This window comes from Pseudohalioglobus sediminis (assembly GCF_008370495.1).
Lineage (GTDB): Bacteria > Pseudomonadota > Gammaproteobacteria > Pseudomonadales > Halieaceae > Halioglobus.
Genome location: NZ_VTUX01000003.1, coordinates 571,218 through 628,888, shown reverse-complemented (window position 1 = coordinate 628,888; position 57,671 = coordinate 571,218). Strand labels below are relative to the sequence as shown.

Sequence of the window (57,671 nt, the reverse complement as noted above, 5' to 3'; positions counted from 1 at the left end):
ACAGTCCGCTTTCCGCTGCTATGCTTTGCCCGGAGAGAAAATTCGAGAGCGTTCCCAGGGTAAGGTCAAGGCCTACCACGGCCCGCGACTCCTTGATGCGGCGGGACAGTGTCCTACCCATTACGCCAGATTGCGCAAAGCGATAAGGAGCCGAGATTTCCAGCGTGTTCGATGAAAGCGCTGAGATATACCAGTCTCGCTCTGTCGCTTTGTAGGCGATAGCTTCAACCCGGCTGGTTCGGCTGCGGAGGTCAGCGTCCAGGTAGGTGACCCGGCGTTGGCGAGCGCCAGACTCTTCTTTAACCGAGATGAGCAGCCAGCGGTCGCCGTCATGCAGGTCGCCGTATTCACCATGGCCCTGCACGTTCTGGCGATTTATGACCTGGGTCAGGCTGCCGTCTTCCCTGCCAATGTAAATGCCGTATAGCAATGGGTTATCTTGCAACACCCCGGTGAAGGTGCGGACCAGTTCCTGCTCGCTTTGCGGTAAAGCAAGTTCGCCGTTGTCTGCCAGCAGGTTGATCACGTTGGCATAAACCCGACTGGTGCCATTGAGTTCTGTAGCCACGGTACCGGCAGTTGCGGCGTAGAGCTCGGCGGCGGCCAGTTTCGCCATGGACTCGCTGAAATAATACTGGAAATACAGCGCTACGCCCGCAGTCAGCACGGTGCCAAACATAAACACGGAGATTACCGTGAGTCGAATGGAAGTCTTGAATCGGGTGCGCGAAGGAGTCATGGCGTGTCGGGTCCAGAGTCTGTGCCTAAATGAAGCACAGAATCGGGGTTTTGCCTATCCCCTTTGAATTGGACAAAAAAAACCGCGGCATGGCCGCGGTTCCAGTCATGATTCAACAGTTCACTTACGGGCAGTTGCCCAGGTCGTCGCGCTCTGATGTGTCCACCAGATCCGCACGGCAAGCCCAGGACTCTGAGTACTCGGGCCCGCCACCGCTGGGCGTCAGCGATATGGTCAGTTCACCGGTTGTTTCAGGAGTAGGATCGTTGCAGGAGTCGTACTCTACCGCTCCGGTCTGGGTGAATACCAGGCCGAACGCACCGGCAGCCGTTGTATTCGGAACCTGGAAGCTGGTCTTGCCTGACAGCGTACAGGGCGCGCTGGCGCTGACGTTGACAGTGGAGCCTGCGGTGGGTTTGCTGTTGAACAGGTCAGACACGTAGGCGGTGTAGGTGTTGCCGGCTACAGTGCTGCCAGCAGGGGTCCGACCACGATACAGAGCAATAGCCCAGTTGGGATCCGTTGACAGGATGATCACAGCGCTATCGCGAACGTTGATCAACTCGCGGCTACACCAGACGCCGTCACCCTCAAGCGGGCAGAGCAGGCCGTTGTACTCAGCAATCACGCCTTCATCGGGGTAACCGTTGCCAACATCGTCACCATTCGCATCGAATACGCCATTGTTGTTCAGGTCAGTAAAGATCTCTTCCGAACCGGCTCTGCAGGTCAGCGAGGTATCATTCGGATTGCATGCCTGGGTGGCCGGATCATAAAATCCGTTCTCGTTGTGGTCCAGGAACGCTTCCGTCAGGTTGGCCCACAGTCCGTCCGCTGCTTCGTCCTGATCGAATATGCCGTTACCGTTTCGGTCGATAAATGACTCTTCCCCGATCGCCGTCACCAGAATCGTTGAGCGACCACCACGAATGGAACCCAGGTCGTCGGGGCAGGGGCCGCTAGTGCCATTGTGGCTGGGGCAGTTGTAGCTGGCATCATTAATCGTAACCACCAAGTCCTGGTTCTGCTCCAGGGTAGGGATTCTGGGTGCCTGGCTGGTCCAGGTTACGCTGCAGGCGCCGTTAGTGGTTTCACAACTCGACTCGATAGATCCATATTCGGTGGTGAACACGGCCGAGGTCCCATCGGGAACAGGGTTGTTGAACTTGTCCGCCATGCGCACTGTGAGATTGCGGGTCACGCCATCTTTGGTCATTCCTTCTTCGACGACAAAGCTGCCTTCTACAGACAAGGAAATTGAGTTCTGGTCAGGTAATCCCGTACTAACGGTAATAACGTCAGACACTGCTGAAACCTGGCTGAGGCCATCGTCGGAGTTGGTCGTCGCAATGACGCGGACGCCGGTGGCGACATCGCCAGAAGACAAAATCGTAGAGACGTTGCCTTCAGCATCACTGACCGCAGATCCCTGGGACAGGCGCAGCCCACCAACATCGGTGCTAAGGTCAAAGCTTACGCTGACACCTTCGAGGGGTTCGTTTTGCGCGTTAACAGCCTGGAATACGACCACTGAGCGCTCGGGCCGCTCGGCACCGCCTCCGGTACCTTTAAGGACTATCAGCTCCGGTGTGGCGCTGACAAAGAGAATGCTGTTGGCGCTGGGGGCGGCAACCGTCACATCGCCAACGGCCTGTGCGGTGGTACCAATCAATTCTGCTGTAATCGGGTCCATGCCCTCGCAGCCGTTGGCGGTGTAAGTCACGGATACCTGACCGGTTACGGTTGCTACCGGGTTGGCGGGTTCAGTGGTTGCGTCGCCTGAGGAGAGGCAGGGGCTCTTGATGCGGATGCTCTCAGCGCTCTCTACCAGGAAGCCATTTTGTTCGACAATCGCAAGCGAAAGAATGGCAGACCCGCCGGAGGGGATCTGGCCACTGGGGGAGATGCCAATTTCACCCTCTATGAAGGTGCCATTCTCGAGGTAACCCAGTCTCAAGCCGGTTTCCCCCAATTGGAAGTTCACCCGCTGTATGACCTCATTGCCAGCTTCGTCGGTAACGCTGACTTCGATGGTGCCGGCCCCCTTGCCTTCACCAGCCTCCACTCTGAAGGTTACCAGCCCCTCTGAATTGGTCAGTTTGGAGCCGGAAGCGGGGAAGAGCAGGCCACTGTCGGTGGAGGCCTCCACGATGACGTCGGGAACTGCCGGACCATTCTTGCCATTTCTGGTAACCAGCGCCTGCAGTGTTGCGGGAGCTGTGCTGCTAACGATGCTGGTGTCATTACCGTCGGCATCTTTCAGCGCAATTTGCAGGAAGTAGGTGTCACTGTCGCCATCGCCACCGCTATCTCCCTTGAAACCGCCGCCGCCCCCGCCGCCGCCCCCGCAGGCGACAATGGCAAACAATAGTGAAAGTGCAAGAGCCATGCGGCTCGTGAAAGTGGCGAATCGTTTAGTCATTTTCGTCCCCTGTGGCTCACTGGATAGCGAGTCTTAATATTGTGATTCGGCATCTTCAGATTCTGCTAGCAGAAACCGGTGTGTCAACCGTCCTGTTGCCCACAGTCCAGAGCTTATCATGGGGTAAGTTAAAAACCTCATGAAAACATGACGATAGACGGGTTTTGTGGCTAATTACACAAACTTCCGAGACGCTCTATCAGGGTCGATGATAGCTCTGGCGGGAGGGAATAAAAGAAAAATCTGTGAAAAAGTTAGAAATCCAGCCAATTCACGGGAAAAGGGCCGGTATTGGCCTCGCGGTTGTGGATATCGTCGCCGCGGGCTGCTGGTACCTGATAACATTCGCTGATGGAAGCTTCGTCATCGCCTACAACCCGAATATCTGTCTCAATCGTGGTCTTCAACAGTGCGCTGGAATTGCTGCAGAAGACCCTGCTGAGTCTTGGCGACGCGATTGCGCCGGTCGTTGCCGGCGGAATCGGCGCTGTCGACATTACCGTGGTAGATAATGGCTCTGAAAAGGGCTATGGGTGCCAGTTACGCGAACTTCTCCGGCAACTGAGGGAAGAGCAGGGAATAGACGTTGAACTGCTGTCATTGCCCTTAAACCGTGGTTTCGGAGCGGGCCATAACAGCGTGATATCCGGCAACCCTGGCGATTTTCACCTGATATTGAATCCTGATGTCGAGTTGGCCCCTGATGCCCTCTTGCGAGCAGTAAGGCGTCTGCGCAGTGACGAAGGTCTCGCCTTGCTTAGCCCTTTCGCCCTGGGCCGCGATGGGCGCCAGGAATTCCTCTGCAAGCGACCGCCTTCTGTGTTCGTACTCTGTTTACGTGCTTTTTTACCCGCTCTGGGGCGGCGCTTCTTTCCCACTCACATGTCTCGTTACGAGATGAGTGATGTGTGTGGGACTGAGAGCGACGTCAAAGTACCCCTTGTAAGCGGGTGTTTCATGCTGGCGCGGGGTGGCGATTTGCAAAGCCTGGGTGGCTTCGACGAACGCTATTTCCTCTATTTTGAGGACTTTGACCTGTCGCTTCGCCTTGGTGAGTTGGGGTCGGTGATGTATGTGCCGGAGGTGCGGATTGTGCACCACGGCGGCTATGCGTCCAGCAAGGGGTGGCGGCACCTGGGAATGTTCATGCGCTCCGGTTTACGGTATTTCCAACAACATGGATGGCGTTGGATATAGGCTGCCGCCCAAAGCTGCTATAAGATAATGACGATGAACGAACCCCAAAGACTGCGTTACCTCCAGGCCCTGGGCATAGACAGTTATGTCTCCAGGCGCCAACTGCCGGGTGCGGCGGCAACGCGCCGGCTCGCCCTGGTGCGCGCCGAGACTGCAGCGGTCGCGGAGCAGCGGTTGCCCCCAGCGCCAGTGGCATCGCAGAGGCCCAGAGTCGAATTGCCGAAAAGGCAGCCACGGGCTGACTCACCAGCCACCGTGGCTGCGCCGCAAGCGAGAGAGCCGCGGCCTGCCGTAAATGCATCATTGCGTTTCAGTGTTGCCGCCATGTTCGCGGGAGGTATTGCCTGGGTCGAAACCCTGGAGGGGAGCCCATTGGCCAGGGAGCAGGTCAGGCTGGTGCAGGCGATGGCGAGAGCGGTGCACGGCGAGGCCGAAATGCCCAAGGTGGCGCACTTTACTTGGCCGATGCACAACAACCACCAGCTCGACCAGGGCATCGAGGCCGCGCGTGCTGCGCTGGCCGCCTTCCTGCAACGCCATATAGAGGAGCAGCATTGCCGCGGCCTGGTGCTGCTGGGTGCGAATGGACGTGACTACCTGGGAGAGGGAGGATTGGAGGGAGTCGCTACATTGACAACCCTGAGTACCCTCGAGATGTTGCAGGATCCAGCCCGTAAGCGACAGGTCTGGGCCGATTTACAGCAAATTGTCCTGCGAGCCTGAGATGCTGCCTGCGTCCATCAGGGCTGCGGGCGAAGAGGATGTCGCTGCCCTGTTCTCCCTGAATCTCCAAGCGGCCGATGCGACCTGGAGTGAACAAAATCTCAGTCGTTACTGCCAGGGCACAAGGTATCGATGCCTGCTGGCAGAACGGGGGCAGGAAACGCTCGGTTTCATTCTTTACTCTCAGGTTTGTGATGAGGCGAGTGTCGACAATATCGTGGTGGCAAGGGCAGCGCAGCGCAGCGGCCTGGGCACCGCGTTGCTGAACGAGGCTCTGGGTGCAATGGCGGTGGCCGGAGCGGGCCGCTGTTTGCTTGAAGTACGCCGGTCCAATACCGCTGCGAGGAAACTCTATGCCCGGAGCGGATTCACCCTTGATGGGGTACGCGCACGTTACTATGCAACAGCACGAGGGCGTGAGGATGCCCTGCTGATGTCCAGGAGGTTATAGAGTTGTCTTACAACGTATTGGAAACGGAATGGTGGAGCCTTGCCGTGCCCCCCGAGTGGTGGGCCGAGGCCGAGGACGAAAGTATCCTGGTGGGGGATCATGACGGTGTGGGCTGTATTGAAATTTCCACCCTGTTCAAGGATAGCGGCGAGTTTGATAGTGAGATTGTTACCCGGATGGCGGCGGAGGAAGCTGAAGCACCGGTTGACTGGAAGTCGGTACGTGCGGGAGATTTTACCGGCGTTACCGGGCACTACCAGGAGGAGGACACAGCCGTTCGGGAGTGGTACCTGGCTAATGGATCAATGCTCCTCTACATCACCTATAGCTGTGACGCAGAGAACGGTGGCATGGACGACGCCGCGGTGGATGAAATACTCGATACCCTGCAACTGGCTGCAGAGAGCTAGGAAATCGTACCTGTTACCCGCACACGCTTGGCGCCTTTGACGGGTTTCTCCCTGTTGGCATCCCGGTGGGCCTGCATACGCGCATCGATGAGGTTCTTCACGGCGATGATCAGGCCAGTGAATATAAACGCGCCCGGAGGCAGTATCGCCAGCAAAAACGACTGGTAGTCCTCGAACACGGTGATCTGCCAGCTTGCTGCGGCCGGACCGAAGAGCAGGTCCATATCTGCAAACAGTGCGCCAGTACCCGCCAGTTCCCGCAGTCCGCCCAGCAATACCAGTACCAGCGCGAAGCCCAGACCCATAATCAGCCCGTCGTAAATCGAGGGCAGAAACCTGTTCTTGCAGGCAAAGCTCTCGGCACGACCGAGTATCACGCAGTTGGTGGTGATCAGCGGGAGAAAGATGCCGAGGATCTGGTAGAGCTCGTAGGCAAATGCCTGCATGAGCAGTTCGATGCAGGTGACGGCCGAGGCAATAATCATCACAAACGCCGGCAGGCGCACCGCGTCAGAGACAACATTGCGTATCAGTGAAACGCAGGTGTTTGATGTCACCAGCACGAAAGTGGTGGCGAGGCCCAGTCCGATCGCGTTGACGACGGAGCCGGTTACCGCCAGCAATGGGCAAAGCCCCAGTAGTTGCACGATGGCAGGGTTGTTTTTCCACAAGCCGTTAAGCGAGAGTTCCCGGTAGCTGATGTCCGTCATTACTGCTCTCCTGCCTGCCCGGCGGGGTTGGTTTTGCCGAACAGGGTGCCCTGATTCTCCGTCGCGTATTCGAGTACACGCCGGGTGGCGGCGACAACTGCTCGGGGTGTAATGGTCGCACCCGTGAACGAGTCAAACACGCCCTTATCTTTCTTTACCGCCCATTTCGACGGTTCTGGATCATCCAGTGAGCGGCCATTGAAGTCCAGGACCCAGTCGCTTTTGCTAAGGTCGACTTTGTCTCCAAGTCCCGGCGTTTCTTTGTGTGCCAGCACGCGTACGCCGGCAACGGAACCGTCCGCCTTCACACCGATGACAAGATCGATGTCTCCACTGTAACCGTCGCGGGCTGTGGCCGGAATGATCGCGGCGACAATTTGTTCACCGCTCCGTGCCCGGTAAATCTGTTTCGAGGTGCGCAGGCCAAGGCCTGTGGCATCAGGCCCGACAGCAATGGTGTCATCCAGCATGGAGTTGTCATGCATGGCGCGGGGGACAATTTCCAGCAGTGCTTTTTCTTCGGCCTTGCGAATCTCTGTGGCAATGCGCTCCTTGGTGACCAGGTAAGTGCCTGCGAGCAATAGCGCCGTAGCCAGGGCAAATAGCGCCAGCAGCAGTGCGTTTCGGGTGATGGTCTGCCCCAGCATCAGTCGCCACCCCCTGATTTAACATGCCCGTAGGTTCTGGGTTGGGTGTACTGGTCAATGAAGGGTGCGGCGAGATTCATGATCAGAACTGCAAAGGCCACAGCGTCCGGGTAGTTGCCGAATACCCGTATCAGGTAGATCAGTATACCGATGAGTGCCCCGTAGATAAGTCGGCCTCGCACTGATACTGCGGACGAGACCGGGTCCGTTACGATGAAAAACGCACCAAACATGGTGGCACCACTCAACAGGTGGAATAGAGGCGACCCGCCGCTCGCGCTGCTTCCGCCGTCATAGAACAGTGCCGCCATGAGCGTCAGTGTTGCCAGCATCGCCACTGGTGCATGCCAGGTAAAAATCCTCTGGTACAGCAGCCACAGCCCGCCTGCCAGGAAAGCGATATTGGCCCACTCCCAGCCGACACCTGCCCAGCGACCAAACTGTGGGTTGGCCTGCCACAAATCCTCCACCAACAGGCTGTTGTTCTGTTTCAATACATCCAGCGGAGTGGCCATGGTCACGCCGTCGTAGTTGCCGGGTGTAAAGCAGGCCTGCAAGGCTTCCATGAGCCCGGGTAACTCGCCGGCACCGCGAGGGGGCGCCCAGCTTGTCATTTGCACCGGGAAGGAGATGAGCAACACCACGTAGCCCACCATCGCCGGGTTGAACGGGTTGTATCCGAGTCCGCCGTAAAGGTGTTTTGCCAGCAAAATTGACGATGCCATGCCAACCGTGATCAACCACCACGGGGAATAGGGCGGCAGTGCGATGCCCAGCAGAACGGCCGTAACCAGCGCGCTGTAGTCGCCCAGGTAAAAACCGATCGGGCGCTTGCGCAGTTTCAGAGCCAGGGCTTCGAAAGCCAGGGCAAGAATTGAGGCCCAGAGGACATTGATAAGCGTCCCGAAGCCGAAGAAATGTGTCAGGACGATCAGGCCAGGCACGGTTGCCAGTAACACCTGCTGCATTACCCAGCTGGTCTTCTGCGGCCCGTGCGCGTGGGGCGATGTGATTCGCATTAATGCCACGTCAGCACTGCTCCGTCTCTTGCGCCTGGTCACGGGCAGCCGCAACCTTTTCGCGCAACCGCTCCACCGTCGCCTCCAGCGCAATCATGATCTTTTCTTCCTCGCCCGCTTCACGCCCGGCCTGCAGCCTCGCCTCCGACTTGGCCAGACGTGCTTCCAGCTTCGCCAGTGCGTCGCGCGCTTTGTCCTGTGGGCTCTTGTTGGCCTCGGCGTCGCGCGCCGCCATGGCTTTTTGTATCGCGGCCTGGGCCGCGTCTGTCGCGTCGGCTGCTGCCGCCTGCGGTGTCCCGTTGGCCTGCTGGTAATCCTGCAGGGCCTTTTCGGCGGCTTCCAGCTTTGCCCTGGTCTTATCTACACCGAGTTGGAGCGCGTCAGCATGGTCAGCGCCTTCTGCCCGCGCAGCTTCGAGTTTTGTGGTGGCGGTGTCCAGTCGCTTGCGCGTGGTGACGACGGCTTTTTCCAGCTTTTCCAGTTGGCTTTCGTTGGCACTGCCAGCGACCTGCGCCGCCTTCTTGGCCTTGGCACGCTCTATTGCCGCCTGGATCGGGTCTTCCTCGGCACTGCCTGCCTCGGCAGCCAGGCGTGCTTTTTCTTCTGCGGCCTTCTTGCGCGCGGCCCGCTTTGCCTCTTTTTCCGCAGCTTCGCGTTCCTTGCGAGCCTGGCGTGCTTCAAAGCGCAAACGGGAGTGTTCGGACTTTTCTGCATCCTGGCGCAGTTGAATAACCTCTGCCTTCGCCGCGCGATAGTACTGCACCAGTGGGATATTGCTGGGGCAGACATAAGAGCAGGCCCCGCATTCTATACAGTCAAAGAGGTTGTGCTGCTCCGCTTTTTCAAATTCTTTGCCCTGGGCAAACCAGAACAGCTGTTGCGGCAGCAGACTTGCAGGGCAGGCCTCGGCGCACATGCCACAGCGTATGCAGGGCTGGGGCGGGGGATTGACGGGAAGTTCGTCTGCGGTGGGAGCGAGTATACAGTTGGTGGTTTTGACTATGGGTACATCCGCACTGGGTACGGTGAAACCCATCATCGGGCCACCCATGATCAAACGCTGGTTTTTGTCTGCCTCGTAACCTGCCTGCTCCAGCAGGAAGTGCATGGGCGTACCTAGCAGGGCATGAAAGTTTTGCGGTTCACGTACCGCGTTGCCGGTGACGGTGACGATTCGGGAAATCAGCGGTTGCCCGAGGATCACCGCGTCGTGCACCGCGGCAGCAGAGCCAACGTTCTGGCAGACAATGCCAATGTCAGCGGGCAATCCACCGCTGGGCACCTGCTTGCCGGTGAGGATTTCAATCAACTGCTTCTCACCGCCTGACGGATACTTGGTGGGGAAGCTCACGACTTCTATGGCGCTGCCCGATGCGGCAGCTTGCAGTGTCGAATAGGCCTCGGGCTTGTTGTCTTCCACCCCGATCAGGATTTTATCGGGCGCGAGTATGTGCGCCAGAATCAGGGTTCCCTCGATGATGGCGTCCGCGCGTTCGCGCATCAGGATATCGTCAGCAGTAATGTATGGCTCACACTCGGTGCCGTTGATGATGAGCGTGTCGATTGGTTTGCTGGGTCCCACTGCCAGTTTGACGGCGGTGGGGAAGCCAGCACCGCCGAGCCCGGCAATGCCCGCATCGCGAATGCACTGCAATAACTGTTGTTTTTCGGTGCTCTTGTAGTCGGCAATGGGGTGATGCTCAACCCACTCATCTTTGCCGTCACTGCGCAGCACCACGCATGGCGCGCTGTGGCCAGAGGGATGGGCGATCTTACGTTCTTCGATGGCAATGATGGTGCCCGAGGTGGGCGCATGCAGGGGTACACTTACGGTTCCGGCTGCTTCGGCCAGCATCTGGCCCTTCAGGACCCGCTCTCCCGCCTCTACCAGCGGCGCTGAGGGCGCACCGATGTGCTGGGCGAGCGGTAAAACCAGTTCATCCGGAATGCCTGCTGTGGCGATACCCGTGCGCACTGACTGGTGTTTGTTCTCGGGCGGGTGTATGCCGCCGTGAAAATCGAACAACTTCCTCATGCCGCAGCCTCATCTTCCGAGGCATCACTGGCTATGATGTCAACGCGCCGGCTTGTGGGTTCGGGCAACTGCCAGTGCCAGTTTTCCAGGCTTTCGGCCTCGGGCAGCATTTCGATGCAATCAACCGGGCAGGGCTCGACGCAGAGGTCGCAACCGGTGCATTCGCTGGCGATTACCGTGTGCATGTGTTTCGCCGCGCCGAGGATCGCGTCAACCGGACACGCTTGTATGCACTTGGTACAGCCAATGCATTCGTCCTCGTGGATAAACGCTACATGGGGCACCTTTTCCTCACCGTGCTCCTCATCCAGTTCCGGCGCTTCCACATCGAGCAGGTCTGCCAGGGCCTGCACGCCTGCCTGGCCACCGGGCGGGCACTTGTTGATGGCTTCACCCGCCGCGATAGCTTCCGCGTAGGGGCGGCAACCGGGGTGACCACACTGGCCGCACTGCGTTTGCGGCAGGATGGCATTGATCTGGTCGACTATGGGGTTGCCTTCCGCCTTGAAACGCTCCGATGCGTAACCGAGTATGGCGCCGAATACGGCGCCCAGGCTAACCAGCGCAAAGAGCGCGGAGAGCAGCGGATATTGAGCTATGAAGTCGTACATGTGCCTCTATACCAGTCCGGCAAAGCCCATGAAGGCCAGCGACATCAACCCGGCGGTAATCATGCCGATGGCAGCGCCCTGGAAGGGTACCGGGACATCCGCTACCGCAAGTCGTTCGCGCATGGCGGAAAACAGTACCAGTACCAGCGAAAACCCGACGGCTGCGCCGAAACCATAAAACAGCGACTGCATGAAACTGTGTTCCTTGTTGATGTTCAGCAAGGCCACGCCCAGGACGGCGCAGTTAGTGGTTATCAGTGGCAGGTACACGCCCAATACGCGATGCAGCAGTGGGCTGGATTTGCGTACCACCATTTCCGTGAACTGGACGACTACAGCAATCACAAGGATAAAGGAGATGGTTTTCAGGTAGGCCAGACCAAGCGGTTCCAGCAGGTAGTGGTAGGTGAGATTGCTGCAGGCCGACGCTAGCGTCAGTACAAACGTCGTCGCCATGGACATGCCCATCGCGGTTTCCAGTTTGTTGGACACGCCCATGAACGGGCACAGTCCGAGGAACTGCACCAGTACGAAGTTGTTGACCAGGATTGCCCCGATTAACAGTATGGAATAGTCTGCCAACATAGCTCAGCTCGTGAGGCTGTGCCGCGGTCTGCGCGGCGAGGTTTAGTAAGGCTTTCAGGGCCGATATTCTATCCTTTACGGGTCCCGATAGCAGTACGTTTTTGCAGACTAACGATCATTAGCATCAGAGTGCGCCGGCAAGCCGTTTCAGTATGCCAGACATGTGCGCGTCTGCTATGGCGGTTAACCCCTTACTTCACCTGCATGCCGGGCTGTGCCCCGGCATGGGGTTCCAGCAGGTAGATGTCCTCGCCGCCGGGGCCCGCTGCCAGCACCATGCCCTCGGATACGCCAAAGCGCATTTTCCGCGGTGCCAGGTTGGCCACCACCACGGTGAGCTTGCCCACCAGTGCCTCAGGCTTGTAGGCCGACTTGATCCCCGCGAATACCTGTCTGGAGCCGCTCTCGCCGAGATCCAGCGACAGCCTCAGCAACTTGTCAGCGCCCTCGACATGATCTGCTGCAGTGATTTTTGCCACGCGCAGGTCGATGCGGGCGAAATCCTCAAACTGGATAATGTCCTGATCTTCGGTCTTCGCCGCCGCTTCGGTCGCCGCGCTCGCTGCGCTCTCGGTCTCTGCGGGCCGGCTGGCATCGACCATGGCCGTGATCTGCTCCGGGTCGATGCGCTGGATCAGTGGTTTGAATTTCGCCAGTTCATGATCGAGCAGGGGGCCTTGCAGCGCCGTCCAGTCCAGCGACGTGTTGAGAAAGGCTTCTGACTTTTGTGCCATGGCCGGCAGCACCGGCTTGAGGTAAGTCATCAGTACGCGAAACAGGTTTATGCCCACACTGCATACCGCGTGTACTTCACTCTCCCTGCCGTCCTCCTTGGCCAGCACCCACGGTTTTTTCCCGTCAATATACTGGTTTGCGCGATCCGCAAGCGCGATGATCTCGCGTATCGCCTTGTTGAATTCGCGATTTTCATAGCGCGTTGCTATACCCTCGCCAGCGGCGATGAATTCTGCCAGGAGTTCGGGCTCGGCGCAGGTGCTCGCCACTCGGTTGTCGAAGCCCTTGCGCAGGAAGCCGGCGCAGCGACTGGCGATATTGACGACCTTGCCTACCACATCCGAATTCACCCGCTGCACGAAATCCTCGAGGTTGAGGTCGATGTCATCTACGGAGTCGCCCAGTTTGGCGGCAAAGTAGTAGCGCAGGTATTCCGCATCAAGGTGTTCCAGATAGGTGCGGGCGTTAATGAAGGTGCCGCGGCTCTTCGACATCTTGGTACCATTTACGGTCAGGAAGCCGTGTGCATAGATAGCGGTGGGCGGCCGCAGCCCCGCTGAATGCAGCATGGCCGGCCAGAACAAACCGTGAAAATTAATGATGTCCTTGCCGATAAAGTGGTAAAGCTCGGTGTCCGTTCCGGGCTGCCAGTATTCATCAAAGGCATGGCCAGTGCGCTGGCAGTAGTTCTCAAAACTGGCGATATAGCCTATCGGTGCATCCAGCCATACATAGAAGTATTTGCCCGGTTCGCCGGGTATTTCAAAGCCGAAGTAGGGCGCATCGCGGCTGATATCCCACTCCTGCAGCCCGGCGTCGGTCCATTCACGCAGCTTGTTCGCCACCTGGGGCTGCAGGGTGCCTGAATCCAGCCACGTCTTGAGCATCTCCTCGTACTCTGGCAGCTTGAAGAAGAAGTGCCTGGACGCCTTTTCCACCGGCGTGGCGCCCGATATTGCGGAAACGGGGTCGATCAGGTCTGCCGGGCTGTAGGTGGCACCACAGTTTTCACAATTGTCGCCGTACTGGTCCTCGGCTTTGCAACGAGGGCAGGTGCCCTTGATGAAGCGGTCAGCCAGGAACAGTTCGCGCTCCGGGTCGAAGGCCTGCACAATCTCGCGAGTGGCTATGTGCTCGTTGTCTTTCAGGTGCTGATAGATCTTTTCACTCCACCTGCGGTTCTCTTCGGAATGCGTGGTGTAAAAGTTGGCAAAGTCGATCAGGAAGTCTTCGCTGTCGCGGACGTGCAATTCGCGAATCTGTTCGATGTGCTGTTCAGGGGTGATACCCAGCTTCTCGGCCGCCAGCATGATGGCCGTACCATGGGCATCGTCGGCGCAGACGTAGAGGCAATCATGCCCGCGGGACTTCTGGAACCGTACCCAGATGTCTGTCTGTACCTGTTCCAGCATGTGGCCCAGGTGCAGAGGGCCGTTGGCATAGGGCAGTGCGCTGGTGACCAGGATTTTGCGGGGTGCGCTGGGGCTCATGTTGTGTTGTCCGGGGCGATCGAAAAAAGGGGCGCTACTATAGCGGTTTTGCCCGGCGATTTCACCCGCTGCCCCTTGCAGCGCCGGCCTCATGGGGCGCTGGCCGAGTGCAGCGCTTGGCCTTATACTAGCGCGCTCAGTGCGATGTCGAGCAGCCGATGTCGCCAGTAACCACAGCGATATTTCATGAACGAAATCAAACATATCATTGCCGTCGCGTCCGGCAAGGGCGGTGTCGGCAAATCCACCACTGCCGTAAATCTGGCCTTGGCATTGGCCGCTCGCGGCAGCGAGGTTGGCTTGCTTGACGCCGATATCTATGGCCCCAGCCAGCAGCTTATGCTCGGCGTGGCAGACGGGGAGCGCCCGGAGCAACAGGGCGGACAGTTCCTGCTACCCATCAAGGCCTGGGGGCTCAAGACCATGTCCATGGGCTACCTGGTGACCGACAAGACCCCCATGGTCTGGCGCGGGCCCATGGCGGGCGGAGCCTTGGCGCAGATGCTGGAACAGACCCTGTGGGGCCCGCTGGATTTCCTGATCATCGACATGCCCCCCGGCACCGGGGATATCCAGCTCACGCTCTCGCAAAAGGCTACCCTGGCTGGCGCCATCATCGTTACCACACCGCAGGATATCGCCCTGCTGGATGCGCGTAAGGGTATAGAGATGTTTCGCAAAGTCGATGTGCCGATACTGGGTGTGGTCGAGAACATGGCCATGCATGTGTGTAGCCAGTGTGGGCACGAGGAGCATATCTTTGGCGAGCAGGGTGGTGAGCGCATTTCCTCCCAGTACGGTGTGCCGCTGCTGGGTAGCCTGCCGCTTGACCGGCGCATTCGGGAGCAGACGGACGCTGGTAAGCCAACGGTGGTTGCCGAACCGGAATCAACGCTGGCAAACGCTTATCTGCAGATAGCCGATGCGGTGAGGGAAGCGGTGGCAACGCAGGGAGACGGCGTGGTACGCCAGTTTCCCGAGATAAAAATTTCAGACGACTGACGGGAAGACCAGACCTTGAGTATCAAATCGGATAAGTGGATTCGCCGCATGGCGCAGGAACACGGGATGATCGAGCCCTTCGAGGGAGGGCAGGTGCGCGCGGACGACGGGGGCAACCGGCTGATCTCCTACGGCACATCCAGCTACGGCTACGATGTGCGGTGCTCCAGCGAATTCAAGGTGTTTACCAACATCAATTCTGCAACCGTCGACCCCAAGCGGTTTGATGAGGGCAGCTTTGTCGACGTGCACAGTGATGTTTGCGTTATTCCACCCAATTCCTTTGCACTTGCTCGCACCGTGGAATATTTCCGTATTCCGCGCAATGTGCTGACCATTTGCCTTGGCAAGTCCACCTACGCGCGCTGCGGTATTATCGTTAACGTCACGCCGCTGGAACCTGAGTGGGAAGGCCACGTCACGCTGGAATTCTCCAACACCACGACGTTGCCGGCAAAAATCTACGCCAACGAAGGCGTGGCGCAAATGCTGTTTTTTGAATCAGATGAGGTTTGTGAGGTGAGCTACCGGGACCGCGGCGGCAAGTACCAGGGACAGACCGGAGTGACCTTGCCCAAGGCCTAGCGGCCGGGGCCCGAGGATGCCGCTATTTGCCGACGCTGGCGTCGGTTATTACCACCTGTGTACTGGAGCCATCCTCGACGTGGACGGTTTTGACCATCAGGTAATCCAGTTCCGGGGCAATCCACATGTCCGATTTGCGCTCTGGATCGTCATGAATGCGCTCAAAGTGCAAGGTAGCCAGTTTGCCGAGAGGTGTGTCCAGCTGCTCCTCGCCCACGAAGCGCAGCAGATAGGTCTTCACGCGTTTTCCATCCGCCACACGGATCGAAATGTCTTCACCCGGAGTGGGGTCATTTAGCAGCAGCAGACGCAGTTGTTCCTGCTGGCTGAAGCGGTCGAGCGTACCCTCTGTATAGGGCAACTCGTACCACTGATCCTTGTAGAGACTGCGAATCGTCGTCGCGCCGGGAGTGAAATGGACTTCCCGCCGACGATTTATCAGGCCGGTACCCTGGTAGACATAGGACTTGGGCAGGACCGACAGCCCGTCTACCGAGAACACGCTCATTTCATGGAAGCCCGCGACCATGATTTTGCCGCCGTTGGTCAGCGTATAGCTGCCATCTGCGTTCTGTTCAAGCTTGCGTGTCAGCGTCAGAGCCATACCCCGAGCAGTAGTACGGTACTTGGCCGTATAGGGGGTCAGCTCTCGCTCCGCTGTCCCGGGGGCGGCCGCCGCGGCAGTCGCGCTATGGCAGAGGCTTATGATGAGCAGCGCCTGCAGGCCCCGGCTAATGATGAGTGGCAACATAATCTACACCCGTTGGCGGCAGTGGTTGGCCATCCAGAACGGCTCCTTTATCTGTCAGTCTCAGTCTACCCTGCAGCACCCAGCCGGCGGCGATCGGGTAGATCACGTGTTCCTGTACAATCACTCGCGCAGCCAGAGTGGCTGCCGTGTCCCCCGTCTCCACCGGCACCCTGGCCTGGATGATCGGGGGGCCGCCATCCAGTTCTGGGGTCACGAAGTGCACGGTAACGCCGGCTTCACTGTCTCCGGCATCCAGCGCGCGTTGATGTGTGTTGAGTCCCGGGTACTTCGGCAACAAAGACGGGTGAATGTTCAATAATTTCCCGGCAAACGGTTCGATAAAGACCGGCGTTAGAATGCGCATGAAGCCAGCAAGAATAACCAGGTCGGGGTCGTGTCGGCTCAATTCAGCGACCATGGCCGCGTCGAATGTCTCCCGGCTGTCGTAGTTGCGGTGATTGATGCATGCCGTCGGGATGCCGGCCTCCGCCGCACGCGCCAGGCCACCTGCGTCCGGGTTGTTGCTCAATACCAGGGCGATCTCCGCGTCGAGCACACCACTGCTGCAGGCATCGATAAAGGCCTGCATGTTAGAGCCGCGGCCGGAGATCAGTATTGCCAGGCGCTTGGTGGCAGGGGCGTTCACGATTGCAGCAAGACCTCGTTGCTGCCCTGGCTTATGCGGCCAATCTGCCACGCCTGGTGCCCCGCCTGCCCAAGCACAGCCAGGGCCCGGTCAGCTTCTCTTTGAGCCACGCATACCACCATGCCGACACCGCAGTTGAAGGTGCGGTACATTTCCCGGCTCTCCACGTTGCCTGCAGTCTGCAGCCATTTGAAGACTTCGGGCCACTCCCAGCTGGAGGTGTCGATGTTTGCATCGCATGCCTGGGGCAGTACGCGAGGGAGATTTTCCAGCAGCCCGCCGCCAGTAATATGGGACAGCGCCTTCACGTCGACCTCCTTGAACAGCTGCAGAAGCGCCTTGACGTAAATGGTGGTCGGCTCCAGCAGCGCTGCCCCCAGCGTACGCTCGCCCAGCTTCTGGGTCAGGTCAGCCTCGCTGACTTCGATGATCTTGCGAATCAGTGAATATCCGTTGGAATGCGGGCCGCTACTGGCGATGGCAATCAGCGCGTCGCCCTCGCTCACCTTGCTGCCATCAATTATTTCCGATTTTTCGACCACGCCGACACAGAACCCTGCCAGATCGTAGTCGTCACCCTCGTACATGCCGGGCATTTCTGCCGTTTCGCCACCCACGAGAGCACACCCCGCGAGTTCACAGCCGCGGCCGATACCCTCGACAACGTCTGCCGCGGTGTCGACATTCAGCGCGCCGGTAGCGTAATAATCCAGGAAGAACAGGGGCTCTGCGCCAGCCACGACCAGGTCGTTGACACACATTGCGACCAGGTCGATGCCGATGGTGTCGTGAACTCCCAGCTGCATAGCGAGCCGCAGCTTGGTGCCGACACCATCGGTGCCTGATACGAGCACCGGTTGGCGATAACCTGCGGGTATCTCACAGAGCGCGCCGAAGCCACCCAGCCCCCCCATTACTTCGGGGCGGGCAGTGCGGCGGGAGACCCCCTTGATTCGTTCAACCAGGTCATTGCCGGCATCAATGTTTACGCCCGCATCCTTGTAGCTCAGCGAGGGTTGCTTGCTGTCTTCACTCATCGGTCTGACTGGTCCAGTAGATAAAAAAGGGTCGCCATTTTATTACGGCTGGAGGCGCTGCGCACCCTGCAATAAGGCGAAATAGCACCATGCTGCATCGCGGCTGAGTTGGCTGCTACAATGCGCAATTATCGCCGATTGCAAGGATTTGGGCCTGTGCAAACAAAATTTACCCTCCTGGTAGCGTTGATCTCGCTGTTGCTGACCTCGGTGGCCAGGGCAGATATGGTCCCGGGTCTGCACGCGGCCACCGTGCCGGTGGACGGCCAGGGCGATGCTGCGCTAGCCAGTGCCTCGCGGGACGCGCTGGCGCAGGTCGTGGTAAAGGTCTCTGGCAGCAGCGATGCCTTGCGCCATCCTGTTATTGTCGAGGCGCTGCCGGAAGCGCGCAGTCACGTTCAACAGTACGCCTTCCTGCGTGATGACGCCCCGGAAGCTACTCTCCAGGCCCGCTTTGAGTTCGATGACTCGTACGTTAATCGCTTGCTCAGGGAGGCGGGGTTGCCCCTGTGGACCGCAAACCGGCCGCGGGTGCTGGTCTGGGTGGCAGCCGAGCGCGACGGTCAGCGCCAGCTCATTAGCACCTTCGATACCCCCGATCTCGCGGCGCGCCTGATGCGTGAATTCGAGCGTCGCGGCGTCCCGGCGCAGCTGCCACTATTCGACCTGCGCGACGCCACTGCGATCAGCGTGGACGATGTCTGGGCGCAACAGGCCGGGGCCATTACTTCGGCATCGGAACGTTACGATGTCGAACATATTCTGGCGGGCCGCGTGGTGGAGGCGTCCACGGGAACCTGGGCTGGTGACTGGAGCTATATCAGTGACGCCGGCCGACTGGATCGCAGTGCCAGCGGCGTTGATGCCAGCACGTTCATGCGTCAAGGCGTCGACATGGTGGCGGAAGATATGGCCGCCCGTTACGCCGTGGCGTTCACCGGCGGGGCGGACGACCAGGTGTTGCTGGTCGTGACCGGTGTCTATTCGTTTGCAGACTACGCCACCCTCATCGAGTGGCTGGAGCGGCTGGAGTTGATCGAGCACGCAAACATTCAAAGCATAGCTAATGACCGTATAGAAATCGGTCTGGAAACAGCGGTAGACGCTACACAGTTGGCCACGATCATCAACCTTAATGAGCGATTGCAACCGCAACCGCTACCCGGGGAGTCCGGGGCTTTGGTCTACCAATGGCTGAACTAGACCCACTCGAGAAAGCCGAGGTCTATCGCTGGCCGATCGCCCTGGGCGTGCTGGCGGCGCTCGCTGTGTTGCTTTACTTCCTGCAGCCTATACTTACCCCGTTTGTGCTCGGTGGCTTGATTGGCTACCTGGGTGACCCGCTTGTAGACAGGCTCGAACGCAAGGGCATGCAGCGCACCCTCGGTGTCGTGCTTGTTTTCATCCTGTTTTCGGCGATTATCATCGTCGCCTTGCTGGTGGCCCTGCCGATGCTGCTGCACCAGCTTGATGCCCTGGTCGCCAAGGTGCCTGATATCTATCGCTGGCTGACCCAGGACCTGGTGCCATGGCTGCAGCAGCGCTTTGACCTCCCTGACCGGCAGCTGCCAAAGATAGACTGGTCCGGCCAGTTGGCGGATAACTGGCAATCAGTGGGCAAGTTTACCGCCCGGTCACTGATGCAGATCACCGGTTCAGGTGCCGGCCTCCTGCTCAGCCTGGCCAACCTGGCACTGGTGCCGGTGGTGGCGTTCTACCTGATGCGCGACTGGGACATCCTGGTGCGTCTGTCTCTCGACATCCTCCCGATTGCCTGGCAGGACAAGGCCGCGGAGCTGGTGGCCGAGTCGGACGAGGTGGTTGGTGCTTTCCTGCGCGGTCAATTTCTCGTGATGTGCTCGCTGGGAATCGTCTACTCGGTCGGCCTGTGGCTGGTTGGTGTCCAATTGGCCATGCTGTTGGGCATTATCGCCGGTCTGGCCAGCATCGTGCCTTACCTGGGATTTATTGTCGGGGTGATCGCGTCCTGTATTGTCGCCTATGCGCAATTCGGTGATTGGACCGTGCTGCTCTGGGTTGGGCTGGTGTTCGGTGTTGGGCAGGCCATCGAGAGTATGGTGCTGACGCCGGTGCTGGTGGGTGACCGTATTGGCCTGCATCCGGTCGCGGTGATTTTTGCCCTGATGGCGGGTGGCCAGATCGCAGGCTTTGTTGGCGTGGTGCTGGCCCTGCCCGTGGCGGCGGTGGTGATGGTGTTCCTCCGGCACGCCATGCATCACTATCGCTCCAGTGATCTCTACGGGAGAGACTAGCTTGCCGACCCGTTTTCGTCAGCTGCCACTGCTCGTGCAGTTGCGTGATGATGCCACCTTTGACAATTTCATGGCGAGCGAGGCTACGGACCCGTTGCTGTCAGTGCTGCAGGAGCAATGCGCTGGCGCCGGTGAGTCGGCGGTGTTTATCCATGGCGCCCAGGGCGCCGGGAAATCGCACTTACTGCAGGCCTGCTGTCACCGCTCGGGCGAGGGTGCCATGTATGTGCCGCTGGCTGAACTGGCCGCTTACCCACCGCAAGAAGTGCTGTCCGGCGTGGAAGCACTTGACCTTGTCGCTCTGGATGATGTGGACGCGGTCCTCGGGCAGGAATCCTGGGAGGTCGCCCTGTTTGACCTGTACAACCGTGCCCGTCAGCGTGGATGCCGGCTGGTCATCGCAGCCGATGGCGCGCCGCGAACCCTGGCGGTGAACCTGCCCGATCTGCGGTCCCGGCTGAGTTGGGGGGGGGTCTTTCACCTGCCGTCGCCTTCGGACCACGAGAAACAGGCTATATTACGCTTTCGTGCAGCGCGGCGCGGGCTGGATTTGTCCGCTGAAGTGGCGGGGTTTATCGTTACCCGGGCACCGCGCGGGCTGACGCAACTGCTGGAATTGCTCGATCGCCTCGATCACGCCTCGCTGGAACAGAAGCGAGGCCTGTCGATACCTTTTGTGAAAAAAGTCCTGACATGGTGAGAGCCGTAGCCCCGGCGCCTGCGTATCATGATCTTTCAGGTTTCAAGTGCTATTATTAACGCAACAACAAACCAAAAGTGGAGCAACCACCTCATGAAGAAACGTTTATTGGCCACCGCAGTCGCTTGTGGTTTTACTCTCGCTGCCGTGACTCCAATGGCTTCCGCAGAAATCCCGCTGACCCTCAACCTGGGAATGGGCCTGTGGAAAAACGATGGCGAGCGTGAGCTGAACGACACTGAGACCCCGTTTGCGGGCCTTGAATGGGCCTTCAATGACAACTGGGCGGCCGAGGTGCTCTATGCCGATGACGATGCCCGCACTGAGGACGGCAGCGGCCGGGCGGACATCACCACATGGCAGTTGGGTATGCTTTACTACGGCGGCAGCTACATAGGCGGCCCCAACCGTATTCGCCCCTACGTTGCCTTCGGTGGCGGCGAGATCGACGTGGACTATGGTGACACTGACACCGTGGAAACGACCGTCAATGGCGGCGTGGGCATGCGCTGGATGATCACCCCTGCGCTCGGCGTCAGGGCAGAGGCGCGTATGCTTTACAGTCTGGATGAGAGCCGCAAGGATACGCTGCTTTCGGTCGGCCTCAACCTGTATCTCGGCAAGACCACGCCTGATCCGGTGCCCGTCCAGGAAGTGGGTGATGAGGACGGCGATGGCGTGACCGACGACATCGACCAGTGCCCGGGAACCCCTGTCGGAACCCGTGTAGACTCCGTGGGTTGTCCGCTGCCGGTGGCGCAGGTAGCTTCCATCAAACTGATGGTTAACTTCGGCTTCGACTCCACCACAGTCCAGGAGCAGTATTTCGCTGATCTTGGCGAACTGGCTGCTTTCCTCAAGCGATTTGAGGACGTCTACGTGGACATCGAAGGCCATACGGACAGCACCGGGCCGGAAGACTATAACCAGGGTCTGTCGCAGCGTCGGGCACAGGCCGTTGTTGACTACCTGGTTAACGAGCACGGTATCGCAGCCCAGCGGCTGGAGCCCAAGGGTTACGGCGAGTCCCAGCCGGTGGCAGATAACAGCACCGCCGAGGGCCGCGCAGAGAACCGTCGTGTAATGGCCACGCTTGAGGTCGAATACGAAGAGTAAGCCGGTTCGGTCCCTGCACAACGAAAGGCGAGCTGAGCTCGCCTTTTTTATTGGTTGTTGGGGGCGGTAACGAGAACCGTCGGAAAATGCATGGCCAGGCGACAGGGCAGGTAGTATGACGTGCCTCTCCGCAGGCTTGCTAGCGTGTTGACTGCGGGCCTGGCAGCTCGGGAGACCGGTGTGTCTTAGCCTGTTCCGGCCCTTCCTTCCCGTTTCAGCCGCCGAGTAGGGCAGCGCGCAGTTTTGCGGCCTGGCTCTGCACAATGGCCTGGTTTGCCGGTCCCATGCGCATCAACTGCTTGGCCAGCGGGCTTAACTGCTCCAGCTCCGGGTCCTGGTAAACAAAGGTATTCACGTGTGCTTCCAGCACTGCTGGCTGATCCAGAACCGGCGCTGCAATCACCTGGTCGAGCGCGCGGATGAGCGCGTTGTCCATTTCCTCCGCTGGGTATCCGAGGCCCGCATAGGCCTGTTCCAGCAGGGGGCGCAGACGGTGGAAGGTAGTGGCAAGGTAGTCCATATCCAGACTGGCGATGGATTCAGCATAGACATCATAGCGGCGGTAATTGGCTGGATCGGCGACTATCTCCCCGTCCACCCGCACGATTTCAAACTTTCCTTCCGGCTTCGGTATTGTTAGTACCTCCCGCAACAGGCCGCCGTTGCCGGTGGCGTCGACCAGGGCTGTAGCGCGCTCCAGCAGGTTGTCCTCGGTGAGTGCCGCGGCGAAAACGCTGCCCTCAAGAGAGGGTGATAACGCCGTTCTCACCAGCGGGTCGCTCTGTGCAAGCGTCAGGGGCGGTTCTGCTGCCACTGTTTCCTCCGGCGCATCGCCGGTGGGCGCTGGCATTGGTGAGACCCTGGGGATATCAGGTGCCGCGGGCTGTTCTGTCGCCGGCTTGCCACCGTTTGGCGCCATGTCTGCCGGGGTTACGGCCCCGGTGTCCAGCTGCCCCGTTGACGAAGGCTCCTTGTCGGACAGGAAAAACCACCCAGCGGCTATCGCGATGATCGCGACCGCAACAATAGGTAATAGCGGCAGCCCCTTCTTCCGGGGTTCCTCGATAAAACGGTCTTCTGATTCAACCTGCATAGTTGCTTCTCCTGTTCCACGGCACACAGTTGATAGGACTGTGCGTTGGGCGTGCAGTTCACGCTGGTATTCAGTCTAGTTGAAATACATCGGCGTCGCGATGCGCTGGAAAACGCTGTCGGTATGCCTCGAGTTGAGCTGCGGATAGCGTCACGCTGGTGGTGGCGGGCTGGTCCAGCAGGTCTGCCATAATGTCGCCCTCCGGCCCGATCGCCAGGCTGTCGCCACTGTAGTGCAGGCCATTGGCGTCGTCGCCTATCCGGTTTACGCCGATCACGTAAGCCAGGTTTTCAATGGCACGGGCGATAAGCAACTGGCGCCAGTGCGCCCGTCTCGCGGCAGGCCAGTTGGCAACGTACAGAGCGAGGTCATAGTCGTTGCGATTGCGGCTGAAGACCGGGAAGCGCAGGTCATAGCAGACCTGTAACAGTATGCGCCACCCCCGCCAGTTGACAACGACGCGCGCTTTTCCGCCCTGGTAGCGCTTGTGCTCGCCAGCCATGCGAAAGAGGTGGCGTTTGTCGTAATGGTGGCATGCCTCTGGCGTGGCGAACAGCATGCGATTAAATACCTGCTCGCCATCGCGAACAGCGATACTGCCGGTTATGGCGCAGTCCAGTCGCCGTGCCTGTCGCTGCAGCCACTGCTCGCTGGGTCCGCCGGGGGCTTCTGCGTTGGCGACCGCATTCATGGAAAAACCGGTGGTGAACATTTCCGGTAGCACGACCAGGTCAGGGCGTTCTGTCATTGCATCCAGTGCGTCGGCTATATGGTCGCGGTTTTCGGCGGGGCTCTCCCAGGCCAGTTCGCGCTGGACCAGGCTCACTTTCATATCTTGCATAGTCTTTCCGCAGCCTCCAGCAGTACCTCTTCGCGCTTGGCAAAGCAGAAACGCAGTACCTGCTGAGCGGGTGGTTTCCGGTAAAAAACGGATATGGGAATCGAGGCGATGCCGACTTCTTCGGTCCACTGCTCGCACAGCTGCAGGTCAGGCAAGTCACTTATTTCACTGTAGTCCAGCAATTGGAAGTAGGTGCCCCGGCTCGGGGTTAGCCGGAAACGCGAAGCGGCCAGGGCGGAGCAAAACATGTCCCGCCGTTGCTGGTAGTCTGCGGCCAGTTGGGCCGGATATTGCGGCTCAGCCTCGAGAAAGCGGGCCACAGCCTGCTGAACCGGCGTGACAGCGACAAAGGCGACGAACTGGTGAACCTTGCGCAACTCGGCACTCAGGCCCGCCGGCGCCACGCAATACCCCGTTTTCCATCCGGTTACACTGAAAGTCTTACCAAAGGAAAACAAGGCGAAGGCACGCTCGCGCAGGCCGGGGTACTGTAATACGCTGCGGTGCTGGTCACCATCGAACACCAGGTGCTCATATACCTCATCCGAACACACCAGCAGGCCATGTTCTTGCGACAGGGTTTCCAGCTGCCTGAAGTCATCATCAGACCAGATCGTCCCAGTGGGATTGTGCGGCGTGTTGATGATGATCATGCGGGTGCGCGCGGTGATGGCATCAGCGATGGCATCCCAGTCGGGCGCGAAGCTCTCCGCCGATAGTGCCACGTGCACGGGGTGGCCGCCGGCCATGGTGATCGAGGGTGCGTAGGAATCGTAGCTGGGGTCGAGAACGATTACCTCATCACCGCGGCCCACGCAGGCCATGATCGTGCAGAAAATACCCTCGGTGGCACCCGGCAGCACGGTAATCTCAGTCTCGGCATCGGCGGTGACACCGCGATGCAGATGCAACTGCAGAGCCAGTTGCTCGCGCAGGGAGGGCAGGCCGGTCATGGGAGCATACTGGTTGTGGCCCTCCATCACTGCCTCCGCCAGCGCTTCGCGCAAGGCCAGTGGCGCATCGAAGTCGGGAAAACCCTGCGACAGGTTCAGGGCATTATGTTGCGCCGCCAGTGCTGACATACGGGAAAAAATCGTGGTACCCACGTCTGGTAGCTTGCTGTGCAGGAGGGGGCTCACAATTGGCTGTCCAGTGGCAGTTCGGTGGTGTTCTTGATTTCAGTTACTGCCATATGGGAGTGCAGCTCGCGTATCGATGGGCTCGCGGTAAGCGTGTTGCGCACAAATGCTTCATAGTGGCGAATGTCCCGCGTGACGATTTTCAGCATGTAATCCCAGATCCCGGTCATCGTATAACACTCTATCACTTCGGGATGGCCGACGATCTCCCGTTCGAATTCAATCAGGTTCTGCCGTCCTGTAGAGGTGAGGTTGATGGTAGCAAACACCACCACGTCCATTCCCAGGGCTGTGCGATCAAGTAATGCGACGCGACCGCGAATCAGGCCGTCCTGCTCCATCCGATTGATCCGGCGCCAGCACGGAGACTGGGAAATATTGATCTTCTCCGCGATGGCCGCGGTGCTCGTGGTGGCGTCCCGCTGCAGCAGCCTGAGGATGCCGACATCCTGCTTGGTGAGAGAATAGGTCAAATTAGCCTCCAAATGGCCTAACTAAGACTTAAATATGCATTTATAGCCGTGAATTCGGCTTAAATCAAATAACAATTTCGCCCCGGTTCAACCACACTTCCCCTTATAAAAATTGATGGTGGTGAAGAGACGATGGGTTCAGACCAAACTGCAAAGCTGCGTAAAATCTCGCTTGATGACAAATATGCGCTCGACGCCACGCGCGCTTACATGACCGGCATTGAGGCGCTGGTGCGCCTGCCCATGTTGCAACACCAGCGCGACCAGAACCGCGGCTTGAATACCGCTGCTTTTATCTCCGGTTACCGCGGTTCGCCGCTGGGCACGGTTGACCAGGCCATGTGGAAAGCCAAACCCTGGCTGGACAAGCACAACGTCCACTTTCAGCCGGGCCTGAATGAAGACCTCGCCGCCACGGCGGTATGGGGCAGCCAGCAAACCAACTTGTTCGAGGGCGCCAGGTACGACGGCGTATTTGGCATGTGGTACGGAAAAGGCCCCGGCGTTGATCGCTCCATGGACGTTATCAAGCATGCCAATGCGTTCGGCACGTCGCGCTTTGGCGGTGTGCTGGCTGTCGCCGGTGACGATCATGCCTGCAAGTCCTCGACCCTGCCCCACCAGTCAGAGCATATGTTCATGGGCGCCTCGGTGCCCGTGCTCGCGCCGGCAAATGTGCAGGAAGTGCTGGACCTGGGCGTCTTTGGTTGGGAGTTGTCCCGCTACAGTGGTTGCTGGGTCGCCTTGAAAGCCATAACCGAGAATATGGATTCGGCGATATCAGCGGACATTGACCCGAATCGCATCCAGATTGTCACCCCCGAGGACTTTCAACTGCCAGCGGGCGGCGTGCACGCGCGCTGGCCCGACAAGCCCCTGGAACAGGAGTTGCGTCTCAACAAGTACAAGATTTATGCCGCCCGCGAGTTTGCTCGCGTCAACGGGCTGAACCGCATTGTCCTGGACAGCGCCAATCCACGCTTCGGTATTGTTACCTCCGGCAAGGCCTACCTGGACGTTATGCAGGCGCTGGAAGATATGGGGATTGATGAGGCTGTCGCCTCGGAGATCGGTTTGCGTGTCTACAAGGTAGGTATGCCCTGGCCGCTGGAGCCGCGGACCACGGCCGCATTTGCTGACGGCCTCGAGGAAATCCTGGTAGTGGAGGAGAAGCGCTCCGTCATTGAGGATCAAATGACCGGTCAGCTATATAACTACGCCGTTGGCTCGCGCCCGCGGGTGGTGGGCGAGTTTGACGAGAAGGGACGCGATCTGCTGCCGAACCTGGGTGAACTGACCCCCGCCATTGTCGCCCTGGCTATAGCCAGTCGAATACGCCGCTTCTACCAGTCGGAAACCATGGACCAGCGTATCCGCTGGATCGAAGAGAAAGAGACCTCGCTGGCAAAGCCACGTGAAAGCATTGAGCGCGTACCGCATTTCTGCAGTGGCTGTCCGCACAATACTTCCACCCGGGTGCCGGAAGGCAGCCACGCCATGGGTGGTATTGGCTGCCACTACATGGCGACCTGGATGCCTGATCGCGACACCTTCACCTTTACCCAGATGGGCGGTGAGGGGGCGACATGGATAGGCCAGGCGCCGTTTACCGAAACGACGCATGTGTTCCAGAACCTGGGCGATGGCACGTATTTTCACTCCGGCATTCTCGCCATCCGCGCGGCGGTCGCAGCGGGGGTGAATATCACCTACAAGATCCTCTATAACGACGCGGTGGCCATGACCGGCGGCCAACCCATCGATGGCTCGCTTTCGGTAGCTGACCTGCTCCTGCAACTGCGGGGGGAGGGTGTGCGCCGCATTGCCCTGGTAAGCGATGAGCCGGAACAATGGCGAGGCCAGTTCCGTGACACCCCCGGGTACACGCTGCACCACCGTGATGAAATGGACGCGCTGCAGCGAGAACTACGCGAGTTCACTGGCACGTCAGTCATCATTTACCAGCAGACCTGTGCCGCCGAGAAACGCAGGCGCCGCAAGAAGGGCAGGCTGGAAGATCCCGCCAAACGCCTGTTTATCAATGACGAGGTCTGTGAGGGCTGCGGGGACTGCAGCCTCAAGTCGAACTGCCTGTCAGTGTTGCCGAAGGAAACACCACTGGGTCGCAAGCGGGAAATCGACCAGAGCGCCTGCAACAAGGATTACAGCTGTGCCAAGGGCTTTTGCCCGAGCTTTGTGACCGTGATCGGGGGGCAGCTGAGACGTCCCAAGGCTGACCTGGGTGATGTGACGGCCGTGTTCGATCCGTTGCCGGAACCGCAACTGCCCTCGCTGGAGCGGCCCTGGAACACGGTAGTCACCGGCGTGGGTGGCACCGGCGTGCTCACGATTACTGCACTGGTGGCAATGGCAGCGCATATCGAGGGCAAGGGCTGCGCCACCATGAACCAGACCGGCCTGGCGCAGAAGTTCGGCGCCGTGGTAAGCCACGTGCGTGTCGGTGAAGACCAGGAAGACATCAAGGCGGTGAGGATTCCGGCCGGAGAGGCGGACCTGTTGATCGGTTGCGACCTCGTGGTGGCGTCATCCTACGAGGCGATGGGCAAGGTCGCCCAGGGGCGCAGCCATGCGGTGGTGAACTCCGCCGAGGTGCCGACATCCGCCTTTATCCTTGACCCGGACGCAAAGTTTCCCGCGGGGGCAATGCATGACAAGGTCGCCAGCGAGGTGGGCGAGGAGAACTGCTTCTTCATCGACGCTACCCGTGTAGCCACGCAATTGCTCGGCGACTCCATCGCCAGCAACCTGTTCTTGCTTGGCTTTGCCTGGCAGCGCGGGCTGGTGCCGGTCTCGGCAGCTGCGCTGGAGCAGGCCATCGAACTCAATGGTGTTGCAGTCGATTTCAACAAGAAAGCCTTTCTCTGGGGACGTCGCTACGCGCACCAGCCCGATGCCGTGCTGGGATTGCTTGACGCACCCAGGACAGAGAGCAGTGAACAGACACTGGACGAGTTGCTGGCAGACCGGGTGTCCAGGTTGAGCCGCTACCAGAACGCAGCGTATGCCGAGACATATCGGCAAGCGCTTGATGCATTGCGTCAGGCAGATCCGCGTGCGGAGGAGGCCGCGTCCATTACCCGCACCGCTGCCCGCCAACTGTATCGATTGATGGCCTACAAGGACGAGTACGAAGTAGCGCGGCTGTATTCCGATGGCGAGTTTCGGCGCAAGCTTGAAGAGAAGTTTGAGGGCGATTTTGAGCTGCGCTTCAATCTGGCACCACCGCTATTGGCGGCACGTGACCCACAGACAGGTGAGTTACAGAAGCGTGAGTTCGGGCCATGGATGCAGACGGCATTCAGCTGGCTTGCCCGCCTGCGCGTCCTGCGCGGTACACCGCTGGACGTGTTCGGCTACACCGACGAGCGTAAGCAGGAGCGCCAGGACATTGCTGATTACAGGGCTTTGCTGGATGACGTAATGGCTGAGCTGAAGCCTGACAACTATGACACGGCAGTTGACCTGGTGGCGTCGGTGAAACAGCTGCGCGGCTTTGGTCACGTGAAAGATCGAAATCGGGAGAAAGTGCAACAGGCACAGCAGCAGTTGTGGCGCCGTTTTCGTGGCCAGGACAGTGGCACAGAGAAGGTGCGCTTCGTCAACGCCGCCTAGAATAACAGGAGAAAAACTATGTCGATCTTTGATGCCGAGTCTTTTGACGGACACGAACTGGTGACTTTTGGCCGTGAGCAGAAGTCTGGTTTACGGGCGATAATTGCCGTTCACAATACGGCCCTTGGGCCAGCCGTGGGTGGCTGCAGGATGTACCCCTACGCCTCTGATGAGTCGGCGCTGGATGATGTATTGCGCCTGTCCCGGGGCATGACTTACAAATCCGCCCTGGCCGGTCTCCCGTTCGGTGGCGGAAAGTCGGTGATCATTGGCGATCCGCGCAAGGACAAGACGCCCGAATTGATGCGCGCCATGGGTGAGTTTGTGCACTCGCAGGGTGGGCGCTACGTTGCCGCAGAGGATTCCGGCACCAGTGTCGCTGATATTCGCCTGATGTCGGAGCGCACGCCGCACGTCAGTGGTCTGCAGCAAAACGAATTTGGCGGTGACCCGTCGCCGAGCACGGCATGGGGCGTGTTTCTGGCAATAAGAACTGCAGTGCGGCACCGGCTGGGCGAGGACAGCCTTCGCGGGCTGCGCGTTGCGGTGCAGGGCCTCGGCAACGTGGGCTACTACCTGTCAGGATACCTTGCCGAAGCCGGCGCGGTGGTGCTGGGTTGTGACATCGATCCCGGGAATTTGCAGCGAGCGGTCGATCAGCACGGGGTTATACCGGTCTCCACAGACAGCATACTGGCCACTGCCGCGGATGTGTTTGCGCCGTGTGCGCTGGGAGCCGTGCTCAATGCTCGCACGATCCCGACCCTGCGCGCCGGTATCGTTGCCGGTGCCGCCAATAACCAGCTGGCGACGGCAACCGACGGCGAGCGCCTGCAGGAGCGGGGCATACTGTATTGCCCTGACTTTCTTGTTAACGCGGGTGGCATCATCGATGTGCACCATCAACGTATTGGTTCGCAGGCCGGTGACAAGCGCGCGCACATCGCGCGTATTGAGCAGACCTTGCAGCAGGTGCTGGCAAGGGCGGACAGCTTACGTCTCTGCACTCACGTTATCGCTGAGCAATTGGCGCGCGACATCATCGATACCGCCGCCCGGGCTGTCGCCGCCTGAACTGTCAGGGCCCGGCTTCAGCCCCGCCCGGAACGGCAATCTCGCCAGGTTGCAGGTGCAGGTAACGGCGCAGGTAATGTACCCCGAGATAGAATGGGCCGGTATCAAGCAGGGCCACCGTTGCCTTGAACAGGTAGTTGCTGCCGATGAGTACCAGCAGGGTCTGCATGGCCATTTCCCCACGCAGGAACGCGGCACCGAAGGTTACAGTGATGACCATGATGGAATCCACCATCTGGCTCATCAGGGTGCTGAAGTTGTTGCGTATCCATAGGTACTTACCCCGGGTAACGCGCTTCCAGAAGTGGAACAGCTGTACGTCGCAGTATTGCGCTGCGATATACGCCAGCATTGACGCAAACACGGCGCCGGACGTTGTGGCATAGATCAGCTGGTACAGCCCCACAGTTTGCTCCACGATCTCACCATTGGGTAACGCCACCGGCGCCGCGAGCTGCAGAATCTGCCACGGCGGCATATTGCCTTCGGGTACGGCGGGCAGGCTGTTGCCGAGGAGCAGTACGCCAAGAATGAGAAAATTGAGTCCAAGGCCCACACTAACGAGAAAATTGGCGCGTGCCTTGCCATACAGCTCGCAAATCAGGTCCGTGCACAGAAAGGTCAATGGGTAGGGCAGCACGCCTACCGCCAGGGCCATCGGCCCGAGTTGTACGAAGCGGGTGATGCCGATGACGTTCAGCAGGGTCATGGCGCAGAGAAAGGTGCCTGCCAGCACCAGGAATACTCTCTCGCGCCGTTCCTGCAAATGATCGCGTTCCGTTGCGGGCACTCAGCTTTCCCTCTGGCCGAGATTGGCGTGTAACACGGCGCCGTTGATAACCGGATGATGGTGAACCCAGTGGATCAATTCGGCGATCTCCGTCGGCTGCACCAGGCGGTTGAAACTGTTCATGCTGGCGATGCCGGCTTCGACTTCTGCATCGGTGCCAATGTGGGTGCGCAGCATTTCGGTGTCGGTGAAACCGGGGCAAACCAGCGCCGTGTGGATGCCTCGACCCATCAGGTCCTGGCAGGTCGCCCGCATCATACCCAACTGGGCGTGCTTGCTGATGACATAGCTATAGGAGTTGGCCACAGCCTTTTCTGACAGGGTAGAACCCACGTAAATGATGCTGGACCCGGTTTTCATGAGCGGCAGCAGGCCCTGGTTGAGACGATTGATGGCGACGATGTTGGTCTCCAGCACAGCCTGCAGGCTGTCGCTGCTGCAATCCTGCGCGGAATCCTTGAGCATCTGGCTGGCGTTGTGGACCAGGCACACCTGTTCCGCAACCTGCAGCGCATCCGTCAGTTGCGCGGTGCAGGCGCCCACGGACTCTGCGGAGGACAGGTCGCAGCCAAGGTTGTGCACGCCGTCCAGAGGGCAGGCACGTCGTGACAGGTTGAACACCGCGTAACCTGAGTCGATGAACAGCGCGGCCGTTTCCCTGCCGATGCCAACGCTGGCCCCGGTGATAATTGCTGCTTTCATATGGTTTCACCCTGCTAAAACCCGACAGAGTCGATGATTTGCCGCGGCTCGTCAAGCGTCTGCGCAATGCTTGCGCTGGTAGCGGGCAGGCGGGACAATGCAGGGCAACATAGCCAGCGAGTAGATGATGAAAGACTACAGGTCCCTGTACATCGGCAAAGAACGTCACAAGTTTTCTGCGGCCCACTTTACGATTTTCTCTGCCACCGAGCGTGAACGCCTCCACGGGCACAACTACACCGTCTCCGCCCGCTTCCTCGCCCCGATGGGTGACAACGGCTTTTCTGCCGACTACAACGTGTACAAGAACCGCCTCTCCACCCTGTGCGATGAGCTGGATGAATACATGCTGCTGGCTGCCAATTCGCCGCATCAGCAGATACGAGAAGATGGCGACTACTATCGCGTAATCTTCAATGGCGAGGAGATGCTTTTTCTCAAGAGCGACACCTTGCTGCTACCGCTGCGCAATGCCACGGTTGAGGAATTTGCGGGCTATCTGTTGCAGAAGCTGGTGGCTCTCTCGACGGGAGAGGACCTGAAAGAGATCGAGCTGTTTGTCGCCTCCGGGCCGGGCCAGAGAGCAGGAGCGCTGTGGCGCAGCAATTAGCGGGTTATGTGCTAGGCTGACAGTACTGCGTGGCGCATCGGTGCGTCGCTGTGAAAGATAACTATAAAGAGGCATCCCAGGCATGAGTTTAAGCAAGAAACTTGGCGCAGAATTTATCGGTACCTTCTGGCTGGTATTGGGGGGTTGCGGCAGCGCCGTGCTCGCCGCGGCCTTTCCGGATGTTGGCATTGGGCTGCTCGGTGTGTCACTGGCGTTTGGCCTGACCGTGCTGACCATGGCGTATGCCATCGGGCATATCTCAGGCTGCCACCTGAATCCCGCCGTTTCAGTGGGTCTGGTTATAGGCGGCAGGTTTTCCGCCGCTGAACTCGGGCCCTATGTGCTGGCACAGGTGCTGGGCGGAGTGGCTGGCGCAGCGGTACTGTTCCTGATTGCCAGTGGCCAGCCGGGCTTTGAGACGGCCGGTTTTGCCTCCAACGGCTTTGGTGAGCATTCCCCCGGCGGCTACAGTCTTACTGCGGCGCTGATATGTGAAGTCGTGATGACTTTCATGTTCCTGATTATCATCCTGGGCGCCACCGATGAGCGCGCACCGGCTGCACTGGCTCCCGTGGCTATTGGCCTGGGCCTGACACTGATACACCTGATCAGCATTCCGGTCACCAACACATCGGTGAATCCGGCCCGCAGTACCGGGGTGGCGCTGTTTGAGGGTGGCTGGGCGATCAGCCAGCTCTGGCTGTTCTGGGTCGCTCCGATCATCGGCGCGGCGCTGGCTGGCGTGGTGTATACATGGTTGGGTAAAGAGGACTGACCACACCTCGCGCCGCAGGGGCGGCCGCCACCCGTCAGGCGGCGATGCCACTGTGACGCAGTAGCGCCTCGATGGCGGGCTCCCTGCCGCGAAATGCGACAAAGGCCTGCATCGGGTCTTTAGCGCCGCCGACCTCCAGGATTTCCGTGCGGAAGGCCTCGCCGGCATCAGCGCTGAAGATGCCTTCTTCCTCGAAGCGGGAGTAGGCATCTGCCGACAATACTTCCGCCCACTTGTAGCTGTAGTATCCCGCGGCATAGCCTCCGGCAAAAATATGACTGAAACTGTTCTGGAAACGGTTACAGTCTGGTGCCGGGACGACACCCACCCGCGCACGCACCTGGTCGATCACACCCTGTATTGTGCCGGCGTCGCCGCCTGTCCAGTGCATGTGCAGTAAAAAGTCAAACAGGGAGAACTCGAGCTGACGGGCCAGTTGCATCGCTGACTGGAAGTTGCGCGCGGCCAGCATCTTCTCAAGCAATGCCTCGGGCAGTGGCTCTCCGGTCTGGTAATGACCGGAGATGAGCGCCAGCGCTTCAGGTTCCCAGCACCAGTTCTCAAGGAACTGGCTGGGCAGTTCCACGGCATCCCAGGGCACACCGTTGATGCCGGAAACGGCGGCAATAGTCTGGCGCGTCAGCATGTGATGCAGGCCGTGCCCGAATTCGTGGAACAGCGTGGTTAACTCGTTGTGTGTCAGCAGTGCGGGCTCGTCGCCCACCGGTGCTGTGAAATTGCATACCAGGTAGGCCACGGGTAGTTGCAACTCAGTGCCGCGCACTCGGCGCACCCGGCAGCTGTCCATCCACGCGCCCCCGCGTTTGTTTGCCCTGGCATAGAGGTCAAGGTAGAAGTGGGCGATCAGCTCCCCATCTCGCGACAGGTTGTAGAGCCTGACATCGGGATGATAGCTGTCGAACTCCGCCACCTCATCGACCTTTATCCCGTAAAGGCGTTCGACAATGGCGAACATGCCGGCAAGCGCCTTGTCAGCCGGAAGGTACGGCCGGATATCTTCCTGGGAAACCTGGTAGCGTTGTTGCTTGAGTTTTTCACTGTAGTAGGCGACATCCCAGGCCTGGACATCGCCAGCGCCATATTCCTGCTCGGCGAAGTCAAGTAACTCCGCCCACTCCTGCTGCGCCTGGGGGCGTGACTTCTCAGCCAGTTGTTCGAGGAATTCGATAACCCCTGCGGGGGTTTCCGCCATCTTGGTGGCCAGGGAAAGCTCAGCATAGTTGGCGAAGCCCAGTAGCGTGGCAAGCTCACGGCGCAGGTCCAGCGTTTCTACCATGGTGCCAGCGTTGTCCCAACTGCCTGCGTGAGGCCCCTGGTCCGACGCGCGGGTACAGTTGGCGATGTATACCTCACGTCGCAATTCGCGGTTGTCGCAATAGGTAAGCACCGGGTAGAACGACGGGAACTCGAGGTTGATCAGGTAGCCTTCCTTGCCGGCCTGTGCAGCAGCCTGCTCGGCCGCGGCCAGGGCGGTGTCTGGCAGCCCCTGCAGTTCTTCCCTGGTTACCACTTTAGACCAGGCGTTGGTTGCATCGAGGACGTTTTCGCCAAATTTGCTGCCGAGATTCGAGAGTTTCGCGCGCAGTTGCCCGTAACGCTGCTTGGCCTCATCAGGCAGGGCGACTCCGGCAAGGCGAAAGTCGCGCAGGGCATTGTCGACGGCCATGCGTTGTGCGTCCGAAAGTGGCGTATTTCCGGCGTCGTCGGCGATCTGTTGATAGGCCTGGTACAGCTTTTCGTGCTGCCCCATCCAGGTGCTGTATGCGGAAAGCAGGGGCAGGCAGGCGTTGTAGGCGGTGCGTAGCTCATCGCTGTTGCGAACGCTGTTCAGGTGCGAGACAGGTGAAAAAACGCGTGACAGCTCATCGTCCAGCTCTTCAATCGGCTGCAGCAGGTTCTCCACTGTAAACGGTTTGTCAGAGTCGAGTAGCCTGTCGATCTTCTGTTTGTTGCGCTCGATCAAACCACTGATGGTGGGCTCTATTTGCGCGGTATCGATATCACTAAAAACGGGAAGTTCTGTCAGGGAAAGCATGACATGCTCCATATTCTGGTAGGTCCGGGTGTCCTGGTTTGATCGTCTTGCTGTTCAGTCAGCGTGGCTATCAGCCGGGGCGAGGGGCCAGTTGGCCACTTCCTCATACTGCACCCCGTGCCTGGTGCTGCGCGATTGTAACAATGATATGTCTTCGTAGGGAAAATCAAAACCGGGTGGAGACGCCGGTGCCGGTGGCGGTTGCCGGCAGCCACGGAACAGGGTGATGTGTGGCCGAAAGCGCTGCTGCCTGCTCATTGCGCCTGCAGCACCTGCGCATCCGCGAAGGTGTGCCGACAGCCTCTCCAGTGCGCTGCTCCAGGTCGTGGGCCCAAGCCAGAAAATGCCCGGTTTTGGCCAGTACCCAACCTGGTCAAGTTTCAGGCTACCGCCCGGGAGATGTGCTGATCCGAGCAAATGGTCGACATTGTCGCAAAGCCCCTCCAGTCTGTGGGGGCTGACTTCACCCAGGAAGGCCAGGGTGCTGTGCAGGTTCTCCACCGGAACGGGCCTGCCCTGCGCAGTCAGGTAGGCATCGCGCCAGTCGGCGATGCGTCGCGACAACATCGGTTCCGGCAGCAGGGCAAAGAACAGACGCATCAGTCGTCTTTCGGCTTTTTCTTCATCAATGGCGCGAAGCCGTCACCCGTGAGCGTGGGCGGACCCTTGCGTGAGGGCTTACCCTGGTTCTTTTTGTTGCGTGCTCTGGACTTGCTCTTGTCGCCGGCTGGTTTGCGGCGCTTCTTGCTGCCGGCTGCCTTGCCCGAGGACTTCTGCTTTTTGGGCCCGCTGTAGCGCGCTTTCAGTCCCGGCAATGCCCGTGCCTCGAATCCGGTTTTCAGGTAGCGCTGGATACTGACCATCAGGTTCCATTCACTGGCGCTGACCAGTGTTATGGCCAGCCCGCTGGCGCCGGCGCGACCGGTTCGACCTGTCCGATGCAGATAGTCGTCGCCGCTGCGCGGTACATCGTAATTGACGACGAGGTCTATGTCCTTGACGTCCAGTCCGCGTGCCGCGACGTCGGAAGCGCAGACAATATCCAGCTTGTTGTCACGCAGCTGGGCGAGTACGTGCTTGCGTTCTTCCGTGGTCAGGTCACCGTGCAGGGCGCCGCTGCGTAAATCGTGGTGGGAGAGCAGCCCGGCCAGCCTTTGCGCCGTGCTGCGCTTATTGGCGAATACCAGCACCCGCCGGTAGCCACCTTTCTGCATAAGCGCCAGCAGCAGTTTGTCCTTGTGCTCACCGGAGTCAGCCAGTATGCGTTGGTGATGGATGCTGCTGTGTGGTTGCCTGACCGGGTTCAGGGTGACAGTCACCGGTTCCTGCAGGAGCTCGCGCGCCATAGCGCTGAGTCCGCGGTGCTGCAGGGTGGCGGAGAGCAGGATGACCTGGTGCGGCGCCTTGCAGAACCCGGCCACGGCAGCCACGTCATCGCGAAAGCCCATATCCAGCATGCGATCGGCCTCGTCCAGCACCAGCGTTTGCACGGACTCCAGGTCTGCGCTGCCTTTCTCGCAATGCTCAAGCAGACGGCCGGGGGTGGCGATGATGATTTCCGGGTTTTTACGCAGCAGCGCTCTCTGGTATTTGAAATCTGCACCGCCGGTAATGGCCTGGGCTCGCAACGGGGTTTTCTGGCACAGGTCACGGCAATTTTTCAGTACTTGCCGCGCAAGCTCACGGGTAGGCACCAGCACCACCGCCAGTGCGCCGGCGCTGCGATCAGGCCCGGCGCCGAGAATACGCTGTAATGTGGGTACGAGGTAGGCGAGCGTCTTGCCACTTCCGGTTTCCGCGGTGATCAGCAGATCCTTGCCGGCCAATGCGGTCGGGATGACGCGTTCCTGTACTTCCGTGGCCTGCTCAAAACCAAGGGCGGATATGCCCAGTCGCAATCCACGGTCAAGCTCTATCTCTGGCAGCACTGCCTTGCTTCTCCTGATTGGTGATCTGTTATCATCCTAGGGCAATTGATAAGGGAACAACAGTCCGTAGATGAGCTTGTCGGGAAGAATTCTGGTTGGCCTGGTGGTCGGTATCTTGACGGGGCTTTTCTTCGGTGAGCTGGTGGCTGACCTGAAAGTGCTGGGCGACATCTTCGTGCGCCTGCTGCAGATAACGGTACTGCCTTACATCGTTGCATCCCTGATCTCGGGAATTGGCCGTATGAGCATGGCTCATGCCAGGCAGTTGGCCGTGCGCGGTGGTCTGGTGCTGCTGTTCATCTGGATCATGGCGCTGGTGCTGATCTTCACGGCAGCGCTGGCTTTTCCCAGTATCGACGCGGCTTCGTTTTTTGGCAGTGCGGCACCGGTGGACCCCCGCCAGCCCAACCTTTATGACTTATACCTGCCGGCAAACATTTTTTACTCACTGAGCAATAACTTTGTCCCGGCCGTGGTCCTGTTCAGCATTCTTGTGGGTATTGCGCTGATCAGTATCGAGGAAAAAGACAGCATCCTGCACTTTTTCGATGGCATCGCCAAAACCATGTCCCGGATTAACAATATCGTGGTGCAACTGACCCCTTACGGGATCTTTGCTATTGCCGCTGCCGCCTCGGGAACCATGACCATCGAGGAACTGGGCCGGGTGCAGGTCTACCTGGTGACCTATGTCTGTCTCGCCGTACTGACCACGTTCTGGATCTTTCCCGGCCTGATTTCCGCTCTCAGCGGCATTCCCTTTGGCGAGGTATTTCGCACTTTCCGCGACCCGCTGGTGACGGCCTTTGCCACCGGCAACCAGTTCGTCGTGTTGCCCCAGATTGCAGCGAGTTGTAAGCAATTGCTGGCGCGACACGGGGCAGGGGATGAGCAGACAGACTCCGCTGTGGATATCCTGGTGCCGGTATCGTTCAACTTTCCCTCCCTGGGCAAGTTGCTGGTGCTGTTGTTCGTACTGTTTGCCGCCTGGTTTACTGATGTCGAACTGGACGCGGCCAACGGGTTTTTCCTTGCCTCGGCGGGCCTGTTGAGCCTGTTCGGCAGTATCAACGTGGCGGTGCCGTATATGCTGGACGCGCTGCGTATTCCCTCGGACATGTTTCAGCTGTTCCTGGTTACCGGCATCGTGGTGGGTCGTTTCGGCGCCATGCTGGCCGCCCTACACATTATCGTGCTCTCGATTCTCGGTGCACTCGCCATGTCCGGGCGCCTGCGTTTCTCGCTGCGGCTGTTTACCCGCTACCTGCTGCTGACTTTCATGGGGCTGGTGCTGATGGTGGCGGCACTGCGGGTCTACTTTGAGCTTTTTGTGCCGCCGCCACCGCCGCGCGAAGAGGTGCTCGCCAATGTGGAACTCTCCAGCCGCTGGATACCGTTTGAAGTCAGCACCACGTTACCGGAGATCACGCAGACCCAGCTATCCGGGTCGAGGGTCGATCACATTCTGCACAGCGGCATATTGCAGGTAGGCTACCGCCCGAACAACCTTCCCTGCAGCTATATCACGCCCCGGGGTGAGCTGGTGGGCTATGACGTGGAGATGGCGCAGGCACTCGCCGTTGACCTGGAGGTGGAACTGGAGTTCGTGCCATTCGAATACGACGATCTCGGTCGCATGCTGGCGGCTGGGGATATTGATGTGGCCATGTCCTGTATCGCCAGCCTGCCGGATCGGTTTGCCTATGCGACTTTTAGTGATCCCTATCTTACCCTTCGCCTGGGCTTTGTGATGCCGGACCATGAGCGTGCTCTGTTCATGGACCTGGACAAGCTGCGCGCCAAGACCGACCTGACGATTGCCCTGGTGAGCAGCCATTACCATGAAGAGCGCCTGAAACACCTGCTGCCGAACGTCAGCATTGTCATGCTGGAATCCGCAGAGGATTTCTTTACCGGCAGGAGCCAGGGCGCGGATGCCATGGTGCTGACTGTGGAAGAGGGCTCGGCTTACGCCTACCGTTATCCCCAGTACACGGTCGTTGGCTCCTCGCGAGAGATCGGTATACCGGCCAGCTATCCAGTACCCAAGGGCGACCTGGAAATGATGCAGTTCATGAATAACTGGATCCAGCTGAAACGCCTTGACGGGACTATCGACGCGCTCTACCAGTACTGGATGCTGGGCGGCGCCGCCAAGCAGAAGCAACCGCGCTGGTCGGTGATCCGTGACGTGCTGGGCTGGGTAGACTGACCGGACCAGCGAAAGGTGCCAATAGGCGCGATTAGCACTACACTTGCAGTGAATAGCCAGCCTGACCCGGGACATCGATCTATGCGCACAATATTCAACCTGGTTTTTTCCACCCTGATTTGCTTTCCCATCTGGCTGCACGCCTATGAAGTCGATACTTCATCGCGTGTGGTAGCGTTCGCCGACGTGCATGGCGCCTACGACGATTGGGTTGAACTGTTGCAGGAGGTGGGGGTTGTCGACGAGCAACTGAACTGGAGCGGTGGCACGACGCATCTGGTCTCGGTGGGCGATCTTGTTGACCGCGGGCCCGGTTCGCGTGCGGTGGTCGAATTGATGATGAAGCTCGATCAGCAGGCGGAACAGGCCGGTGGTGCAGTGCATATGACGCTGGGCAATCATGAAGTCATGGTGATGACCGGTGATCTGCGTTATGTCTCTGCCGAAGAATTTGCAGCTTTTGCCAGCGACGAAACCGCGGCCGATCGTGAACGCCTGTACGCGCAGTATCGCCAGTACAATCCGGGCGGCGCGGAGGCGGATGTGAAAGCGGCCTTTGACACCCAGTACCCGGACGGTTTTTTCGCGCTGCGCGAGGCCTATTCCCTGCAGGGGGAGCTGGGTGAATGGCTGATTCGGCAGCCGTTTATCATCAGGGTAAATGACAAGGTGTACATGCACGGCGGCATCGCCGCGGATGCTGCCGGCAAGTCGATCGACCAGCTCAACGAAGAACTGCAGGGTGAACTGCGAACATTCATGTCCACCATGGATGCGTTGCGTGAAGCCGGCGTCATGCCCTGGCACGTGGCCTACCATGACAGGCTGAACTTCCTGAATGCCAGAGTGGAGGAATTCGTTGCTGCTAATCCCGGCGAGCGCGCACCATGGTTTGCCGCTGTGCAGCAGGTTTTTGATGCCCAGGAAGCGTTTGTTTTCAGCCTCGACAGCCCCAACTGGTACCGCGGTACGGCGATGTGTCACCCGTTGTCTGAGTCGTTCAATACCGAGCGTTTCCTGAAGCGTGTCGGCGCCAGTCAAGTGGTGATGGGCCACACGCCGACGCGCGGAAAAGTGCATTCGCGAATGGATGGTTTGGCCATTCGCCTCGACACGGGCATGTTGAAAGCCGTTTACAAGGGGCAGGCATCGGCGCTGATTTCCAACGCTGGCGAAGATTACGTGCACTATCTGGGCGCGAACACGCGGGCGGCCCCGACCCCGGAGGCCACCAGCCTGAGCGAGAAACTGTCACGCATGAGCGATGCGGAACTGGAAGACTTTATGCGCACAGCGCCGGTGTCCCGGGTAGAGGCCATCGGTACCGGGATTACCAACCCCAAGCGTGTCACCCAGGAACGCGATGGCATGCTTAACGACGCCGTCTTCAAATATGAAGACACGCATCCGAACATGCAGAACAAGGCCAAATATGTCACCCGGAGTTTTAACGAGAGCGATCGTTACCAGTACGATGTCGCCGCCTACAAACTCGATCGCATGCTCGACTGGCAGATGGTGCCGGTGGCGGTGTTGGCAGAGGTAGAAGGCCAGAAGGGGGCGCTGTCGGACTGGGTGGAAAACTCCATCAATGAGCGGGACAGGCTCGAGCAGGACCTGCCGTTCGACAGTTACTGCAAGCAGTGGGAGCAGTACCGCCTGCGCTTTGTATTCGATATCTTGATTTATAACGACGACCGCAACCTGACCAACATTCTCTGGACCAAGGATGACTTCATGATGAAGTTTATCGATCACAGCCTGGCCTTCCGCTCGACGGAGCGGCGGCCGAAGCAATACCGTAAAGTCGATCTGGAGGTGTCAGACCTGTTGTACCAGCGACTGCAGGGTCTCAACAAACAGGCGCTCACCGAGCAGTTGTCACCGTACCTGCACCCGCGCCAGATCGAAGCGGTGTTGGCCCGGCGGGACCTGATCCTCAAGGAAGCCGTGAGAACCGGCAAGTAGGTCAGTAGCCAGGCTGGAATCCAATATGACAGATACCACCAGGCAAGGGTGGCTGAAGCGCACCCTTTTCCTGGGCGTTGAACTGCGCCCCGGAGAGGCAATTGGCGTGCTCGCCATGTTTGCCAGCTTGTTCCTTATCCTGCTGACGGCCTATTTGCTCAAGCCGGCACGTGAGATGCTGATACTCACGGAAGGCACGGCTGAGATACGTAGCTACGCGGTGGCATTGCAGGCACTCCTGCTGCTGGTATTCATACCGCTTTACAGCAAGTTCTCCCGTCGCTTCGACAGCTATCGCTACATGCAGATCGTGACGGCGGTGTGCGTCGTCACACTGCTCGGTTTCGCCGCCGCGGGAAAATCCGGGATGTCGATTTCGGTGGTCTATTTTGTCTGGCTTGGCGCCTACAGCGTGATGATCATCGCCCAGTTCTGGGCTTTTGCTTCCGAGTTGTACAGCCGTGAGGCCGGTGAGCGGCTTTTTGTTATCGTCGCCCTGGGGGCGTCACTGGGCGCCTGGGTCGGCTCCGCCATGTCCAGGGAGTTGGTCAATTACCTTGACGCCTATGGGCTGATGATAGCCGGCGCCATAACTCTGGCCCTGTCTGCGGTGCCGGCGAAGCGAGCGGGTGTTTCGGTGCCCGAGGCTTCACGGGGAGACACGGGGCGTGCCGAAACTGCCCAGACGTCGATATTTGCGGGTTTCCAGCTCGTTATCAGTCGCCGCTACCTGTTGTTGATGGCAGCATTTGTGATCATGCTCAACCTCGTCAATACCACGGGTGAGTACCTGCTCTCGGCGATCCTTGAAGATCTCTACGCCCAGGGCAGCGCCGCTGGCACTATCGATGTTGACAAGGGTACCTATGTCGGGCGCTTCTATGGCGGCTTCTATTTTCTGGTTAACCTGTTCGGTGTGCTCATTCAGTACTTCATCGTGTCCCGCCTGATTCGCTATGCCGGTTTCAGCTTCGCCTTTGCCTTGACTCCGCTGGTGGTTTTCCTGGGTTATGCCTCGCTGGCCCTGCTGCCTATAGTGGGGTGGTTTCGCTACTTTAAAGTGGTTGAAAACAGCCTTGACTACTCCCTGCAAAACACGGCGCGGCAGATGCTTTACCTGCCGCTGTCCCGGCAGGAGAAGTACGAGGCAAGGGCAGTTATCGACCCGTTTGGCCAGCGCATAGGTGACCTGCTGCAGGCAGGGTTGATATTTCTTGGTCTGCATGTGCTGGGCTGGGCTGCAACAGAATTCATTCCGCTGGCGATGATCATGGCAGCAGGTACGCTGACGCTGGCATTGCTGATCATTCGCGAGCGCAACCGCCTGCTTGCCGAGCAACAGGGCAGAGCAGAGACAGAAGAAGGAGATTGAACATGGTGCGAGCAGTCAGAATCGAACAAACCGGCGGGCCCGAGGTCATGCAGTTTGCAGACGTGCCCCTGGAAGCTCCCGGTGCTGGCATGGTGACCGTGCGGAATCACTGTATTGGCCTGAACTACATCGATACCTATCACCGCAGTGGCCTGTATCCTTTGCCGCTGCCCACGGGTCTGGGCCTGGAGGCGGCGGGGGAAGTGGTCGCCGTCGGGGAGGGGGCTGACTTGCGCATCGGTGATCGCGTCGCCTACTGTTCCGCGGGTTTCGGTGCCTACTCAGAAGCGATCAACCTGCCGGCGGCGCGCCTGGTCAGGGTGCCGGAAGGCATCACTTTTGAGCAGGCCGCCGCCTGCCTGTTGAAGGGCCAAACCACCGAATACCTGCTACAGCGAACGTATCCGCTGCAGGCGGGTGAGACCTGCTTGTTTCATGCCGCCGCCGGTGGCGTGGGATTGTTGTTTGGGCAGTGGGCCGCGAGTATCGGCGCCACGACGATAGGCACCGTGAGCACCGCAGAAAAGGCGGCGCTGGCACGGGCTCATGGCTACACCCATGTGATCAATTACAGTGAGGAAAACGTCCTCGAGCGTGTGCTCGAGATCACTGGCGGTGAGAAATTGCCCGTCGTCTACGACGGCGTCGGCAAGGATACGTTTTTCCTGTCGCTTGATTGCCTGCAGCCACGTGGTCTCATGGTGAGTTTTGGTAATGCATCAGGTGCTCCGGATGCGCTGGATCTGCAGGAACTTTCCATGCGTGGCTCCCTGTACATCACCCGACCCACCATGCTCAGTTATACCGCGACTACTGACGAATTGCGCCAGAGCAGCGACGACCTGTTTACCAGGGTGCTGTCGGGGGATGTGCGTGTAGAGATTAACCAGCGCTACGCCCTGGCTGATGTGCAGCAGGCCCATCGCGACCTGCAGGCGCGCAAGACAACCGGTTCGACGATTCTCATTCCGTGATAGAACTCAATGTTAAACCGGTAGTGCTCGAGGGTGAGGCGGTGCGTCTCGAACCGCTGGGCCAGAATCACGCCCAGGGGCTGTACAGTCGCGGCCGTTTCGAACCTGACTGGCAATATATGCCACGCGCCTGTTTTGTCGATGCTGCCGATGTGCGCCACTGGATCGACGATGCCTTGCAGGCTGAAGCGCAGTTGCCGTTTGCCATTATTGAACGCGCCAAGGGCAGGGTGGCGGGCAGTACGCGCTATCTCAATATTCGCCCCGCGCAGCGCTCGCTGGAGATCGGCTGGACCTGGCTCGGCCAGGATTACCAGCGCACGGTGGTGAATACTGAGGCCAAGCTGTTGTTGCTGGCCCACGCTTTTGAACACCTCGGCTGTATTCGAGTTGAATTCAAGACTGATGCCCGCAACCTGCGTTCACAGCAGGCGCTGGAGCGCATCGGTGCGGTGCGTGAGGGCGTGCTGCGACAGCATATGATCGTGCAGGGTGGGTATCGCCGGGACTCGGTGTACTTCAGCGTGATCGATACAGAATGGCCGCAAGTGAAACAGCGGCTGCAGGCGGCCTGCAACCGCTGATGCGGGTCAGTTGCTGACCGTGGTCTGTACGGTCTCGTTGTCAGTGAAGGTTCCCTCGAACAGCGCTGAGCTGAGGTAGCGCTCCCCGGAATCGGGAAGAATCACCACAATGGTCTTGTCGGCGTTCTCTTCCCGGCTAGCCAGCCTGTCCGCTACCGCCATGGCTGCCCCTGACGAGATGCCGGCCAGGATACCTTCCTCACGCATCAGGCGGTGGGCATACTCCATGGCCTCCTCGTTGCTGACTTTTTCCACAGCGTCAACCATTTCCAGATCCAGGTTGTCAGGCACGAAACCGGCGCCAATGCCCTGGATCTTGTGCGGCGCATGTTCGGGATCCTCCCCGGCCAGGGCGGCGCTGATCATGGTGGTGGTAGTGGGTTCCACTGCCACGGTGGTGATCGGCTTGCCTTGCTGGCGCTTGATATACCGGGAAATGCCGGAGAGGGTACCGCCGGTGCCTACGCCCGCCACAAGGATGTCGATGTCGCCGTCGGTGTCGCGCCAGATCTCGGGGCCGGTGGTGGCCTCGTGCACAGCCGGGTTGGCGGGGTTTTCGAACTGGTGAGGCCCCCAGTACTTACCCGGTTCAGAGGCAATAATGTCCTCCGCTGCCTGAATTGCTGCGGCGATGCCCTTGCTGCCATCAGTAAGCCTGATTTCCGCACCCAGTGCTTTCATCAGCATGCGCCTTTCGAGGCTGAAGGTGTTGGGCATGGTCAGTATGCAGTCGTAACCCTTGGCCGCCGCCACGAAAGCCAGCGCGATGCCGGTATTGCCGCTGGTGGGTTCAACGATGGTCATGCCAGGTTTGAGGCTGCCGTCACGCTCCGCTGCCTCTACCATGCTGGTGCCAATGCGGCACTTGACGGACATGGCCGGATTCCGGTTTTCCAGCTTGGCGAATACCTTGCCGCGGCTGATGCGATTGATTTTTACCAGCGGGGTACCACCGATTGTCTCAGCATTGTTATCGAAGATATGACTCATGTGATGCTCCTGGGATCCGCTGTTATTGTGATGAGGGGAAGACTAGTCGCGATAGTTGGCGATGTCCATTGCAACGGGATAGAGATTTTTTTATATCGCTCAGGAACTTTGCCAAACCGGGTCGGTCATAATTTGCAGTTACAGCGTAGTCGCCAGACGGCATGAGACTCCTGCGCTGTCACTGCTTCTGGATTCATCCAGGTTTCATATCCCTCTGTGAGAGATGCTAGTGCTTGACGGCCCCAATCGGGGCCGTTTTTTTATGCCTATGGATGGTCGGTAAGTACCCGGGAGTCATGGAAGGCGCAGGGGATGCCCGGTGAAGGGGGCTGCGGGCAGCGCAAGCATTTGGCAGGCCCTGTCGGCGGTTATTGCCCTTGCGGCAGGATGTCCTCTGCCACCGGGCCCGCCTCGGGCATGGCGGCCTGACCGGTGGCAAGTGCCAGCGACTCCAGGGTCTGGGGGCCAACCAGGGTGTTGGCGAGGCGTCCGTCCGGGTCGAATACCAGGGTGGTGGGCAGGACAGACGGTTTTTGCATCCCCAGTTGCGCAGCGGGATCTTCCAGCAGGGTGGGGAATGCGATGCCAAGTTTTTCCACCTGGGTTTCGAGTTCTGCCCCGGTGTTGCCATCGAAATTAACCCCCAGCACAGCTATCTGGGCGTAGCGCTGATCGAGGCTGTTAAGCTCGGGGATCTCCTTTATGCAGGGCTTGCACCATTCTGCCCAGTAATTCACCACCAGCCAGCGCCCCTGGTAGTCCGGCAGGTTGAGCCGTGGCACGGTATTGTCAGCGCCTTCCTCAGGGTTGGTGCAGGCAGCGAGGGTCAGGACAAGGGCCAGGATTGAGAGTATTTTCACTGTTGGTAGAGCTCCACCAGGTTCATATCAAGCAGCTCACGCTGTTGCGTTCGCTGTTCCCGCAGCAGGCGATAGGCCTCGTGCTGCCAGTCAAGTTGTGCGCTGCTGTCCTCACGGTCGAGGGGCTGTTCATCGTTGACCCATTCCTTGAGTTGCCAGAAACGTATCGAGTGCAGGTCGCGGCTGAGCAGATAGTGCCCGCGGTCACTCTGCGTGATGACCTTTTTCTGCATCAGTACGTCGCGCAGGTAGCGCCAGGTTTCACTGTCCAGGCCGCGAGTTACCCGGTGGCTGTTGTTGAGCAGCTCGATTTCCCGCACCGTTTTGCCCGCCTGCTGCTTCTGCCAGAACAGGTAGAGCACATCCAGGGCCTTGAGCACTGTCGGTCGACTGGATTGTTCCTCGTTCTGGTAGGCAGAAAGGCTGTGCACCAGGATGCCGCCCATTAATACGATATTCCAGGACAGGTAGATCCATAACAGGAACAGTGGCACAGCGGCAAATGCGCCGTAGATGAAGGTGTAGCTTGATCCCACCACCAGGTCTGTAAACAGGGCCCGGGCCGCATGGAACGCCAGCGCTGCCACCAGGCCGCCAATAACGGTATGTTTGAAGGGTACCCGGCAGTTGGGTACGGCAATGTACAGCAGGGTAAAGGCGGCGGCCGACAACAGCACAGGTGCGAGCTGGAGCAGCAGTGCCTTGGCGCCGAAGATATCGTATTCGTCGAATACGTTGGAAAACGAGGTCAGGTAGGTGCTGATACCCAGTGCCAGTCCAAGCGCCACGGGCGCCAGGCTGAGGACCGCCCAGTACAGCAGGAAGCTGGATACTGCGCTGCGATTCTCCGTCGCCCGCCATATCAGGTTGAACGCCTTCTCGATATTGCGCAGCATCAGTACCGCGGTCACGACAAGAAAAACGATGCCTGGACCAGTGAGGTTCTTGGCCTGGGTAGAAAAGTCACGAAGGTAGGCTTCTACCTCGCTGCCGCTCTCGGGCATAAGGTGCTCGAACAGAAAGCTTTGCATCTGCTCCTCGAGGCCCTGGAACGTGGGTATGGCGGAGGCCATGGTATAGAGCACCGTGAGCAGTGGCACCATGGCGAACAGGCTCATGTAGGTCAGCGCAGCGGCGTTTTCCGAGCAGCGGTCGGCAGAGAACCGCGAGATCAGGTAACGCGTGCGGTGCCAGAAGTTGGCCAGCAATTCCTGTAGGTAGTCCATCTACGAATTATGGCACGAATGACCGGGCTGCAGCCAAGTGCCTTTGATATACTTGTTGGCCGCGAAAACAGATATCCAGGAACCCGTAAATGAGCGACTACACGATCTACCATAATCCACGTTGTTCCAAATCGCGTGCCGCACTGGCGCTGCTGCAGGACGCGGGTATAGAGCCTGACGTGGTGCTGTACCTCGAGACAGGGCCCGATGCGGATGAAATACGCATGCTGCTGGAAAAGCTCGGGATCAGCGCGTCGCAGTTGGTGCGCCGCGGCGAGGAGGCCTACAAGGCCGCAGGCCTCGGCACAGACTCTGACGATGCCGAGATCATCGCCGCCATGGCCAGACACCCCAAGCTGATTGAGCGCCCGGTGATAGTCCGTGGCGATCGCGCAGTGCTCGGGCGGCCGCCTGAGAATGTGCTGGAGCTGCTCGACTGATGGCCACACCTTTTATCCTGGTTCTGTACTATTCCCGTCACGGCGCCACGGCTGAAATGGCCAGGCAGGTCGCCCGTGGTGTTGAGCAGGTAGAGGGCATGGACGCGCGCCTGCGCACTGTGCCCGCGGTGTCCGCAGAGTGTGAGCAGGTGGCTGACGATATTCCGGAAAGTGGCCCGCTTTATTGTGAGGAAGCGGATTTGCGTGACTGCGCAGGCCTGGTAATGGGCAGCCCGACGCGTTTTGGCAATATGGCGGCACCACTGAAGTACTTTGTCGACCAGACCTCTGGGCTGTGGCTCAGTGGCGCAATGATAGACAAGCCCGCCGCAGTGTTCACATCAACTTCAAGCCTGCACGGCGGGCAGGAGAGCACGCTGTTGACGATGCTGTTGCCACTGCTGCACCACGGCATGCTGGTAGCGGGGCTCCCCTACAGTGAGTCAGGGCTGATGAGTACAGAGTCTGGTGGCACACCCTATGGTGCTTCGCACTGGGCCGGCGCTGACAACAGCCGTGCCCTTGATGAAACTGAAGGCCGTTTGTGCCAGGCGCTTGGTCGCCGTGTGGCTACGATCGCCGCCGGGAGGTCCCTGTGAGCTTGCTGGCGTACCGTGCGCGGCTGGTGTGCTGGGCAAGTTTTACCGTGTTGCTGATACAGCAGGCCATAGAGGCCTGGGTAAGGAATGCCCCCTGGATTATATGGCTGGCGGTGTTATTGCCCCTGGTCATCTTCATTCCCGGCATGCTGCGCGACAACCTGCGTACTTTTATCTGGGTATGCTTCGTTAGCCTGTTGTATTTCATGAGACTGGTGGTCAACCTGTTTGAGGATCCCCAGAATCCGCTGGCCATCATAGGCATGATTGCTGTTGTACTGCTGTTCTGCAGTGCGATGATGTACGTGCGCTGGCGCGCGCGTGAACAGCGCGGGAATTGAACCCTTGCGCGAGTACGGAGAATCCTGAATGAGTAAACCATCGCTGCTGCGCCGTATTCTGGGCGGTATCTGGAACGCGATTACCCGCATTCGACTGGCGCTGGCCAACATCCTGTTCCTGTTGATGTTGCTGATTTTCTATTTTGTGTATATCGGCGGCGGGCCGGAGCCCCTGCCGGCGCAGGCAGCGTTGGTGCTGGACCCGGCCGGCGCAATTGTTGACCAAAAGACCGCGGTAGAGCCGCTGCAGGCATTGCTCGCCGAACCTTTGCCTGCGGAACAGGAAGTCCTGCTGCGTGACGTGATCGAGGCCATAGAATTGGCACGCGATGACGACGCCATCACGGCGCTGGTGATGCGGCTGGAGTACCTGATGTATGCCGGCATCAGTCGCACGCAGGAAATGGCCAGGGCGCTGGAGTCGTTCCGTGAGAGTGGCAAGCCGATTGTTGCGGTTGGCGATTACTACACCCAGGATCAGTATCTCCTGGCCAGCTTTGCCGACGAGGTGATAGGGCATCCCATGGGCGGTGTGGCGCTAGAGGGCTACGGCATGTACCTGCAGTATTTCGCGGAAGCGCTGGAAAAACTGTCGATTAGCATGCATGTATTTCGCGCCGGGCAGCACAAGTCAGCGGTCGAGCCCTTTTTGCGCAGCGACATGTCTGCCGAAGAAAAGGTCGTCACGATGCAGTGGTTGCAAGACCTTTGGGACAGCTATACGGCTACCGTCGAGACCAATCGCGGTCTGGAAGCGGGTGCCATAGACCGTTATGTCAACGGCTTTGCCCAGCGCATGGTCAGCGGTGATGGCGACCAGGCCGCCGACGCGCTACAGGCCGGTTTGCTGGATAAATTGATGACGCGCTCCGAAGTCAATGCCTACCTGGCTGACGTGACCGGGGCCAGCACCGATGCGGGTGATTACGCGGCGGTGCCTTTTGCACAGTACCTGCAACGCAAGCGTGGCCTTCCGCTCACCGATCAGCCCGGGCCCAGGGTGGCCGTCATCACCGCCCAGGGCAATATGCTTCCCGGTGAGCAGCCGCCCGGCAGCATTGGCGCCGACAGTCTTGCCAGACAGATCAAGGCGGTTACCGATGACAGCGACGTGGCCGCTATTGTACTCAGGGTGAATACCCCCGGAGGCAGCATGTTTGCCTCCGAGGTCATCCACGGGCAGATACTGCAGGCCCGGGCGGCAGGTAAACCGTTGGTGGTTTCGATGGGCGCCATGGCGGCCTCCGGAGGCTACTACATCGCCGCCGCTGCGGATGAGATCTGGGCCACGCCCACCACGATCACCGGCAGCATTGGCGTGTTCGCCGCATTCCCCACCATTGAGAACCTGTTGCAGCGCGGTGGCATTCACACCGACGGTGTGGGCACTACCAGTCTCGCCGGTTCCCTCAGGCTGGACCGACCCCTGAACCCCGAACTCAAGCAGGCTTTGGATGCCGGCGTCGCGCAAGCCTACCGGCGTTTTCTTGATGTCGTGGCAGATGGCCGGGATATGACCCTGGAACAGGTATCCGCCGCTGCGGAAGGGCGGACATGGAGTGCCTCTGACGCACTGGAGCTTGGCCTGGTCGATCATCTGGGCGACCTGCAGGATGCGATCGAGGCGGCGGCAGCGCGCGCGGATCTGGCGCAGTATGAGGTCGACTATATTCGCGAACCGCTGTCTCCCGGGGCGATCTTCATGCAGGCCCTGACGGAGCGCCTGGGTAGCCTCGGAGTGTACCCGCGGTCGGACGAGGTGGCGCGATTGGTGGCGCTGGCACAGCCATTGCTGGCTGCAACAACCGTGGTGCAGGGGCTCCAGGACCCCCGGCATATCTACGCCCTGTGCCTGTCCTGCAGTAACGCTTTCTGATTCGCTGTTGCCGCATGGAGTGGCTCGTCAGCAGGTTGCAGAGTTTCGCCCACGCCATAACCGGCGTGCGGACCCTGCTGGAAGAGCACCATGCCCGCCTGCATCTGCTGGCGACGGTGCTGGTTAGCGCCCTCGCTTTCGCGCTGCAGATCTCCGCTGACGACTGGAAAGCACTACTGTTGACCGTGGCGCTGGTATGGCTTGCCGAGGGCCTGAACACGGCGCTGGAGCACCTGTGTGACGCGCTCCATCCCGAGCATCACCCGCTCATCGGCAAGGCCAAGGATGTGGCCGCCGGCAGTGTACTGCTCATGGCCGCAGTCGCGGTGATTATGGCCGGGCTGATTTTCGCGCCCTATCTGGCGGCCTAGGCGCGGGTCGGTTCGCCGTCGGTCGAACCACTGAAGCGCTTCATCAGCCCTGCCACATCGTCGAGAATCATGTACAGGCTGGGCACCAGGAGCAGGGTGATGACCGTGGCGAATACGATGCCGAAGGCCAGCGAGATGGCCATCGGCACCATGAACTGGGCCTGGGCACTGCGCTCCAGCAACATGGGCGCCAGGCCGAGGAAAGTGGTCAGTGAAGTGAGCATGATGGCGCGGAAACGCCGGCAGCCAGCATCGATGATAGCGATATGTTTGTCCTTCCCTGCAGCGACAGACTTGTTGACATAATCGACGAGGATCAGGCTGTCATTGACCACCACACCTGAGAGCGCGACGATCCCCATGACCGACATCATGCTCATGTCGTGGCCCAGCCCCCAGTGGGCCAGTATGGCGCCGATAATACCGAAGGGTATAACCCCCATGATAATCAACGGTTGCAGGTATGAGCCCGTGGGTACGGCCAGCAGTGCATAGATACCAAACAATGCCAGGGCGAAGCCTACAAACATGCTGAACGCCATCTTGCGCTCTTCATCTGCCAGCCCCGACTCATCCCAGCTCAGCCCCGGGTATTTAAGCATCAGGTCCGGCAATATGTTTGCCTCCACGTCGGCCATGACTTTCGCGGGTTCGACCACGGCGATGTCAGCTTCAGCGGTAACTTCCGCCGCGCGCTGGAAGTCGATGCGGGTGGACTTCAGCAGGCCCGGTCGCACCTCCAGCCTGGCCACGGTCTCGAAAGGCACCTGGTCACCGGAAGGTGTGCGGATATACATGTTATTGAGGCTGGAAACGTTTTCTCGGTCAGTTCTCGGATAGCGCACCATTACCTTGATTTCGTCGATACCGCGCTGGATGCGTTGTGCCTCGGCACCGTAAAACGCGTGGCGAACCTGTGAGCCCAGGTCGTAGCGGGAGATCCCCAGTGCTTCTCCCTCCGGGAGCAGTTGCAGGTGAAACTCCTCGCGCGTATCGCTGGCGCCATTGCGAATATCGCTGAGTCCGTCGTATTGACGCAGTTTTTCCTCGAGTTCTTCAGCCGCTTTGCGCAGCGTGTCGAAATTGGCATGCTTCAGGTCGAACGCGATATTGGGGCCGAAGTTGGGGCCATCGGAGGATTCAAAAGCGAGTACATCTGCACCGTGAATACGCCCCACCTGGGCGCGCCAGCGTTTCAGTATCTCCTCGTTGGAAATACTGCGCGTATCCTGCTTGCTCAGTTCCACGTCGATGCGGCCATTGATACGCTCGAAGCCGTAGGCAGCGATGTAGTCGACAATGCTATCGTCGGTGTTGTTTTCACGCTGGTACTCGAGATCAACCTGTTCCAGCGCCACGACAATCTGGTTGACCGCATCAATCGTTGCTTCTTCGGGACTGCCTTCGGACATGCGCAGTTCCGCCTGAAGAAATTCACCGGGTGTGTGCGGCGACAGCACGGTGCGCACGACGCCGCCGGCGATCAGGCCGATGGACATCACCAGCAAGGACAGGAACAGCGCCAGGGTAATGTAGCGATTGGCCACGCAGCGGTCCGCGAGCCGGCGATAGGGCCCGTAAACGAAGCTGCGCAGGCGATTGTTGACGCCTTCCTGGATATGGTCCACTGACAGCAGCAGGCGATTTTTGGTGGGCTTGCTGTGGGCGAGGTGTGCCGGAAGAATCCACTTTGATTCCACCAGAGAAAAGACCAGGCAGAGAATCACAACCCAGCCGAATGCCTCCGGCATGGGCGCAAAAACGCCCTGTACAAACAGTGTTGGAATAAAGGCAACGATGGTTGTGAGCACGCCAAAGGTGGCGGGGGTGGCTACCCGGTACACCCCGTCGATAACATTGTCGACGCTGTGGCCGCGTTGCTCGGTTTCACTATAGGCGCTTTCGCCCATGATGATCGCGTCGTCCACTACGATCCCCAGCACCAGGATGAAGCCGAACAGGCTTATCATGTTGAGACTGGCATCGACGTAAGGGGTGTTGAGCACGGCCATGGCGCCGAGGAAACACACCGGGATGCCCAGCATGACCCAGAACGCCAGCTTTATCTCAAGGAACAGCGCCAGCGTCAGGAATACCAGTAGCGCGCCGATGGCCAGGTTCTTGACCATCATGGCCAGGCGGCCTTTCAGGTAGTAGGTAGAATCGGACCAGATATCCAGCTCGACGCCGTCAGCCAGGGAGGGGCGTTTCTCCTCGACGTAGGCGCGGGCCGCGTCGGCGGTTTCGATAATGTCCTGTTCACCCATTGCGAATACGTTGACGCCGAGGGAATACTGCCCGTTGAACTTGGCGAAGCCCTTGGCGTCGACGAAGCCGTCTTCCACGGTGGCGATGTCACCCAGCAGCAGGCGGGTGCCGTCTGGCCAGGTCTTTAATACGATGTTCTCGAAATCCTGCTGTACATAGGCCTGGCCGAGCGTGCGCAGCATGATGTCGCCGTGCCGGGTTTGCACGGAGCCCGAGGGCAGGTCCAGGGAGGAGGCGGCTATGGTATTGGCGACATCAGCGAGCGTCAGGTGGTACTCGCGAAGGGTTTCTTCGGAAATCTCTATGCCGATCTCGTAATCGCGAGCACCGATCACTTCGGCAGAAGAGACTTCTGGCAGGGTAACCAGTTCCCTGCGCAGTTCATCGGCCAGTGACTTCATGCTGCGTTCGTCGAGTGCGCCGCTAATCTGGATGGTCAATGCGGCAAACAGGATTTCCGGTTGCGTGATTACCGGTTCCTCTGCTTCCTCGGGAAAGGTGCTGATGCCGTCGATGCGGTTTTGCACATCGGCGAGCAGTTTGGAAATGGGGACACCATCCTGCGGTTCAATCATGACCCGCCCGAGGGATTCCAGCGCGTCTGACTCAACGCGCTTGATGCCGTCGAGGTCGTTGATGGCTTCCTCGATCTTCATGATGACGCCGAGTTCCACCTCTTCCGGGGCCGCGCCGGGATAAGGCACGGTGATGAAGATTGCTTCGAAGTCGAACGCCGGAAAGAGGGCGCGCTGGATACTGAGCGCGCTGCCCAGGCCCACGGCCATAATGACCAGCATCATCAGGTTGGCCGCAACCGGATTGCGGGCAAACCAGGCAATAACGCCAGTTCGGGGTGTGCCCTCGCTCATTGCGCAGCCGCGGTGCCAGCCGCCGGGCCGGCAGACAGCGACACCTGGTTGCTGTCTGCCGCTTCATCGGACAGGGCGGGCGCACCCTCTCCGAGTTGATCGCTGGGTATGCTGCTATTGATCTGGACGGTAGAGCCATTCATTGAAGGGTCCAGGGCGGTCAGCGATACGCGATCGCCGGTATCGAGCCCGTCACTGACGAAGATACGGTCTCCCCCTGTTCGCAGTACCGTGACCTGTCGGTTGCGCAGGGTATTCTGTTCATCAATCACCCAGAGCAGGTTCCCGGCGCGCAGTACGTAGCGCGGCAAAACCACGATGTCGTCAAATTCCCTGCCGCTGATATTGGCGTTCACGAAGGTACCCAGCCGCAGCGGCTCACGCCCCGGATTTTCCAGTGCGTAGGGATCATCGACGCGGGCCACGGCGTAAAGCACGCGGGAGCGCTCATCGAATACGCCTTCGGTGCGATGCAAGGTGGCGGGCCAGTGTGTCACGGCACCTGCCACATCGGTATAGAGGTCGATTTCTGCCCCCTGGTCGCCACCCTGGATGCCGGGCAGCGCGAGATACCCCAGCCGGCTTTGCGGTATGGGCAGGCGTATCTCGGCCTGCTCCACGGAGAACACATCAGCCAGTGGGGTGCCCGCGGTGACGAACTGGCCCAATTCACTGTGCTTGTTGCGGATAACCGCGCTATAGGGTGCCTTGATGATGGTGCGTTCGAGTCGGTCGCGTGCGGTGTTCAGGTCGGCGAGGGCCGAAAGTAACTGCGCCTCGGCCAGTTCCAGCTGTGGTTTGCGCAGATAGAGGTCCCTGGCTTCATCACTGCGCTGGCTATTGGCGGGCAGTTTTTTCCATTCCCGCAGCGCCACTTCCGCGCGACCTCTTTCCTGCGCCAGGTTGCTCTCTGCCGACTCCACAGTAGATTGGGCACGCAGCAGTTCCGTCTGGTAATCACGTGGGTCGATGCGCAACAGGACGTCGCCCTCAGCAACAAAGTTACCCACCAGGAAATTCTCGGCCACATCGATGATGCGTCCGGAAACTTCTGCCATCAGGGCGGTTTCGCGCAGCGGTGTTACGGTGCCCTGGGCCTGCACTTCGACGCGTATCGATTGCTTGACGGCAACGGCCACGTCGACCGAGACGGGCCTGAACTCCGGTTGGGCTATTTGGGCGGGAGGGCGCTTGATATACAGCGTCACCGCCACTGCAGCTGCTACAGCCAGCATCAGTACGGCGATGATTGACTGTTTTCTGATCGAACTCACTGGATATTCCACGGGAAAGGGAAAGCGCAGTTATATCACAGGGGCGGCCTCACCACTGTGAAAAACTTGTAATATCCGTAGTTTACGCGCTGCCGTGAAACTTGGATCAAGGTGGGCCGGGGCGAGCGCCCCGGCCGTTTCAGGACTTACTCGCTCTTGTCGAAATGCACATCCATTTGCGGATAGGGAATGCTGATCCCGGCTTCATCAAACTTGAGCTTGACCTGTTCGGTGGTGTCCCAGAGCACACCCCAGTAATCCGCCGCGTTTACCCACGGGCGCACCAGGAAGTTGACGCTGGAGTCGCCCAGCTCGCCCAGCGCCACAACCGGGGCCGGCTCAGCCAGGACGCGCTCATCAGCAGCGATAATCTGCTCCAGCAGGGCCTTGGCCTGCTTGATATCGTCGTCGTAGCCAATACCAAACACCATGTCCACACGCCGTGTGGGACGCGCGGAAAAGTTGGTAATGCTGTTCGAATACACCGCGCCATTGGGTACGATAACTTCCTTGTTGTCCGGCGTTGTCAGGGTAGTGGTGAAGATGCCGATGGCATCAACTGATCCCGACACGCCGGCGACCTCCACGAAATTCCCCTTGGTGAATGGCCGGAATACGATCAACATCACCCCGGCCGCAAAGTTGGACAGCGAGCTCTGCAGTGACAGGCCAATGGCGAGGCCCGCGGCACCCAGTAGGGCGACCAGTGAGGTTGTGTCCACACCCAGTTGGCTGAGCGCGGCGATGACCACGAACAGCAGCAGCACCCAGCGCAGGATGGAGACCAGGAACTTGACCAGGATCTCGTCCATGTCACGTTTGTGCATAAACTTGCTGACCACTCGCACCACGATACCCACGGCCATGCGGCCCACGATAAAGATAGTGAGGGCGAGCGCGATCTTGATGCCCCATGGAATAATGATAGTTTCCAGTAGGTTGCTGGTGTCCATTCAGGTTTCCCTTGTGTCGGTGATAAAAGAGTTCAAATAACTATATATCAGCTTCGGGACTTTGCAACAGAATGCGACTTTGCGCGCAGTGGTGGTGGCAATTGAACTGCGATCTGTACCCCGGTCAACGGTGCGGTGATATAGTCCCTGCCTGAGTAAAAATGGAGCGCAACTATGGCCACCGTGTTCGACAATCCCGCTGAGCTTCTCAATGCAGTCGGTAATCACCTGGGTTACAGCGATTGGCTGGAAATTGACCAGGATCGTATCAACCAGTTCGCCGATGCCACCGGGGATCACCAATGGATTCATGTCGATCCGGAGAAGGCAGCCGAGGGGCCCTTCGGTAAAACCATAGCGCATGGCTATCTCACGCTTTCCCTCGCCAACCTGTTCCTGCCGCAGATCATGACGGTGCGCAATACGTCCATGGGCGTCAACTACGGCTGTGAAAAAGTACGCTTCCCCGCCGCAGTACCGGTGGGCTCGCGTATTCGCGGCGGCGGTGAAGTGATCAGTGCGGAGGAAGTAAAGGGCGGCGTACAGGTGGTCGTGCGCATGACCATCGAGATAGAGGGGGGCGAGCGGCCGGCCTGCATTATCGATACCATCAGCCGTTTTTTCCCCTGAATCGGCCGCGTAAATAGTACCGTGACAGACACCGAAAAAACCGGGCTGAGCCGTCGCCAGCTGTTGCTGGCGACTGGTGCCGCCGTTGTTGCGGGCGGCAGCGCACAGGCGATGCCGAGCAGCGATGTGCCGGCCTGGGATGAGCAGGTCGATGTGCTGGTGGCGGGCTCGGGTGCCGCCGGGACCTGCGCCGCGCTGGAAGCGAAGCGGGCGGGTGCGAGAGTCCTGATGACCGAGTCGCTGGCCGTACCCGGCGGCAGTTCCGGCCTTTCCGGCGGTGTGGTCTATGCAGGGGGCGGCACCGCGCTGCAACGCGCCCTGGGAGTAGAGGATACACCGGAAGCGATGTATGACTATCTGCTGCGCACCGGTTCACCCGGTTCGCCCCGGGACAAGATACAGCTGTATTGTGAACAAAGCCCCGAGCATTTCGCCTGGCTGGTGGCACAGGGCGTGCCCTATACCGATAAGTTCACCCCCGGGAAGGGGCTACCCATGGGCGACGAATCGCTGTACTTCTCCGGCTCCGAGCAGGCCTGGCCGGCGCGCGAGTTGGCGGTGCCGGCGCCACGTGGCCACGTGCCGGGGGTGGCGGGAATAAACGGGGGCCGCACCCTGATGGCGGCGCTGCACAAGCAGGTAAGGGATGCAGGGGTGCCGTTGCGCACGCGCGTAGCCGTGCGCCAGCTGGTGGTGGAAAGCGACGGTCGCGTCAGTGGTGCATTGCTGGAAAGCGAGGGCGGGCAGCGGTTCGTGCGCGCGCGACGGGGTGTGGTGCTGGCCTGTGGCGGATTTATTCACAACCGCGCGATGCTGGAGCAGCACGCCCCCGAACTTGCGCGCTGTTCTGTACCCTGGGGCGGTGC

53 protein-coding genes (2 of these 53 cut by a window edge) are annotated in these 57,671 nt (G+C 59.5%); 26 read left to right on the top strand and 27 right to left on the bottom strand.

Annotated features, from left to right (window positions below; all coding sequences use genetic code 11):
- Together F0M18_RS09485 and F0M18_RS09480 are read right to left on the bottom strand one after the other, a co-directional pair.
- Positions 1-739, bottom strand: the beginning of a protein-coding gene (locus tag F0M18_RS09485; RefSeq protein WP_149611155.1) for an HD domain-containing phosphohydrolase. The gene continues 1,718 nt to the left of window position 1, outside the view; 739 of the gene's 2,457 nt are visible here — the first part of the coding sequence; the start codon lies at positions 737-739; its stop codon lies beyond the left edge, outside the window.
- Between the two features lie 124 nt (positions 740-863).
- On the bottom strand, positions 864-3,161 hold the full coding sequence (locus tag F0M18_RS09480; protein ID WP_149611154.1) for a hypothetical protein: 2,298 nt from the start codon (positions 3,159-3,161) through the stop codon (positions 864-866).
- 351 nt (positions 3,162-3,512) lie between these two features.
- Between F0M18_RS09480 and F0M18_RS09475 the strand changes: the two genes are divergently transcribed.
- Genes F0M18_RS09475 through F0M18_RS09460 form a run of 4 tightly spaced genes read left to right on the top strand, consistent with a single transcriptional unit; the run spans position 3,513 to position 5,942 of the window.
- Positions 3,513-4,358: a glycosyltransferase family 2 protein gene (locus F0M18_RS09475; RefSeq protein ID WP_149611153.1), complete on the top strand. Its 846-nt coding sequence runs from the start codon at positions 3,513-3,515 to the stop codon at positions 4,356-4,358.
- Between the two features lie 33 nt (positions 4,359-4,391).
- Positions 4,392-5,081 (top strand): hypothetical protein, encoded by a 690-nt coding sequence (locus tag F0M18_RS09470; protein WP_149611152.1) that lies wholly within the window; start codon positions 4,392-4,394, stop codon positions 5,079-5,081.
- A gap of 1 nt (position 5,082) precedes the next feature.
- Entirely contained in the window at positions 5,083-5,532 is a 450-nt protein-coding gene (gene rimI / locus F0M18_RS09465; RefSeq protein WP_149611151.1) for a ribosomal protein S18-alanine N-acetyltransferase, read from the top strand.
- Positions 5,533-5,534: 2 nt separating this feature from the next.
- The gene (locus F0M18_RS09460) at positions 5,535-5,942 is read left to right on the top strand and encodes a hypothetical protein (RefSeq protein WP_149611150.1); all 408 of its coding nucleotides are present in this window, start codon (positions 5,535-5,537) and stop codon (positions 5,940-5,942) included.
- On the opposite strand, the gene F0M18_RS09455 is transcribed toward F0M18_RS09460, so the two are convergent.
- From F0M18_RS09455 to metG, 7 genes are all read right to left on the bottom strand, one after another.
- Complete coding sequence (locus F0M18_RS09455; RefSeq protein WP_149611149.1) at positions 5,939-6,652, bottom strand: electron transport complex subunit E; 714 nt, start codon at positions 6,650-6,652, stop codon at positions 5,939-5,941. The two genes, F0M18_RS09460 and F0M18_RS09455, sit on opposite strands and share 4 nt — an antisense overlap.
- Positions 6,652-7,299: an electron transport complex subunit RsxG gene (gene rsxG, locus F0M18_RS09450; protein ID WP_149611148.1), complete on the bottom strand. Its 648-nt coding sequence runs from the start codon at positions 7,297-7,299 to the stop codon at positions 6,652-6,654. Before rsxG ends, F0M18_RS09455 begins: the two co-directional genes overlap by 1 nt.
- Complete coding sequence (gene rsxD / locus F0M18_RS09445; protein WP_394349397.1) at positions 7,299-8,318, bottom strand: electron transport complex subunit RsxD; 1,020 nt, start codon at positions 8,316-8,318, stop codon at positions 7,299-7,301. Before rsxD ends, rsxG begins: the two co-directional genes overlap by 1 nt.
- 10 nt (positions 8,319-8,328) lie before the next feature.
- Positions 8,329-10,353 (bottom strand): electron transport complex subunit RsxC, encoded by a 2,025-nt coding sequence (gene rsxC / locus F0M18_RS09440; RefSeq protein ID WP_149611146.1) that lies wholly within the window; start codon positions 10,351-10,353, stop codon positions 8,329-8,331.
- Entirely contained in the window at positions 10,350-10,964 is a 615-nt protein-coding gene (gene rsxB / locus F0M18_RS09435; RefSeq protein ID WP_149611145.1) for an electron transport complex subunit RsxB, read from the bottom strand. Before rsxB ends, rsxC begins: the two co-directional genes overlap by 4 nt.
- 6 nt (positions 10,965-10,970) lie before the next feature.
- Positions 10,971-11,549 carry an electron transport complex subunit RsxA gene (gene rsxA / locus F0M18_RS09430; RefSeq protein WP_149611144.1) on the bottom strand — a complete coding sequence of 193 codons (579 nt, stop codon included), beginning with the start codon at positions 11,547-11,549 and terminating at the stop codon, positions 10,971-10,973.
- Between the two features lie 191 nt (positions 11,550-11,740).
- Positions 11,741-13,774 (bottom strand): methionine--tRNA ligase, encoded by a 2,034-nt coding sequence (metG, locus tag F0M18_RS09425; RefSeq protein WP_149611143.1) that lies wholly within the window; start codon positions 13,772-13,774, stop codon positions 11,741-11,743.
- A 186-nt stretch (positions 13,775-13,960) separates the two neighbouring features.
- Between metG and apbC the strand changes: the two genes are divergently transcribed.
- The gene (gene apbC, locus F0M18_RS09420; protein WP_149611142.1) at positions 13,961-14,776 is read left to right on the top strand and encodes an iron-sulfur cluster carrier protein ApbC; all 816 of its coding nucleotides are present in this window, start codon (positions 13,961-13,963) and stop codon (positions 14,774-14,776) included.
- Positions 14,777-14,791: 15 nt separating this feature from the next.
- Complete coding sequence (dcd, locus tag F0M18_RS09415; RefSeq protein ID WP_149611141.1) at positions 14,792-15,361, top strand: dCTP deaminase; 570 nt, start codon at positions 14,792-14,794, stop codon at positions 15,359-15,361.
- A 22-nt stretch (positions 15,362-15,383) separates the two neighbouring features.
- Here the strand turns inward: dcd and F0M18_RS09410 are convergent, their stop codons facing one another.
- The 3 genes from F0M18_RS09410 to purM are packed head-to-tail and all read right to left on the bottom strand — an operon-like array spanning position 15,384 to position 17,795.
- Entirely contained in the window at positions 15,384-16,112 is a 729-nt protein-coding gene (locus tag F0M18_RS09410; protein ID WP_149611140.1) for a DUF3108 domain-containing protein, read from the bottom strand.
- A complete protein-coding gene (purN, locus tag F0M18_RS09405; protein ID WP_149611139.1) occupies positions 16,093-16,758 on the bottom strand; it encodes a phosphoribosylglycinamide formyltransferase in 666 nt (221 codons plus the stop codon). Before purN ends, F0M18_RS09410 begins: the two co-directional genes overlap by 20 nt.
- Positions 16,755-17,795 (bottom strand): phosphoribosylformylglycinamidine cyclo-ligase, encoded by a 1,041-nt coding sequence (gene purM / locus F0M18_RS09400; protein WP_149611138.1) that lies wholly within the window; start codon positions 17,793-17,795, stop codon positions 16,755-16,757. Before purM ends, purN begins: the two co-directional genes overlap by 4 nt.
- A gap of 156 nt (positions 17,796-17,951) precedes the next feature.
- Between purM and F0M18_RS09395 the strand changes: the two genes are divergently transcribed.
- From F0M18_RS09395 to F0M18_RS09380, 4 genes are all read left to right on the top strand, one after another.
- Positions 17,952-18,998, top strand: coding sequence for a DUF2066 domain-containing protein (locus tag F0M18_RS09395; RefSeq protein WP_188109663.1), 1,047 nt, complete (start codon positions 17,952-17,954; stop codon positions 18,996-18,998).
- Positions 18,986-20,068, top strand: a complete 1,083-nt coding sequence (locus F0M18_RS09390; protein ID WP_149611136.1) for an AI-2E family transporter — start codon at positions 18,986-18,988, stop codon at positions 20,066-20,068. Before F0M18_RS09395 ends, F0M18_RS09390 begins: the two co-directional genes overlap by 13 nt.
- A 1-nt stretch (position 20,069) precedes the next feature.
- The gene (gene hda / locus F0M18_RS09385; RefSeq protein WP_149611135.1) at positions 20,070-20,768 is read left to right on the top strand and encodes a DnaA regulatory inactivator Hda; all 699 of its coding nucleotides are present in this window, start codon (positions 20,070-20,072) and stop codon (positions 20,766-20,768) included.
- Between the two features lie 93 nt (positions 20,769-20,861).
- Positions 20,862-21,884, top strand: coding sequence for an OmpA family protein (locus tag F0M18_RS09380; protein ID WP_188109662.1), 1,023 nt, complete (start codon positions 20,862-20,864; stop codon positions 21,882-21,884).
- A gap of 214 nt (positions 21,885-22,098) precedes the next feature.
- Here F0M18_RS09380 and F0M18_RS09375 read toward each other — a convergent pair whose 3' ends face one another.
- From F0M18_RS09375 to F0M18_RS09360, 4 genes are all read right to left on the bottom strand, one after another.
- Positions 22,099-22,977: a DUF3014 domain-containing protein gene (locus F0M18_RS09375; RefSeq protein ID WP_149611133.1), complete on the bottom strand. Its 879-nt coding sequence runs from the start codon at positions 22,975-22,977 to the stop codon at positions 22,099-22,101.
- Positions 22,978-23,047: 70 nt separating this feature from the next.
- Positions 23,048-23,818: an amidohydrolase gene (locus F0M18_RS09370; protein ID WP_149611132.1), complete on the bottom strand. Its 771-nt coding sequence runs from the start codon at positions 23,816-23,818 to the stop codon at positions 23,048-23,050.
- Positions 23,806-24,957: a methionine aminotransferase gene (locus F0M18_RS09365; RefSeq protein ID WP_394349395.1), complete on the bottom strand. Its 1,152-nt coding sequence runs from the start codon at positions 24,955-24,957 to the stop codon at positions 23,806-23,808. The genes F0M18_RS09370 and F0M18_RS09365 overlap by 13 nt, the downstream gene beginning before the upstream one ends.
- Positions 24,954-25,430 (bottom strand): Lrp/AsnC family transcriptional regulator, encoded by a 477-nt coding sequence (locus F0M18_RS09360; RefSeq protein ID WP_149611131.1) that lies wholly within the window; start codon positions 25,428-25,430, stop codon positions 24,954-24,956. Before F0M18_RS09360 ends, F0M18_RS09365 begins: the two co-directional genes overlap by 4 nt.
- Positions 25,431-25,562: 132 nt before the next feature.
- Between F0M18_RS09360 and F0M18_RS09355 the strand changes: the two genes are divergently transcribed.
- Positions 25,563-29,063 (top strand): indolepyruvate ferredoxin oxidoreductase family protein, encoded by a 3,501-nt coding sequence (locus F0M18_RS09355; RefSeq protein ID WP_149611130.1) that lies wholly within the window; start codon positions 25,563-25,565, stop codon positions 29,061-29,063.
- Between the two features lie 18 nt (positions 29,064-29,081).
- On the top strand, positions 29,082-30,137 hold the full coding sequence (locus tag F0M18_RS09350; protein ID WP_149611129.1) for a Glu/Leu/Phe/Val family dehydrogenase: 1,056 nt from the start codon (positions 29,082-29,084) through the stop codon (positions 30,135-30,137).
- Positions 30,138-30,141: 4 nt separating this feature from the next.
- Here the strand turns inward: F0M18_RS09350 and F0M18_RS09345 are convergent, their stop codons facing one another.
- Together F0M18_RS09345 and F0M18_RS09340 are read right to left on the bottom strand one after the other, a co-directional pair.
- Complete coding sequence (locus tag F0M18_RS09345; RefSeq protein WP_262500894.1) at positions 30,142-30,927, bottom strand: queuosine precursor transporter; 786 nt, start codon at positions 30,925-30,927, stop codon at positions 30,142-30,144.
- A complete protein-coding gene (locus F0M18_RS09340; RefSeq protein ID WP_149611128.1) occupies positions 30,928-31,629 on the bottom strand; it encodes an SDR family NAD(P)-dependent oxidoreductase in 702 nt (233 codons plus the stop codon). It lies immediately after the preceding gene.
- Positions 31,630-31,756: 127 nt separating this feature from the next.
- Here F0M18_RS09340 and F0M18_RS09335 point away from each other — a divergent pair, with 127 nt between their 5' ends.
- Both F0M18_RS09335 and aqpZ read left to right on the top strand, forming a co-directional pair.
- Positions 31,757-32,239, top strand: a complete 483-nt coding sequence (locus F0M18_RS09335; protein WP_149611192.1) for a 6-pyruvoyl trahydropterin synthase family protein — start codon at positions 31,757-31,759, stop codon at positions 32,237-32,239.
- A gap of 82 nt (positions 32,240-32,321) precedes the next feature.
- The gene (gene aqpZ / locus F0M18_RS09330; protein ID WP_149611127.1) at positions 32,322-33,014 is read left to right on the top strand and encodes an aquaporin Z; all 693 of its coding nucleotides are present in this window, start codon (positions 32,322-32,324) and stop codon (positions 33,012-33,014) included.
- A gap of 34 nt (positions 33,015-33,048) precedes the next feature.
- On the opposite strand, the gene prlC is transcribed toward aqpZ, so the two are convergent.
- From prlC to F0M18_RS09315, 3 genes are read right to left on the bottom strand one after another with little or no spacing between them, the layout of a single operon-like run.
- The gene (gene prlC / locus F0M18_RS09325; RefSeq protein ID WP_262500893.1) at positions 33,049-35,070 is read right to left on the bottom strand and encodes an oligopeptidase A; all 2,022 of its coding nucleotides are present in this window, start codon (positions 35,068-35,070) and stop codon (positions 33,049-33,051) included.
- A 54-nt stretch (positions 35,071-35,124) separates the two neighbouring features.
- Positions 35,125-35,670, bottom strand: coding sequence for an RNA 2',3'-cyclic phosphodiesterase (gene thpR / locus F0M18_RS09320; RefSeq protein ID WP_149611125.1), 546 nt, complete (start codon positions 35,668-35,670; stop codon positions 35,125-35,127).
- Positions 35,670-36,998: a DEAD/DEAH box helicase gene (locus F0M18_RS09315; RefSeq protein ID WP_149611124.1), complete on the bottom strand. Its 1,329-nt coding sequence runs from the start codon at positions 36,996-36,998 to the stop codon at positions 35,670-35,672. The genes thpR and F0M18_RS09315 overlap by 1 nt, the downstream gene beginning before the upstream one ends.
- A gap of 76 nt (positions 36,999-37,074) precedes the next feature.
- On the opposite strand from F0M18_RS09315, the gene F0M18_RS09310 reads away from it, so the two are divergent.
- The 5 genes from F0M18_RS09310 to F0M18_RS09290 all read left to right on the top strand — a co-directional run bounded on the left by F0M18_RS09310 (position 37,075) and on the right by F0M18_RS09290 (position 44,108).
- Complete coding sequence (locus F0M18_RS09310) at positions 37,075-39,210, top strand: cation:dicarboxylate symporter family transporter (RefSeq protein ID WP_188109661.1); 2,136 nt, start codon at positions 37,075-37,077, stop codon at positions 39,208-39,210.
- Between the two features lie 81 nt (positions 39,211-39,291).
- Complete coding sequence (locus F0M18_RS09305) at positions 39,292-41,178, top strand: metallophosphoesterase (RefSeq protein ID WP_149611122.1); 1,887 nt, start codon at positions 39,292-39,294, stop codon at positions 41,176-41,178.
- 25 nt (positions 41,179-41,203) lie between these two features.
- The gene (locus tag F0M18_RS09300) at positions 41,204-42,550 is read left to right on the top strand and encodes an NTP/NDP exchange transporter (RefSeq protein ID WP_149611121.1); all 1,347 of its coding nucleotides are present in this window, start codon (positions 41,204-41,206) and stop codon (positions 42,548-42,550) included.
- Positions 42,551-42,552: 2 nt separating this feature from the next.
- A complete protein-coding gene (locus F0M18_RS09295) occupies positions 42,553-43,524 on the top strand; it encodes a quinone oxidoreductase family protein (protein ID WP_149611120.1) in 972 nt (323 codons plus the stop codon).
- Positions 43,521-44,108, top strand: coding sequence for a GNAT family N-acetyltransferase (locus F0M18_RS09290; protein ID WP_149611119.1), 588 nt, complete (start codon positions 43,521-43,523; stop codon positions 44,106-44,108). Before F0M18_RS09295 ends, F0M18_RS09290 begins: the two co-directional genes overlap by 4 nt.
- A gap of 6 nt (positions 44,109-44,114) precedes the next feature.
- On the opposite strand, the gene cysK is transcribed toward F0M18_RS09290, so the two are convergent.
- From cysK to F0M18_RS09275, 3 genes are all read right to left on the bottom strand, one after another.
- Positions 44,115-45,098, bottom strand: a complete 984-nt coding sequence (gene cysK / locus F0M18_RS09285; RefSeq protein ID WP_149611118.1) for a cysteine synthase A — start codon at positions 45,096-45,098, stop codon at positions 44,115-44,117.
- 368 nt (positions 45,099-45,466) lie between these two features.
- Positions 45,467-45,958: a TlpA disulfide reductase family protein gene (locus F0M18_RS09280; RefSeq protein WP_149611117.1), complete on the bottom strand. Its 492-nt coding sequence runs from the start codon at positions 45,956-45,958 to the stop codon at positions 45,467-45,469.
- Positions 45,955-47,184 carry a YihY family inner membrane protein gene (locus tag F0M18_RS09275; protein WP_149611116.1) on the bottom strand — a complete coding sequence of 410 codons (1,230 nt, stop codon included), beginning with the start codon at positions 47,182-47,184 and terminating at the stop codon, positions 45,955-45,957. Before F0M18_RS09275 ends, F0M18_RS09280 begins: the two co-directional genes overlap by 4 nt.
- Before the next feature lie 89 nt (positions 47,185-47,273).
- Here F0M18_RS09275 and arsC point away from each other — a divergent pair, with 89 nt between their 5' ends.
- The 5 genes from arsC to F0M18_RS09250 are packed head-to-tail and all read left to right on the top strand — an operon-like array spanning position 47,274 to position 50,811.
- On the top strand, positions 47,274-47,624 hold the full coding sequence (gene arsC, locus F0M18_RS09270; protein ID WP_149611115.1) for an arsenate reductase (glutaredoxin): 351 nt from the start codon (positions 47,274-47,276) through the stop codon (positions 47,622-47,624).
- Positions 47,624-48,223: an NAD(P)H:quinone oxidoreductase gene (wrbA, locus tag F0M18_RS09265; RefSeq protein WP_149611114.1), complete on the top strand. Its 600-nt coding sequence runs from the start codon at positions 47,624-47,626 to the stop codon at positions 48,221-48,223. The genes arsC and wrbA overlap by 1 nt, the downstream gene beginning before the upstream one ends.
- On the top strand, positions 48,220-48,564 hold the full coding sequence (locus tag F0M18_RS09260) for a DUF2069 domain-containing protein (protein WP_188109660.1): 345 nt from the start codon (positions 48,220-48,222) through the stop codon (positions 48,562-48,564). Before wrbA ends, F0M18_RS09260 begins: the two co-directional genes overlap by 4 nt.
- 28 nt (positions 48,565-48,592) lie before the next feature.
- The gene (gene sppA / locus F0M18_RS09255) at positions 48,593-50,440 is read left to right on the top strand and encodes a signal peptide peptidase SppA (RefSeq protein WP_149611112.1); all 1,848 of its coding nucleotides are present in this window, start codon (positions 48,593-48,595) and stop codon (positions 50,438-50,440) included.
- 14 nt (positions 50,441-50,454) lie between these two features.
- Positions 50,455-50,811, top strand: a complete 357-nt coding sequence (locus F0M18_RS09250; protein WP_149611111.1) for a diacylglycerol kinase family protein — start codon at positions 50,455-50,457, stop codon at positions 50,809-50,811.
- On the opposite strand, the gene F0M18_RS09245 is transcribed toward F0M18_RS09250, so the two are convergent.
- The 3 genes from F0M18_RS09245 to F0M18_RS09235 form a co-directional block, all read right to left on the bottom strand.
- On the bottom strand, positions 50,808-53,948 hold the full coding sequence (locus F0M18_RS09245) for an efflux RND transporter permease subunit (RefSeq protein ID WP_149611110.1): 3,141 nt from the start codon (positions 53,946-53,948) through the stop codon (positions 50,808-50,810). The genes F0M18_RS09250 and F0M18_RS09245 overlap by 4 nt on opposite strands.
- On the bottom strand, positions 53,945-55,222 hold the full coding sequence (locus F0M18_RS09240; protein ID WP_149611109.1) for an efflux RND transporter periplasmic adaptor subunit: 1,278 nt from the start codon (positions 55,220-55,222) through the stop codon (positions 53,945-53,947). The genes F0M18_RS09245 and F0M18_RS09240 overlap by 4 nt, the downstream gene beginning before the upstream one ends.
- Positions 55,223-55,368: 146 nt before the next feature.
- Entirely contained in the window at positions 55,369-56,175 is an 807-nt protein-coding gene (locus F0M18_RS09235; RefSeq protein WP_149611108.1) for a mechanosensitive ion channel family protein, read from the bottom strand.
- A 174-nt stretch (positions 56,176-56,349) separates the two neighbouring features.
- On the opposite strand from F0M18_RS09235, the gene F0M18_RS09230 reads away from it, so the two are divergent.
- On the top strand, positions 56,350-56,805 hold the full coding sequence (locus F0M18_RS09230) for a MaoC family dehydratase (protein WP_149611107.1): 456 nt from the start codon (positions 56,350-56,352) through the stop codon (positions 56,803-56,805).
- A 21-nt stretch (positions 56,806-56,826) separates the two neighbouring features.
- Positions 56,827-57,671 carry the 5' portion of an FAD-dependent oxidoreductase gene (locus F0M18_RS09225; protein ID WP_149611106.1) on the top strand. Its footprint extends 673 nt past the window's final position, so only the first 845 of its 1,518 coding nucleotides appear in the window; its start codon is at positions 56,827-56,829; its stop codon lies beyond the right edge, outside the window.

Bases quoted from the DNA above. Each gene is read 5' to 3' on its own strand.
- prlC (WP_262500893.1), bottom strand. From the start codon at position 35,070: ATGCTTTCCCTGACAGAACTTCCCGTTTTTAGTGATATCGATACCGCG.
- F0M18_RS09375 (WP_149611133.1), bottom strand. From the start codon at position 22,977: ATGCAGGTTGAATCAGAAGACCGTTTTATCGAGGAACCCCGGAAGAAG.
- wrbA (WP_149611114.1), top strand. From the start codon at position 47,624: ATGGCCACACCTTTTATCCTGGTTCTGTACTATTCCCGTCACGGCGCC.
- rsxA (WP_149611144.1), bottom strand. From the start codon at position 11,549: ATGTTGGCAGACTATTCCATACTGTTAATCGGGGCAATCCTGGTCAAC.
- F0M18_RS09380 (WP_188109662.1), top strand. From the start codon at position 20,862: ATGAAGAAACGTTTATTGGCCACCGCAGTCGCTTGTGGTTTTACTCTC.
- rsxD (WP_394349397.1), bottom strand. From the start codon at position 8,318: ATGCGAATCACATCGCCCCACGCGCACGGGCCGCAGAAGACCAGCTGG.
- purM (WP_149611138.1), bottom strand. From the start codon at position 17,795: ATGAGTGAAGACAGCAAGCAACCCTCGCTGAGCTACAAGGATGCGGGC.
- F0M18_RS09335 (WP_149611192.1), top strand. From the start codon at position 31,757: ATGAAAGACTACAGGTCCCTGTACATCGGCAAAGAACGTCACAAGTTT.
- F0M18_RS09355 (WP_149611130.1), top strand. From the start codon at position 25,563: ATGGGTTCAGACCAAACTGCAAAGCTGCGTAAAATCTCGCTTGATGAC.
- aqpZ (WP_149611127.1), top strand. From the start codon at position 32,322: ATGAGTTTAAGCAAGAAACTTGGCGCAGAATTTATCGGTACCTTCTGG.
- apbC (WP_149611142.1), top strand. From the start codon at position 13,961: ATGAACGAAATCAAACATATCATTGCCGTCGCGTCCGGCAAGGGCGGT.
- rimI (WP_149611151.1), top strand. From the start codon at position 5,083: ATGCTGCCTGCGTCCATCAGGGCTGCGGGCGAAGAGGATGTCGCTGCC.
- sppA (WP_149611112.1), top strand. From the start codon at position 48,593: ATGAGTAAACCATCGCTGCTGCGCCGTATTCTGGGCGGTATCTGGAAC.
- F0M18_RS09390 (WP_149611136.1), top strand. From the start codon at position 18,986: ATGGCTGAACTAGACCCACTCGAGAAAGCCGAGGTCTATCGCTGGCCG.
- rsxB (WP_149611145.1), bottom strand. From the start codon at position 10,964: ATGTACGACTTCATAGCTCAATATCCGCTGCTCTCCGCGCTCTTTGCG.
- F0M18_RS09300 (WP_149611121.1), top strand. From the start codon at position 41,204: ATGACAGATACCACCAGGCAAGGGTGGCTGAAGCGCACCCTTTTCCTG.
- F0M18_RS09480 (WP_149611154.1), bottom strand. From the start codon at position 3,161: ATGACTAAACGATTCGCCACTTTCACGAGCCGCATGGCTCTTGCACTT.
- F0M18_RS09250 (WP_149611111.1), top strand. From the start codon at position 50,455: ATGGAGTGGCTCGTCAGCAGGTTGCAGAGTTTCGCCCACGCCATAACC.
- F0M18_RS09370 (WP_149611132.1), bottom strand. From the start codon at position 23,818: ATGCAAGATATGAAAGTGAGCCTGGTCCAGCGCGAACTGGCCTGGGAG.
- F0M18_RS09245 (WP_149611110.1), bottom strand. From the start codon at position 53,948: ATGAGCGAGGGCACACCCCGAACTGGCGTTATTGCCTGGTTTGCCCGC.
- thpR (WP_149611125.1), bottom strand. From the start codon at position 35,670: ATGCGTCTGTTCTTTGCCCTGCTGCCGGAACCGATGTTGTCGCGACGC.
- F0M18_RS09410 (WP_149611140.1), bottom strand. From the start codon at position 16,112: ATGTTGCCACTCATCATTAGCCGGGGCCTGCAGGCGCTGCTCATCATA.
- F0M18_RS09235 (WP_149611108.1), bottom strand. From the start codon at position 56,175: ATGGACACCAGCAACCTACTGGAAACTATCATTATTCCATGGGGCATC.
- F0M18_RS09230 (WP_149611107.1), top strand. From the start codon at position 56,350: ATGGCCACCGTGTTCGACAATCCCGCTGAGCTTCTCAATGCAGTCGGT.
- rsxG (WP_149611148.1), bottom strand. From the start codon at position 7,299: ATGCTGGGGCAGACCATCACCCGAAACGCACTGCTGCTGGCGCTATTT.
- F0M18_RS09455 (WP_149611149.1), bottom strand. From the start codon at position 6,652: ATGACGGACATCAGCTACCGGGAACTCTCGCTTAACGGCTTGTGGAAA.
- F0M18_RS09470 (WP_149611152.1), top strand. From the start codon at position 4,392: ATGAACGAACCCCAAAGACTGCGTTACCTCCAGGCCCTGGGCATAGAC.
- F0M18_RS09295 (WP_149611120.1), top strand. From the start codon at position 42,553: ATGGTGCGAGCAGTCAGAATCGAACAAACCGGCGGGCCCGAGGTCATG.
- F0M18_RS09475 (WP_149611153.1), top strand. From the start codon at position 3,513: ATGGAAGCTTCGTCATCGCCTACAACCCGAATATCTGTCTCAATCGTG.
- F0M18_RS09350 (WP_149611129.1), top strand. From the start codon at position 29,082: ATGTCGATCTTTGATGCCGAGTCTTTTGACGGACACGAACTGGTGACT.
- metG (WP_149611143.1), bottom strand. From the start codon at position 13,774: ATGAGCCCCAGCGCACCCCGCAAAATCCTGGTCACCAGCGCACTGCCC.
- cysK (WP_149611118.1), bottom strand. From the start codon at position 45,098: ATGAGTCATATCTTCGATAACAATGCTGAGACAATCGGTGGTACCCCG.
- F0M18_RS09275 (WP_149611116.1), bottom strand. From the start codon at position 47,184: ATGGACTACCTACAGGAATTGCTGGCCAACTTCTGGCACCGCACGCGT.
- F0M18_RS09305 (WP_149611122.1), top strand. From the start codon at position 39,292: ATGCGCACAATATTCAACCTGGTTTTTTCCACCCTGATTTGCTTTCCC.
- F0M18_RS09340 (WP_149611128.1), bottom strand. From the start codon at position 31,629: ATGAAAGCAGCAATTATCACCGGGGCCAGCGTTGGCATCGGCAGGGAA.
- rsxC (WP_149611146.1), bottom strand. From the start codon at position 10,353: ATGAGGAAGTTGTTCGATTTTCACGGCGGCATACACCCGCCCGAGAAC.
- arsC (WP_149611115.1), top strand. From the start codon at position 47,274: ATGAGCGACTACACGATCTACCATAATCCACGTTGTTCCAAATCGCGT.